Here is a 57200-nt window from a genome sequence, read left to right as displayed (position 1 = left end):
GCGAAGAACCTCGTCGATGCGCTCGAAGCCTCGAAGAAGACCACGCTGCCGCGCTTCCTGTTCGGCCTTGGCATTCGCCACGTGGGCGAGACCACCGCGAAAGACCTGGCCAAGCACTTCGGCAAGCTCGACGCGATCATGGACGCGACCGAAGAGCAATTGCTCGAAGTGAACGACGTTGGCCCGGTGGTGGCGCAAAGCCTGCGCACCTTCTTCGACCAGCCGCACAACCGAGATGTTGTCAACGAACTCCGAGGCGCTGGGCCTGAAGGTTGCGGACTGACATGGGAAGAGGGCGAGCCCGCCGCCCGCGCTTCGAAGCCTTTGGCGGGCCTGACCTTCGTCATCACCGGTACCCTTCCTACGCTGAGCCGCGACGAAGCGAAGGATAAATTGGAGGCGGCCGGTGCTAAGGTTTCCGGCTCCGTCAGCAAGAAAACCCATTACCTCGTGGCCGGGGAAGAGGCCGGGAGCAAGCTTGACAAGGCACGTGAGAACGGCGTCGAGATCATCGACGAGGCGCGTATGCTGGAGATACTCGCCAACGGTGTCCCGGCAGAAGACGCGGGCGAGTGAGCGGGGAAACGTGACGGCAGATCCTCTTTACCGGCCGTTACGCGACTTCATCGCAGCGCAGTCAACAGGGTCTACAACCTGGCGTTGAAAGCTAATTGAAGGCCACAAGGAGAGTCCCTCATGCAAAAAATTCGAGTTCTCGGTGCCTGTGTTGCACTCGGCGGCGTTGCGCTGCTGAGCGGCTGCGTGGGCGTGCCTGCCGATCCCTACTACGGCGGGGGCTATTCGTCGGGGCCTTACTACAGCGAGCCTGCGCCCGTGGTCGTGGCGCCTGCGCCGGTCTACATCAACGGTGGCGGCTACTACGAGCGCCGTCCGTATTACGACGGTGGTCGTCCTTATTACGGCCGCCCGGCTTATCCGGCCGTGCGTCCGGGCTATCCGGCGGCGCGTCCGCCGAACTGGGGTGGTGGCCGGCCTCCGGCCGTGGTGCGTCCGCCGATTGCAGGTGGCGGTCCCGGCTCCATCCCGACTCAGCCGCGCGGCAATGCGCGCTTCTGGACCTCGCCGGACTCCAAGACGCAAAGCCCTCCCTGATCCCGCCAGGGACGAACGAAGGCGCGAGGCTGTCGCGATAATCCCGCCATGGCCATCCGCGAAATCCTCAAGATGGGCGACCCCCGGCTGCTGCGTATCGCGCAGCCGGTCGCCGCCTTCGACACCGACGAACTGCACCTGCTGGTGCGCGACATGTTCGAAACCATGCATGCGGTCAATGGCGCCGGCCTAGCCGCGCCGCAGATCGGCGTGGACCAGCAGCTCGTGATCTTCGGCACTGATGTCGTGAACCCCCGTTATCCCGATGCGCCGCCGGTGCCACGCACCGTGCTGCTCAATCCCGTCATCACGCCGCTGAACGACGAGGAAGAAGAGGGCTGGGAAGGGTGCCTGTCGGTGCCGGGCCTGCGCGGCGTGGTGCCGCGCTTTGCCAACATCCGCTATACCGGGTTCGACCCGTACGGCGACCCGATTGACCGGGTCGCCACCGGCTTTCATGCGCGCGTGGTGCAGCATGAAGTCGATCACTTGCTGGGCAAGCTCTACCCGATGCGGGTGCGCGATTTCTCGCGCTTCGGCTACACCGAGGTTCTGTTTCCGGGCCTCGATGCAGCCGACGACGACTGATCGAACCTGATCAGTTGTATTTGCTGCTGAGTGCGAAGCGGCCACCGCCCATGAAGGCGAGAGCCAGCGCCGCGAACAGGAACATGCCTTGCAGTTCCAGCGCCCAGCCGCCTTGCTTGCCGAGTGAGGTCAGGTCCTTCATATGGACCAGCGCGAATGCCACCAGCATGTTGATGGCCACGATCCACGCGGCGGGACGCGTGTAGAGGCCGATGATCAGCAGCACGGGCGCCACCACCTCGCCGATGTAGACCAGATAGGCCAGCGCGCCCGGCAGCCCGTGCTGGGCCAGCATGCCGGAGATGAAGCCGACGCCGCCTTGCAGCTTGGCGATGCCGTGCAGCAGGATCAGGACGCCAAGCGAAACGCGCAGGATGAACTTGCCGGTGTCGTCGGATTTGACCATTTGTGTGGATTCCATTGGAGTGGTTGATTGGAGGGCCGTATGGTAGTGAACCTGCGACGCTTCGAGCCAGCTTTTGCGGCGCATATGCATCCAACCCGGAGTTCTTTGGCAGAGTCTGGTGTCGGCCCGTACACTGCCTTTTGCCTACTGTTGAGGAGAACACACCAATGAACAATCGATTCCGCCCGGCCCTGCTCGCAGCCGCCTCTGTCATCGCCTTGGCCGCGGCCGCACCGGCCTTCGCCGGCAAGACGCTCGACGCGGTCAAGCAGCGCGGCACCGTCAAGTGCGGCGTGACCAACGGCGTGGCGGGCTTTTCCGCGCCAGACACGCAGGGCAACTGGTCGGGCCTCGACGTCGACACCTGCCGCGCCATCGCAGCCGCCGTGCTCGGCGACGGCAAGAAGGTCGACTTCGTGCCGCTCAACTCGCAGCAGCGCTTCTCGGCCCTGCAGGCAGGCGAAATCGACATCCTCGCGCGCAACACCACCTGGACGCTCACGCGCGACGCCTCGCTGGGCTTCAACTTCACCACCATCACCTACTACGACGGCCAGGGCTTCCTGGTGCCCAAGAAGCTCAAGGTGACGAGCGCCAAGCAGCTCAAGAACGCGACCATCTGCACGCAGTCGGGCACCACCAACGAGAAGAACGTTTCCGACTACTTCCGTGCCCAGAATATCCCGGTGAAGACGGTCGTCTTCGAGAGCTTCGAGGCTTCGTTCAAGGCCTTTTTCTCGGGTCGCTGCCAGGCCTTCACGACCGACGCCTCGGCGCTGGCCGGCCTGCGCAACAAGGAAGCGCCGAACCCCGACGACTACATCATCCTGCCCGAGCTGATCTCCAAGGAGCCCCTGGCGCCGCTGGTGCGCCGCGGCGACGACGAGTGGTTCGCCATTGCCAAGTGGGTGCCCAACGCGCTCATCGAGGCCGAGGAATTCGGCGTCACCCAGGCCAATGCCGACGAGCTCAAGGCCAGCAGCAAGGATCCGGCGCAGCAGCGCCTGGTCGGCACCGGTGAAGACCTCGGCAAGCTGCTGGGCCTGGACAAGGACTGGTCGTTCCGCGCGATCAAGGCCGTGGGTAACTACGGCGAGATGTTCGAGCGCAACGTCGGTCCCAAGTCGGTGCTGAAGCTGCCGCGCGGCTCCAACAACCTCTGGAGCAAGGGCGGTCTGATCTACGCACCCCCGGTTCGATGAACGGCGGGGCCTCGCGCCGCGGGGTCTGGCTGGCGTGGGCCGTCCAGGCACTGCTGGTGCTGGCCGTGGTGGCCGGCGCGGTCTGGGTGGTGCACCATGCGCTCGAGGTGCTTCGCGCGCGCGGGGTTCGCTCGGGCTTTGACTTTCTTACCGAGCCCGCGGGTTTTTCGATCAGCGAAGGCTGGCTCGACTTCGATGCGAGCCAGCCGTTCTGGCGCGCCTTTCTCGCGGGCCTGATCAACACGGTGCGCGCGGCCGTGCCGGCGGCGATCTTCTCGGTCGTGCTCGGCACGCTGATCGGCATCGGACGGCTCGCGCCGCACGTGCTGCTGCGCGGCATCTGCACCGCGTACGTCGAACTGCTGCGCAACGTGCCGCTGCTGGTGCAACTGCTGATGCTGGCCTTTGCCATGGCCAACCTGCTGCCCGACCCGACCGAGCCGGTTCGGCTGCTGCCGGGTGTGTGGCTCAGCAAGGGCGGGCTCAGCGTGCCGTGGCCCATGGTGGGCGAGGGCGGTCTGCATTTCGAGTTTCCCGAGCGCGGTGACTTCGGCGTGAGCGGCGGCGCGGCGCTGAGCCCCGAGTACGTGACCATCGTCGCGGGCCTGAGCTTCTATTCGGCCGCCTTCGTGGCTGAGATCGTGCGGGCGGGCATCCTGTCAGTGTCGCAGGGGCAGGTGCTCGCGGGGCAGGCGCTGGGGCTGTCGCCGGTGCAGCAACTGCGCATCGTCGTGCTGCCGCAGGCGCTGCGGGTGATCGTGCCTTCGCTCACCAACCAGCTGTTGAGCCTCACCAAGAATTCGTCGCTGGCGGTGGCCGTGGGCTATCCGGAACTGGTGTCGGTGGCCAACACCACCATCGGCTCGAACGGCCGCGCCTTCGAGTGCATCGCGATCATCATGGCGGTCTACCTGCTGCTGTCGCTGCTGATCTCCTTCGGCATGAATCGCTACAACGCGCGCGTCGCGCTGCGGGGCTGGCGATGAGGAACGTGGCACAAGGCCCCATCGCATGGCGCAGCGAACTCTGGGGTTCGCCGCTGCGCTCGCTTGCCACGGTGCTGCTGCTGGCGCTGCTGGCGTGGGGCGGCTTCCACGTCATTGAATGGGGCATCGTGCATGCGGTGTTCCGGGCCGACGCCGAGGCCTGCCGTACTGTTCAACATGGCGCCTGCTGGGGCGTAGTGGCCGAGAAATGGCGGCCGATGTTGTTCGGGCGCTTTCCGTATGAGGAGCAGTGGCGGCCTGCTATCGCGGTGGTCGTGCTGTCCGCTGTCACGATGCTCAGTGCGTGGCCGCGCAGCTGGCGCTGGTGGCTGGTGCCGCTCTGGGCCGTCGCATTGCTGCTGTTCGTACTGTTGATGCGCGGCGGCGTGCTCGGCCTGTCCCAGGTGCCGACGAGCCGCTGGGGCGGCCTGCCGCTGACGATCGGGCTGGCGGTGGTGGGGCTGGCGCTGGCCTTTCCGCTGGCCTTGCTGCTGGCGCTGGGGCGCCGCTCGGGCTGGCCCGTGGTGCGCACGCTGAGCGCGAGCTACATCGAGCTGGTGCGCGGCGTGCCGCTGATCTCGGTGCTGTTCATGGCCTCGTTTCTGCTGCCGCTGCTGTGGCCGGCCGGATGGCAGCCCGACGTGCTGGTGCGGGTGCTCGCGGGCCTCGTGCTGTTCGTGGCTGCCTATCTGGCGGAAATCATCCGCGGCGGCCTGCAGGCCGTGCCGCGCGGGCAGACCGAAGTGGCGATGGCGCTGGGCTTCGGCCGCTGGCCGGTGCAGCGCGACATCGTGCTGCCTCAGGCGCTGCGCCTCGTCGTGCCCGCGCTCACCAACAGCGTGGTCGGCACGCTGAAAGACACCTCGCTCGTCACCGTGGTCGGCCTTTTCGAGCTGACCGGCGCGCTGGGGCTGGCGCTCGGCGGCGATCCGACGTGGCGGCCGTTCTACCTCGAGGGCTATCTCTTCATCGCGGCCGTGTACTGGGTGCTGTGCTTCGGGCTCTCGCGCTACAGCGTGTGGCTCGAAAAACGGCTCTCGGCCGCGCCCTGAGCCGGACGCCGCCGGGCTCCTGTACACTCCGGGCCTTCATGTCGAGCCACAACTCCCACCCCGCATCCAACGCAGCCCTGATGGCTCGCATGATGCCGCCTGCCTCCGCGCAGGCGATGGTTGTTGCTCGAATGATTACCACCATTACCACCGCGGTCACCTGATACGCGCAGGTGGCCGTTCCGGCAGCCACCTGGTGTATCGCTCTCTCCCCGAACGAATGAACCCAGCTCTGGCAGCTGGGTTTTGTTTTTTCGTCTGGAGATGTCCATGTACCGCGATCCCGTTGAATCCCTCGAGCCCCTGCACAGCCGCCCTGCGGCCATTCGTACCCTGCGCGTGGGGATGATCGGCATCGGCACCGTGGGCTCCGGCACCTTCCGCGTGCTGGCGCGTAACCGGGCCGACATCGCAGCGCGGGCCGGCCGTTCGATCGAGCTTGTGATCGTCGCCGCGCGCAACCTGCAGCGGGCCGCCGGCATCGTGGGAGAGGGCGTTCCGCTCACGGCCGACGCGATGCATGTGGCCACGCACCCCGATGTCGACGTGGTGGTGGAAGTGGCAGGCGGTACCGGCCCGGCGCGAGATTGGGTGCTGGCTGCCATCGCACACGGCAAGCACGTGGTGACGGCCAACAAGGCTCTGCTGGCAGTGCACGGCACTGAGATCTTTGCGGCCGCGCGGGAGAAAGGCGTGGTCGTGGCCTACGAAGGGGCGGTGGCCGTGAGCATCCCCATCATCAAGGCGCTGCGCGAAGGCCTTGCGGCCAACCGCATCGAATGGGTGGCGGGCATCATCAACGGCACCACCAACTTCATCCTGAGCAAGATGCGCGACGAGGGTCTCGACTTCGTCGCCGCGCTCGCGCAAGCACAGGCGCTGGGCTACGCGGAAGCCGACCCGACTTTCGACATCGAAGGCATCGACGCCGCCCACAAGCTGACCCTGCTCGCCGCCAACGCTTTCGGCATGCCGCTGCGCTTTGCCGACGCGCAGGTGGAAGGCATCACCGCCCTGCAAGGGCTGGACGTGGCGTGTGCCGAACAGCTCGGCTACCGCATCAAGCTGCTGGGCGTGGCGCGGCGGCAAGCATCTGGCGTCGAACTGCGCGTGCAGCCCGCGCTAGTACCCGCAGACCACCTGATGGCGCACGTGAAGGGCTCGATGAACGCCGTCATGGTCAAGAGCGACGCGGCTGGCCTCACGATGTACTACGGTGCGGGCGCTGGCTCGGAGCAGACAGCTTCGGCCGTGATCGCCGACCTCGTGGACGTGGCGCGGCTCGATGGCGTCGACGCCTCGCAGCACGTGCCGCACCTGGGCGTTCACGCGCATGCGACGAATGCCTTGTCGGTGCTGCCGCGCGCGGCCGTCGATACCTCGCACTACCTGCGCGTGCCGGTGCACGCGGTCGGCCAGATCCAGGCGGTCACCGCCTGTCTCTCCGCGCAGAAGGTGCCCGTGCGGCAGGTAGCACTGGCGGCCGAATGCTCCGGCACCGGGCCGCAGGTGCTGGTGCTGACCGGGCCTGTAGTGCAGGGCACGCTCGATCTCGCCGTGCATGCGCTCCAGGCGCGAAACGAAGTGGTCGGCCCGGTGGTCACGCTGCGCGTGGAAGCGTTGGAAGGCTGATCAAGCCGCCCGGATCTGCAGCCCCAGCGCGACCGCATCGCGCTGCGGCGCCCGGGTGGCCAGGCTCACCACCACGACCACGGCCGCATTGATCGCCATCGCGATCAGCCCAGCTTCCCACTGCGGCACCGCGGTCGCCCAGAACTTCGCCGCGAACGGCGCCAGCAGCGCGACGAAGCCCGCGACCAGGCCGGCCAGCACGCCGATGGCGCTCGTGCGCTTCCACAGGAACCCGAGGAACACACCCGGCGCGAGCATGCCGATGGCCGAATAGGCGTCGAGCAAAATCTTCACCAGCGAGCCCTTCTGGCTGATCGACAGCCACACCGCAATCGCCGCGAACACCACCAGCGAGCCGCGCGAGAGGGCCAGCGACCCGCGCTCGCCCAGCCCCGGGCGAAACGGCCGCACCACGTTGCGCGTGAAGATCGAGCCCGCCGTCAGCAGTAGCAACGAGCCCGGCGCCAGCGCCAGCAGAAAGCCCGTGCCAGCCAGCAGCCCGACCGTCCAGGCCGGGTAGCGGTCCGACACGAACTGCAGCAGCGCCGCGTTCAGGTTGCCGCCCGGCGGTTGCGTGTTCGCCAGCAGGGCCGCGAAGCCGAGCAGGATGATGAAGAAGTAGGCCAGCGAATACAGCGGCTGCCAGATCGCGTTGCGCCGGATGGCGGTGGCGCTGTGCGCCGTGTACGACATCTGGAACAGGTGCGGAAAGACCCAGTTGCCCAGCGCGATGTTGATGGCCGAAGTCATGAGCCAGATCGCCGTGGTGGGGGAGGTGGCGTCCAGCCCCGGAAACTTGCCGATGCCCGGGTGCTTGGCTTCCGCCATCGAGAACAGGTCCATCAGCGAGGCCGCGCCGACCTTGCTGGCCACCGTCACGCTCAGCAGCACCACGACGACGACCATGAGGATGTCTTTCACGCCGGCTGCGAAGGCGGCGGAACGCACGCCGGCCGCGAACACGAAGGCGATCATCAGCGCGCCCGCGCCGATGGTTGCGGCTTCGCTCGAGATGCTGTTGCCCAGCGTGAGCTGCACGATCAGCCCGAGGCTCACGAGCTGGATCTGCACATACACGACCAGAGACGCGATGCCCACAACGCCGGTCAGCACGCCGAGCCAGGGCGCGTCGTAGCGCGCGGCGAAGAAGTCCGATTGCGTGAGCAGCCCGCGCAGTCGTCCCGCGCGCCAGATCTTCGGCATCAGCCAGTAGCCGACCGCGTAGCTCATCGAGACGGAACAGAACGCGAGGTACGCGGGAGCTCCCAGCGCCCAGGCGTAGCCCGAAATGCCGAGCACCGCGAAGGTGGTGTAGACCTCGCCCGCATTCATGAACCAGAACACGAGCGTGCCGAGGCTGCGGCCGCCGACGGCCCAGTCCGCAAAGCTCTTGCCGTGGCGCGTACGGCGGCCGTAGGCCATGGCGCCTGCCACGGTGGCGAGCAGAATGGCGAGGACGATTGCGAGTTTCATGCCGCGCCGTCCTTGTCGTTCTTGCCAGCGTCTTCGGCCTTCAGGCTCCTGTCGAGGAAGTCGGCCTCTTCGGCCTCGACGCCGGCCAGGGCGTCGAGCCTGAAGACGATCGCGATCACCACGCTCGTGAGCACGATGCCCGCCATCTGCCAGAACATGGGAAAGGGCATGCCGAAGGGCCTGGCCGCAATGTCGTTCACCGCCGGCGCGAGGCAGGCCTGCCAGACGAAGGGGAAGACCAGCAACCATCGATGGCCGAGGCGGGGTGAATCGCTGCTGCGCGCGGGAGGGGTGTCGACCATCTCTCTGCTCCTGTAAAGTGATACTGCACAAAAACTGGCTGGAGTGTGCAATCGGATTGCCAAAAAGCGCAAGCTGGATTTCAGCCATTGCCCGAAGAAATGCCAATGCACGAATATGACGTGAGTGCACCATTGACGTGCAGTCACACAGCACATACCATCGCCACCCAATGAAGCCACACTGCACAGACAACGGAGCGACCGGATGATCGGCGAGCGATTGAAAGAGCTGCGGACCGTGCGCGGCCTGTCCTTGCGCGAGCTCGCGGCCCAGGCCGGTGTGTCGGCCACGCTGCTCAGCCAGATCGAGCGCTCGGTCACCGACCCGAGCCTCGAAACCATGCGCCGCCTGGCCGGCGTGTTCGGCGAATCGGTCTCGTCGTTGTTCTCCGAGCCCGCGCCGCCCTCGGTGTGGATCAGCCGTCCGGGCGAACGCTCGCTGCTCACCGCGCCCAAGGGGCAGGTCGGGTACGAGCGCCTGACAGCCGGCAATGGCCAGCTCGAAGTGCTGCGTGCCGTGCTGCAGCCGGGCCAGGTGTCGGCGGACGAACCGCGTGGCCATGCATCGACTGAGTGCGTGTACGTGGTCGCGGGCGCGCTGGTGGCGCAGATCGCGGGCGTCGACTATCCGGTGCTGGCGGGCGAGAGCATCTCGTTCGACTCGCGCCTGCCGCATCGCTACCTGAACCAGTCGCAGGCCCCGACCGAAATCATCCTGTCGGTGACGCCGCCCAACCCCTGAGCACCCGAGGCACATGATGAACCCCGACCCCAGTTTCACGCTCCACGACCTGCGCGTCGAAGTCGTAGCGCCGGAAGGCGCCCGCATCTACTGCGGCGCCAAGGTGGGCGACTATTTCGAGCTGCGCGGCGAGATGCTCCATCTGCCCGAGGGGCAGGGCTTCTCGATCTATTCGCTGGGCGCCTTGTTGCCGCTGCTGGCCGCCAAGCAGCGGCCGACCGACGCGAACGACTGGATGAGCACCGACGCCGAGGTGGCCTGCCCTGATCCGAACTGCCCCTCGCGCTTTCGCATCACCCGCATGGGGCTGCGCACTTTTCGCCACGCCGACACCACGGCGGTTGTCCATCCATCGAACGAGTCTTCATGAACCCCTCGCAGTATTCGCACCATCGCATCGAGCTCGCGCCCGGCTATGAAATTTCCCGCCTGCTGAAGGGCGGTTGGCAACTGGCCGGCGGCCACGGCAACGTGGATCACGCGGGTGCCATCGCCGACATGGCGGCCTACTACGACGCCGGCATCACCACCTTCGATTGCGCCGACATCTACACCGGCGTGGAAGAAATGATCGGCGAGTTCCGCGCCGACTACCTGCAGCGCCATGGCCGCGACAGCCTTTCGCGGTTGCGCGTGCACACGAAGTTCGTGCCCGACCTCGCCATCCTGCCGACCATCGACAAGCACCAGGTCGAGCAGATCATCGATCGCTCGCTGAAGCGCCTGCGCATGGAGCGGCTCGACCTCGTGCAGTTCCACTGGTGGGACTATGGCGTGCCGCGCTATCTCGAGGTTGCGCACTGGCTCCTGGAGTTGCAGCGCGCCGGCAAGATCGACCGTGTGGGCGGCACCAATTTCGACACGGCGCGCGTGCGCGAACTGGCCGACGCCGGCGTGCCGCTGTTCAGCATGCAGGTGCAGTATTCGCTGCTCGACCAGCGGCCCTTGCCGCTGATGACGCCGTACTGCGAGCAATCAGGCATGAAGCTGCTGTGCTACGGCAGCGTGGCCGGCGGCTTCCTCTCGGAGCGCTGGCTCGGCGTGAGCGATCCGGGTCAGTCGTTCGAGAACCGCTCGCTGGTCAAGTACAAGCTCATCATCGACGACTTCGGCGGCTGGGACTTGTTCCAGCAGTTGCTGGCGCAGCTGAAGCAGATCGCGCTGCGGCATGGCGTGTCGATTTCGTCCGTGGCAATGCGCTGGGTGCTGCAGCAGCCGGCCGTCGCGGCCGTGATCGTCGGCGTGCGGCGCGGTGACCACCTGGCGGATCACCTGAAGGTGCTTGATCTGCAACTCGATGCGGCCGACCTCGCGTCGCTGGATGCGGTGCTCTCGCAGCGCAGCGCGCCGAGCGGCGACGTCTACGCCGTAGAGCGCGACCTCGAAGGCCGCCATGGCCGGATCATGAAGTACGACCTGAACGACAAACCGCATTGAGTTCGGCGTAGCCGGTGAGCGGGTCGTGCGTGCGCGCGAACTGCCAGTCGGGCAGCACGGCGACGAGGATTTCCGCCGTGGTGCGCACTGTGCATCCGGGCGCTGCATGGCCGCCGAAAACTCGGCCCTCGGCATCCGACACGCTGATGTGCAGATGCGAGCCGTCCGGCGACAGGCTGCCCGCGAGCGTGAGGATTTCCAGGTCGCCTTCGATGCGCGCCGCGTTCTCTGCGCCTGCAAGCCGGATGCTCGCGCCGCTCAGGCTGCCGATGCCCGAGACCACGAACGCTGCGTCGGCACCGCCTTGCTTCAACGCCGAATCGAGCGAGGAGCGCAGGTCATCGCCGGGGTTCAGCCGCAGCACCAGCGTCTGCATGCGTTCAGGCTCCCGAGAGCGCCCCGTCCACCACCTGCTGCGCCTCTTCGAGGATGCGCGCGAGGTGTTCCTTGCCCTTGAAGCTCTCGCCGTAGATCTTGTAGATGTTTTCCGTGCCCGAGGGCCGCGCGGCGAACCAGCCGTTGTCGGTCACGACCTTCACTCCGCCGATGGCCGCGCCGTTGCCCGGCGCATGGCTCAGCACATTGACGATCTTGTCGCCCGCCAGCTCGGTCGAGCGGATCTGTTCCGGCGAGAGACTCGACAGCCGCTTCTTCTGCTCGACGGTGGCGGCCGCATCCACGCGGTCTGACACCGGCTGGCCCAGCGCCTGCGTCAGCTCGGTGTAGCGCTCGCCCGGGTCACGCCCGGTGCGCGCGGCGATCTCGGCCGAGAGCAGGGCGGGCACCAGGCCGTCCTTGTCGGTGGTCCACACCGAGCCGTCCTTGCGCAGAAAGGTCGCGCCCGCGCTTTCTTCTCCGCCGAAGGCCAGCGAGGCATCGACCAGCCCGTCTACGAACCACTTGAAGCCCACCGGCACCTCGTACAGCCTGCGGCCGAGCTGTGCGGTGACGCGGTCGATCATCTGGCTGCTCACCACCGTCTTGCCGACAGCCGCCTGCGCCGGCCATTGCGGGCGGTGCGTGTAGAGGTAGTCGATCATCACTGCGAGGTAGCTGTTGGGTTGCATCAACCCGGTGCTGCCCGAGACGATGCCGTGGCGGTCGTGGTCGGTGTCGCAGGCGAAGGCGATGCCGAAGCGGTCCTTCAATTCGATCAGCTTGTGCATGGCGTCGGGCGACGACGGGTCCATGCGGATGCGGCCGTCCCAGTCCAGAGACATGAAGCGGAAGGTCGGGTCGACTTCCTGGCTCAGCACGTTCAGGCGCGTGAGCTTGTAGCGCTCGGCAATCGCGGGCCAGTAGCGCACGCCCGCGCCGCCCAGCGGGTCGACACCCAGGTCGAGGTTCACGTCGCGGATCGCGTCCATGTCGAGCACCTGCGCCAGGTCTTCGACGTAGGTGTTCAGGTAGTCGTGCCGGTGCGTGGTCGATGCGCGCAGCGCCTGCGCGAGCGGCATGCGCTTCACGCCTTCGAGCTTGTTCGCCAGCATCTTGTTGGCGGCCGCCTCGACGGCCGAGGTGATGTCGGTGCCGGCCGGTCCGCCGTTCGGCGGGTTGTACTTGAAGCCGCCGCTCTCGGGCGGGTTGTGCGAGGGCGTGATGACGATGCCATCGGCCAGCCCGCTTGTGCGTCCACGGTTGTAGACCAGGATGGCGTGCGACACGGCCGGCGTCGGCGTGTATTCGTCGTCCTTCGAGATCATCAGCTCGACGCCGTTGGCCGCGAGTACTTCGACAGCGCTGCTGAAGGCCGGCGTGGACAGCGCATGCGTGTCGATGCCGAGGAAGAGCGGACCGTCGATTCCTTTCTGCTTGCGGTAGTCGCAGATGGCCTGGCTGATTGCCAGCACGTGCCATTCGTTGAATGCATCGTCGAAGGAGGAGCCGCGATGCCCCGAGGTGCCGAAGGCCACGCGTTGGCTCGGCACCGACGGGTCTGGCCGGCCGGTGTAGTAAGCCGAGATCAGGCGCGGCACGTTGACCAGCAGTTCGAGAGGGGCGGGCTTTCCCGCGAGAGGGTTGGTTGCTTGGCTCATGTCGATGGAAAGTCAAAGTTGATCAGGTCGCCGATGCGTTCGACGGTGATGTCGGCAGGGGCGTAGGCGGCAATGGCCTGCTCATCAAGTGCATAGTGCCCTTGCCGCACGAAGACCGTCGTCAGACGAGGCCCCCAGATGGCCTTCATGGCCGAAAGAATGCGCAGCTTGTCGTCCACCATCACGTAGTGCTGGGCGGGGTGGCACTGCTCGATGGTGTCGAGCATCTGTTCCTTGTGCACGTAGATCAGCACGCGGCCCTCGGTGGCCTCCCACAGGCCCGAGCGCTGCACCTTGCGCGGCTGGAACACCACGTCGCCGTCGGACAGGATCACCGTGGGCCCGTGCCGGCGCAGATGCTTCAGTGCTTCCAGCGCGCCGGGGTAGAGCCGTTCGGCAAAGGGGTAGTCGATGAGAAAGCTCGACATCAGCAGCAGCCGCGAATCGCTCATGCCGCGGCGGCCCTCTTCGGCGCGGTAGCGCTGCAGGGCGCCGAGGTAGTCGACGTAGCCGAGCTCGCTGCGCAATTGCTCGAAGGCCACCCAGTAGCGGCCGGCGCTTTCAGCGCCGAAGGCCTGTTCGAGATGGGCGCGAAGATCGGCCACGACGCGGTCGTTGTCGAGCAGGGTGTTGTCGACGTCGATCAGGAAAACGGTGGCGGGAGGAGGTGTCATGGGTGTGCGGCCAAAGTGCCTGAACTTGGGGCCCGAACTGCGCGTGTCGCGGCCAGCATACGCCTTGAATGGCCCTGAATGCGACGCCACACAGCCGCCGCGTGAATTGGTCGCCACTTTGCGGACCATCGACTTAATCCCTGCCGCGGGACTGTCCCCGGAGTCGAATAAGCTTCCGCCCAGATTGAAGAAGAAGGAGCAAGACAGATGCGCATCACGAACGGTCGACTCCGGGCCGGCTTGCCGGCTGTGGCCCTGGGCCTCTTGCTGGTTGGCTGCCAGACACCTCCGGCCGACCGGCCCCTGACATCGGAAGTGCCTGAACCCCCGAGCTTCGTCACGCCGCCGGAAACCTGCCAGGCCACGGCCGTGCGCTTCGGCTTGGGGTTGCGCATCAGCCAGCAACTGCTGGAAGAAATGCGCCAGCGCTCCGGCGCCCGCGTGGCACGCACCGTGCTGGCCACCGAAGCCGCCGACCCGGCGCAAGACATGACGCGGCTCAACGTGCAGGTCGAGCCCACCGGGCGCGTGGTAGGTGCCTATTGCGGCTAGCCACACTGTATGCACGAGTGTTGTTCGTACACCTCGTCTGTAACAAAATCTCACTGCAAGGTGTGGAACGGCCCGGATTGGGAGAACAATAGCCCGCGACTTTCGGAGCCCCAGTCTTTTGTCGAACCAGCAACCCACAGTCTCCTTGCCGTCGTACTACGACGGGTCGGCACGTCTTCCGCCGGATGAAGTGCTGCGCCCGTTGATGGCCGACTGGGCCCGCGCCGGCAAACGCCTGGCTGCCGTCTGCTACATCGACGTCGACCGCTTTGCCGAGCTGAACGATCACCTCGGCATGGTCGCGGGCAACGCCGCCCTCGAAGAGGTGGCCCGCCGCATCAAGGCCCAGCTGCCGCGCGAGAGCGTGATGGCCCGCGTGGGCGGCGACGAGTTCGCAGCCCTGTTCGCCGGCATCGGAACCTCGCAGTGCACCCAGGTGCTCGAGCGCATCCAGGCCTCGCTCGGCGAGCCCTGGAGCTGGCGCGACCAGACAGCCAGCATCGACGCGAGCATCGGCGCCATGCTGCTCGACAGCAACGGCCCGCCACCAGAGACAGCCCTGCGCCAGGCGCAGCACGCGGCCTTCTTTGCCAAGCGCGCGGCCGACGGCAAGGTGCATTACTTCGACGCGCCCCAGGCGCGCGCCGACGAGCAGGTGGTGCGCGAGCGCCAGCGCATCCAGGAAGGTCTGCTGCAGGGCGAGTTCTTCCTGGTCTACCAGCCCAAGGTCGACATGCGGCGCGGCGTGGTGGCCGGTGTCGAGGCGCTGATCCGCTGGCAGCACCCCGAGCGCGGCCTGCTGCCGCCGGCGCAGTTCGTGCCGCTGATCGAAGACGACCAACTGGTCGAGCAGGTGGGCGACTGGGCCATTGCCACGGCCCTGTGGCAGGCGCACCAGTGGCGCCTGGCGGGCCTTCAGATTTCGGTGAGCGTGAACGTGGCGCCACGCCACATGATGCGCTGGGACTTCGTCGAACGGCTCGCGCGGCACCTGGCGCAGTTTCCGAAGATGGGCGTGGGCATGCTCGAGCTCGAAATCCTCGAGACCACGGCGATCAGCCAGTTTGCGAACGTCGCGTTGTTCGTCGAGGCCTGCAAGATGCTGGGCGTGGGCGTCACCATCGACGACTTCGGCACCGGGTATTCATCGCTCACCTACCTGCGGCAATTGCCGGTGTCGACCGTGAAGATCGACCAGTCCTTCGTGCGCGGCATGCTCGACAACGACCAGGACCGCGCCATCGTGCAGGGCATCGTCGCGCTGCTCCACGCGCTCGGCCTCACGGCCGTGGCCGAGGGGGTTGAAACGGTGAAGCAGGGCGAAGCGCTGCTTGCGCTGGGCTGCACGCTGGGCCAGGGCTACGGCATCGCGATGCCGATGGCGGCCAAGGATGTTGTGCAATGGGTGGCGCAGTACGAGAGCGCCCCGCTGTGGGGCAAGGACGACCGGCCAGGCGTGGCGGCGTTGCCCGACGTCGCCTAAGCCCATGGGCCCTGCCGGCATCAGAGCAAAGGCGTATAGGGCGAGGTCATGGGTTTCAGCGTGGTGCCGCTTCCGCCGTCATACCCGGGCGCCCCGATGCTGCTCGAGCCGCCGAACACGTAGCGCAGATAGATGCTGCTCGTGAACTGCCGGTAGTTCTGTGCGTTGTTGAAGCCCAGCGCGCCGCCCAGGAACATCTTCGGCGCCAGCTGGTACTCAAGCACCGCAGCCAGGTTGTAGGCAAGGCCGGTCTTGGAGCTGCTGGCATACATGTTGTTGTATGCCGCGCTGCTCAGGCCCAGCGCCAGCGCCTGTGCGGCCGCGCTAGACGCCGCGCTGTTGCGCGACGGATCCGTAGGGAAGTAGGGCGATGTCTTCTGGGTGAACGACTGCACCCCGAGCGACGCGTTCACGCGCCACGAGAGCCGGTCGCTGCGGCCGGTCCAGTCGACGGGGAAGGCCACGCTCACGAAGCTCTGCGGGCTGAAGTAGCCGCCCTGGCCGAATGTGTAGTAGCTGAGGTTCTTCTCGTAGCCCATCAGCCCGATGTTCATGCCCAGCGTGAGCTTGGAGCCGGGGCTGTTGATCAGGTGCAGGTACGCGCCGCCGCCGGTTTCCACGCGCGAGTTGCTGGCCACGTTCTTGCCGGTGATGCCGTGCGCCGCGAGGTAGCTGTACACGCCGTAGGTGCCGTCGTCGTAGCCGATGTCGCCGCGCACGCCGGTGGCGACCACGCCGCCCCAGCGCTCGTTGGTGCGCTCGTCCTTCGCGCCCGCGAACGACAGCACGCTGTCGGTCACAGCGCGGCGGGAGATGTCGGCCCTGTAGTTCCACGAGTCGCCGAAGCTTCCCTTGAACGTGACGTTGCCGACCACGTTGGTGGTGGGAAAGCCCAGCGGCGTGGTGCCGATGCCGGCATCGAGGTTCTTGCCTTCGTAGCCCACGTTCAGGCCGACGCCGGACGCGTTCTGCTGGCCAGGCGATGCGCCGGTGGTCAGTGCTTTGAGGGCCGCCGCGGGGCCGCCGCCGAAGCGGCTGCCCGTTGCGTAGTCGCTGGCGGGCGTGCCGGCGTCGAGCACCGTGGGCGTCACGCCCACGACGATCTTGCCTTCGCCGACCGGGAAGCGCGCCTGCACCGGCAACTGGAAATCGGAGAGCCGGCTCAGGCCGGCCTCGCCCGCGCGGTTGCGGTAGACCGTGCCTGCCGTGAGGCTCACCGCGCGTTGCGCCTCCAGCTCCTGCAGTTCCGAGGTCAGCGTGTTGGCCGGCGCGGTGCGCAACGGCGCATTCCAGCTCGGCTCGGTGCGCGGTGTGTTGGCCTGCGCATAGGCGGCGTTGGCCTGCGGATAGACCGGATAGCCGCCAGGTTGACCGGGTTGAGGCTGCGCCTGCGGAATGTAGACCGGCGCAACCTGCTGCATGCCTGGCACCGGATACTGCGGTAAGGGCTGCATCGATGGTGCAGCGTAGGCCGAGGCTTGCGGCACATTGTTCGGGTTGTTGCGCGCGTTGCGCGTCGACGCCTTGGCCGTCGACTGGCGGCCCTTGGCGTCCGATGCGGCGGGCGCAGTCGAATTCCAGGGCAGGGCACCTGGCGGGTAGGCCTGCGCGCCTGCCGCGGGGTAAGCGGGATACCCTGCCGCCGGATAAGCCCCGGCGACCGGTGCCGCCGGATAACCCACCGGCTGCATGCGCGCCTGCGCGAACGGGTTGCCGTTGGCGGGTGGATAGCCCGCGGGCACGGCCGCGCCCGGCGCGCCGCCGGTCATGCCGGCGAACGGATTGGCAGCGGGCATCTGCTGCACGGGCACGCCGCCCGGCGCGAAGCCGCCAGAGGCGACCTGCCGTTCGGCGTCCACCGCGGCACGAAGGTACTGCTCGGCCTTGCGGCTGTCGCCCGCGTTGCGGTAGACGCGGCCGGCCGCCGCGAGCACGCGCGACTGGTCGGGCGCCTGCTTCAGCGCGGCCATCACGTAGTTCTCGGCCTCGCTGTGTTCGCGCCGCGCGCTGGCGCTGGCGGCGGCGGCGAGCAGGGTGTCGAGGTCGGTCGGGTTGCGTTGCAGGATGCGCTGGTACAGCGCCAGCGCCTGGCCTTCGTCTCGCGCCGCCGAATACAGGCGTGCCAGTGCGGCCATCGCCTGTGGGTCGTTCGGCCGCTCGGCGAGCACCGGCGCCATGGCGTTGTAGGCAGCCTCGAGGTTGCCGGCTTCGCGCAGGGCGTCGGTCTGGCGCAGCGCGAAGGCCACGCGCAGGTTGTCGAAGTCGTTGCGCTGGGCGGCCGTCATGTTGGCGCTCGCCAGTTGACGCAGCGTGGCCGACAGCTCGATGTCCTGCCTGGTCTTGAGCAGCACCGATGCATACAGCAGCCGGTCGCCGATGCTCGGGCTCGGCGTGCGTGCCAGCAGCTGGCGGCTCATGGAAAGGGCGCGCGGCGCATCGCCGATCTCGGCGTAGGCGCCCGCGAGCTGGCCCCAGAGTTCGGCCGGCATGTCGGCGCTGAGCGCCGCCTCGGTCTGCGCGAGCACGCCGCGCGCAGCGTCGACCTGGCCCTGGCGGGCCAGTGCCAGCGCGCGCGCAGCCTGCGATTGCGCCCACAGGCGGCGTTGCAGCGCGGCCATGTCGCGTGTGCGCGAGCCGGCAGGAATGCGTTCGAGGTACTGGATGCCCGCCGCCGCATCGCCGGTCTCGGAGGCGAGCAGGGCGCTGGCGTACAGCGCGTCGGGCATGTCGGGTTGCGACATCAGCAGCCCTTCCATCACGCCGCGCGCCTCGGACACCAGGCCTTGCCTGCGATAGATGTTGGCCAGGTCCAGCCGCACCCACGGGCTGTCGGGCGCGGCGAGCATCGCATCTTCGAGCGTGCGCTGCGCGCCGGTGGCATCGCCGGCCTCGGCCTGCTGGCGGGCGCGGTTGCGCGCCTGCTCGACCTGGATGTCGCGCAGGCCGCCGAGTTGGGTGGCCTGTTCGGGCGTGAGGCGGCGGGACAGGGCCAGCGCCTCGTCGGGGCGGCTCGTCTGGCCGTACAGCGAGATCAGGCCGCGCAGTGCCTGCGTGTTCTGCGGCTTGCTCTCGAGCACGCGCTTGTAGCCCTGCTCGGCCTGGGCGTAGTCGCCGGCGGCGGCGCGCAGGTCGGCCAGCGCGTTCTGGCCCACGGGCTCGCGCGGGTCGATGCGCACAGCGCGCTCGTAGAGAGCCTGCGCACCGCGCGTGTCGTTCCTGGCTTGCGCGGCTCGGGCCTGTCCGACCAGCGCCCAGTAGGTGGCGCTTTGCAGTGCCGAATTCCATTTGCCGCCGCCGCCGCGCGCTGCTCGCTCCAGCAGCTCCTGTGCCTCGGCAAAGCGCTCCTGGCGCAGCCGCACGAGGCCCAGGCCGCCCAGCGCCTCGGTGTCGTCCGCCTTGGCGCGCAGCGCCTGCTGGAAGCGCTGCTCGGCGGTGTTCGCGTCACCGCGGTCCAGTGCCTTGAAGCCTTCGCCCACGGGCACGTCGGGTGAATTGGCCGCCGCCGTCTTGGCGGTGGTGAGCGTTTCAAGCCGTGCGGCCACGGCAGCGTCGGTCTGGTTGTTGCCCAGATAGTCCTGGTAGAGAGGAACGTCGGGCTGGCGCGCGTCCAGCCAGATCAGTGCCTGGCGCCAGGCCGCGCGCGCGGCGCCGGCCACGGCGGGCTGCTTCGTCAGCTCGGCCAGTTCGCGGATGCCTGCGCGGCGCGTGGCTTCGCTGTAGGTTTTCTGCTGGGCCAGCGCAAGGCGGTAGCCGGCGTTCTCCGGGTGGTCCTTAACCAGCTGCTCCAGGCCCTTGCGACCCTCGTCGGCGCCTTGCGGCGTGCTGGCCAGCACCTGGTAGTACTCAAGCGCCAGCGCTTCGGGCGGCGGGCGGTTGTCGAACTGGCTGCGGTACAGCTCCACCGCCTCGGCGGAGCGGCCGGCACGCGCTGCGGCGCGGGCGCGCTGCAGCGTGCTTTGCTGGCCGGCCGGTTGCTGCGACTGCTGTTGCAGGCGGGCAATGCGGGCGTCGTTCGGGTTTGCGGTGCGCAGCCGCGCGATCCAGCTGCGCGCCGCTTCGGAATTGCCGCGCGAGAGCTCGACCTGCGCCATGCCGTACATCGCATCGGTCGATTGCGGCTGAACGCTCAGCAGCTTCTTCCAGCTTTCCTCGGCAAGGTCGGCGCGGCCCTGGGCCTGCCAGTAGTTGCCCTGTTCGGTCAGCGCCGCGCTGGCGTCGGCCTGTGCATGCGCGGGGTTGGCGGTGCACAGCACGGCGAGCATGCCCAGGCAGGCCATCGGTGCGAGACGCTTCGGCTTCAAGCCGGTCGATTGGAACGGCATAGCGTCCTCCATGAGGTTTGCAGCTGGCCATTGCGACCGAATTCGTACCGGCCGTCGAGCCAGGCCTGGCCGAAAAGCAACAGGCACTGTTCGTAATAAGGCAAGGGCGCCACGGGCGGTGCGCCGCGGCCACCCGGCACGCGGGCGACCTGGGCGGCCAGCGCGTCGGTGGCGCCCAGCGCCTTGAGGTAAGGCAGCATCGCACCCGAAAAACCGAGCGGCGCCATGCCGCGCACAGCGCCGCTCGTGGTGTCGACGTACTCGGGCACCGGCTGGTGGTCGGCCAGCAATTGGCCCGGGCCACGCAGGCTCAGCAGCAGCATCTTGCGCGCCGGGTCCTTGTCGGACAGCATGCCCGCCCAGAGGTAGACGCGGATCGCGTCATAGCTGCCGGCAGCGCCCTTCTGCGGATCGGCCACGAAGCCGCGCGAATCCTGCGACCAGGCACACCAGTCGGGCGCGAAGCCCTTCGGCGTGACGGCGCCGATCATGCGCAGCGTGTTCTCGGTGACCTCGCTCCACGGACCGGTCGGGTCGGCCTGCTGGAAGTAACGCAGCAGCTGCAGCGGCATGTAGCTCGGGTTGAGCCGCCATAGCGGCCCGCCGGCCACCGACTTGGGCCACGGCAGCAGCATGCGGCCGAGCCCGGGCACGGCGATGACTTCGTCGCGTGCCGCCAGCGCCAGCAGGCTGCGGCCGAGTGCGCGGTAGTTGGCGTCGTTCCACAGCCGGCCGGCTTCCATCAGCGCATAGGCGATCCAGAGGTCGGCGTCCGACGCGGCATTGGGGTCGAGCACGCCCCAGCCGCCCTCGGGCTTGCGGCCCCATTGCCAGGCCGGCAGTTGTTTGGCCAGGCTGCCACCCGCGAGGTTGACTTCGGTCCATGCCAGCACGCGCGCGAAAGTGGCGCGGTCGTTGTGCACCAGCGCGAAGAACATGCCGTAGGACTGGCCTTCGGAAGTCGATTGCTGCTGCGGCGTGTTGAAGTCGATCACCCGGCCGTCGGGCTGGATGTGGCGCGCGGCGAAGGCGGCCCAGTCTGTGGCGGGGTGGCACGTGTCGGCAGGGGCAGCGGCGGCGGACGCGGGAGCCGCGGGCACTTGGCCCGGTGCGGTCGCCGGTGCCGCTGTCACGAGCTTCGGCAGCGCCAGCGCGAGGCCGGCCGCACGCAGAAGGGCGCGCCTGCCCGAAAGGCGGTCGTGGGAAGGCGTGATGGGCGAACGTCGCATGGGCTCGCTACTTGGCCTTCTTCACTTCGCCGACCGACAGCCGGCGGCGTGCCCGCAACTGCAGGCCGGCGTACGACACGGCCGCGCCCAGCAGCGCAAGCACGAGCACCAGCCCGGCCAGCATCAGCGGGCTGCGCGACAGGTGCCACTGCACCCAGGCGATCGGAGGCAGGCGGCCAACGTAGTAGGTGTCGCCGCCGAGCACGCTGTTGACCTGCGTGTCGCGCACGATCGTCATGCTGCCCTGCACGCTCTTGAGCAGGTCGGGCGTCATCAGCGCGTTGAGCAGCGCCTCCTTCGAGTCGGGGCCGGTGATGGCGGCAATCACGCTGCGGCCGCTGCGCAGCGGCGATTCGAAGCCGGCCAGCACGGCGTCACGGCCGTCGCTGCTCACCGCGATCTGCATCGAGCCGGGCAGGTCCTGGCGCGTGCGGGCGCCGATCACGAAGTTGACGGCGTTGTCGATCCAGCTGTCGAGCTTGAGCTCGGGCGCGGCGCCGTTGCGCTTGAGCGGCATCTTGCCGGCCCATTGCGTGAACAGCGGCTGGCTCTGCAGGTTGCCGATGACGAGCAGGTCCTTGTCGGCCCACTGAGCGGCCTCCGCCGAGCGGCCCACCTTCACGCGCAGCGCGGGGTAGCCGGTGGAGCGGCCGATCTGGCCGAGCAGGCCGAGGTAGGTCTCGGTGTCGGTGTCGTTGGGTTGGTCCGGAAGAATGACGGCCGTCTCGGACAGGTCGGCCATGCGCGAGAACGGGAAGCCGCCGTTGGCGTAGGCCGCCAGTTCTGGCATGGCAATGAAGTGCGGGAAGCCCGACACGTCGATGCTGGAGGTCGGGTCGATCGAGCCGCGCACGTTGTCCAGCTGCGGTACGCAGCGCCCGCCCACGGGCTCGAAGTAGTAGTGCAGGCGCAACTGGCTGCGCGGGCCCATGGCCAGCGGCGGCAGGATCACTTCCCGGCGCTCGGCCAGCGTGCCGTCGGGCATCAGCTTCACGGCCAGCGGGTTCCACCAGCTGTCGCCGGCCGGGTTGGCCGAGCGCAGCGGCAACCCGCCCACGAAGTTGTCGTTGACGTTGACGTTCAGCGTCGACTGGTCGGGCCGCACGCGCGGCGTGTAGCGGTATTGCAGGTCGAGCGGAATGCCGCGGCTGCGCCAGGTGAAGAGGTCGGGCGGCAGCTGCAGGTTGATGCGGACCACGTCGGGGTTGTAGCCAGTCACCGACAGGTTGGCGGCCGTCGCCAGTTCGCCCAGCTGCAGCGCGCGGTCGCTCGGAATCCAGCGCGGCGCGTCGTAGGGCTTGCGCGCCGGCGGTTCCTGGAAGGCGGTGACCGCCGCTGTCGCGCCCGCGAAGGCCTTGCTGTTCAGCGCCAGCGCCGCGGCGGCGGTGCGCAGTTCGTCCGGGGTGCGACCCATCACCAGCAGCAGCTTGCCGGTGGCGTCGCGCGGGTTGTCGACCACCGCCAGCCCCGGGCCCTGGATGGCGGGCAGCGCGAGGCCTGCAATGGCCGACTCCGGCGTGACGAACACCACCACGTGGCCGGTGGGCAGTTCGCCGCTGGACACGGGGAAGGTCGCGCCGCGGTAGTCGGTCAGCGCGCCGAACCACGACGACACGACACCGGCCGCTTCGAGCACAGGGCCCGTGGCGGCGGCGCCGAAGACGAAGGGAATGCGTGCGCGCCGCACGTCGCGGCGGTCGAAAAATGGCTGAGGCAGCGCGGCCAGGTCATTCGCGAGCTTCAGCGGCGCCACCGTCAGCTTCAGCGAACTGGAGGCGTCGATGCGCGCCCACAGGCTGGTGTGGGCCGGGTCTTCGCACTCGCGCGTGTAATGGCCGACGAGCTCGACGTTGATGCGGTTGAACTCGGTGATCAGGCGGCGGTCGATCGGAATGTCGGCCGTCTGCGGCCGGCCTGCTTCGGCGCGGGTTACCGCCAGCGTGGCCACCAGCACGTCGTTGACCGTGACCTTGAGGTGCGACAGCTCGGGAATCAGCGAGGGTGAATACGCGTAGTTCAGCTTGAACGAGGCGGCCGTGACCAGCTCGTCGGCGCGCACGTTGAACGGAATGCCGACGGTGCCGCTGACACCGCGCAGCTGCACGGCGTAGTCGATGCCCAATTGCGTGAGGTTCAGTTCGCGCACGGTTGCACTGGCTGCCGCCGATGCGGTTGCCGGGGCACTGGTCGCCGGCTGCGCCACGGCGCCGCCGGCGGCAGTGAAGGCGATCGCAAGCAGGACGGCGCTGGCGGCGAACGAGGGCGAGGCTGCGCGGGCAAGGGACGCGTCGCGGCGATGCGCGCGCAGGGTGAACGTCACGTGGATTCCTTCGCTTTGGCAGGACGCAGCCGCGAGGTGGCTGCACGGTAGTAGTGGCTGAACATGTCGCGAAAGCCGGTGCCGCTGATGCTGATGAGGTGGCCGAGCACGCGGTGGATCGGCACGCGCGGATGGTTGCCCCAGCGGGCGGCCCAGATGTCGGCGCGCGCGGTCGTGCACTGCACGAGTGCGCGCTCCTGCGCGAAGCTCATCGGCGCGAAGCGCAGGCCCAGGCGCTTGCCGCTGCTGAAGCGCACCGTGGAGGCAAAGCGCGACTCCTGGTCGTCGCGGTACAGCGCAACCACGACCGGGGTTTCCGCATCGAGCTTCATGTCCTGCGGCAGGTCTACGCCCAGGCCGCCGCTGGAGAAGTCGAAGGTATTGCAGCGCAGCGAGCGGCCGTCGGCGAAGTACAGCGTGGCCGGCAGCACGAGCTCCACGCGGTGCGCGCCGCGCAGCTGGCGCGACTCGTTGGCCGCCGCCACGCAGGCGCCCAGGATCATCATGTTGTAGATGGTCCAGGCCAGGTTGAGCCAGACGGTGGCGATGTTCTGCGGGTCGACCCAGCTCAGGCGCCACGCGCCCAGGCACACGCCCACGAAGTTCAGCGCCAGCAGCACCAGGCTGGCCTTGGCGATGGTGCTGTCGAAATACTCTTCCTGGATCAGGCCACCCTTGGCCGTCACGTTGAAGCTGCCGAGCTTGGGGTTGATGAGCGCCACCAGCGTCGGGCGGAAGATGTACCAGGCCAGCACCGCCTCGTACACCTCGTTCCACAGCAGGTAGCGAAAGCGCCCCTGGATGCGGCTGTTGGTCAGGTTGGCGTGCAGGATGTGAGGCAGCGCGAAGGCGAAGATCATCGACGCCGAGGCGTGGATCACGCTCGCGCCGAAGTACAGGTACGCCAGCGGCGCCGTCAGGTAGATGAGTCGCGGCAGGCCGTACAGGAAGTGCAGCATCGCATTCACGTAGCAAAGGCGCTGCGCCCAGTGCAGGCCGCGCCCGAACAGCGGGTTGTCGATGCGGAAGATCTGCGCCATGCCGCGCGCCCAGCGAATGCGCTGGCCCACGTGGCCCGAGAGGCTTTCGGTGGCCAGGCCGGCCGCCTGCGGCAGCGCCAGGTAGGCCGTGCTGTAGCCCAGGCGGTGCATCTTCAGTGCCGTGTGGGCGTCTTCCGTCACGGTCTCCACCGCGATGCCGCCGACTTCCTCGACGATGTTCCGGCGCAGCACCGCGCAGGAGCCGCAGAAGAATGTGGCGTTCCAGAGGTCGTTGCCGTCCTGGATCAGGCCGTAGAACAGCTCGCCTTCGTTGGGCACCGTGCCGAAGGTGTCGAGGTTGCGCTCGAACGGGTCGGCCGAGAAGAAATAGTGGGGCAACTGGACCATGCCCAGCTTCGGGTCGCGCCCGAACCAGCCCATGGCGATCTGCAGGAACGAGCGCGTGGGGATGTGGTCGCAGTCGAAGATCGCGACGAACTCGCCGGTGGTGTTCTTCAATGCGGCATTGATGTTGCCGGCCTTGGCGTGGCGGTTGTTGTCGCGCGTGACGTGGGTCACGCCGACCTGCTCGCAGAACACGCGGAACTCCTCGCGCCGGCCGTCGTCGAGCACGAAGATCTTGATCTTGTCGCGCGGCCAGTCGATCAGCTGCGCGGCCAGCACCGTGGAACGCACCACCGACAGCGCCTCGTTGTAGGTCGGGATGAGCAGGTCGATGGTCGGCCACTCGGCCGGGTCTTCCGGCAGCGGCACCGGCTTGCGCTCCAGCGGCCAGGCGGTCTGCACGTAGCCCAGCAGCAGAACCACGAAGGCGTACAGCTCGGCCACCAGCAGGCCCACGCCCAGCACCAGGTCGACCGGGTTGTCCATGAACATGGTCTCGGTCACGCGCCAGTAGGTGTAGCGCGAGGACACGACGACCGACAGGAAGATCAGCACCAGGCTGGCAAAGCGGCCGCGAAACCGGTTGGTAACGAGCGCCGCCAGGAAGATGCCCACCGACAGCACGATCTGCTGTTCCAGGGTCATGGGCGCGATGATCAGCGCGGGCAGCATCGTCAGGGCGACGATCCAGCCGAGGATGCGCACGGGCAGCAGGCGCAGGATGGCGGGTGCCGGCCGTGGCGCGGGCTGCTGCAGAGGGACAGACCGGGCGCTTTTCATCGGTTCGGCTCCAGGGTCCGCAGGGATGGGAAAGACGCGGCCTGCCGGCCGGTGTCGATGCGCTCGAGCAGCCGCTCGGCGCAGGAGGCGATGTCCTGGGTGGCCTGGCTCATCGGCGCATAGCGGTGCACCGGCGAGGCCGAGGCCAGTGCCTCGGGCACCGCCTGGTCCAGGTGAAGCACGCCCAGCAGTTCAGGGCGCAACCGCTGGCGCAGCATCTCGAAGACGTCGCTGTTGAGCCGCTTGCCCGGGTCGACCTGGTTCACCACGTAGCCGGTGCCGAGGTAGTCGGCGCGCGGCCGGCCGTACTTGTCGAGCATGCGCTCGATGATCGGCAGGGTGGCGAAGGAGCCGGCGTCCGCCAGCATCGTGACGATGCCGAAGTGGGCCGCGCGCAGCGCCTGCTGCAGGTACACCGAGGGGCCGGGCGGGGTGTCGAGCAGCACCAGCGTGTCGCCCGGCAGGCCGAAGCGCGCGAGCGTCTCGGCCAGCCAGCCGGGATTGCGGGCCAGCTGCTGCTCGAAGGCGATCTGGCGCTCGTCGTCGACGTCCCCGAAAGGCAGCAGCATGACGCCGGCATGGGCCTGTCGAATGGCGCGCGCCCACGGCATCAGGCCTGTGGCGGCCTCGACCAGTCCGCTGTCGCCGGCCTGCGGCTCGTTGGCGATGTGGAAGCGCAGGGCATTCTGCGGATCGAGGTCGATCGCCAGCACTTGCCGGCCGCGCTGGGCGAGTGCGCTGCAGAGGTTGGCGGCGATCGTGGTTTTGCCTACACCGCCCTTGGAGGAAATGACGGGGATGACAACCATCGTCACGTCGGCCTTCGCCAGCGCGACATGGGCCCTGACGCAGCAGCGGGCGGTTGTGGCCCGGCCAGACGCGCAAACAGCTGCTCGAGCGGCGTGAGCGCAGCGCTAGTGTCGTCGACGGCCGGCGTCACCAGTGGAGCGACGGGGGGCGCGACGGGCGCCAATGCGGGAGGTGGGGTGTACAGCACAGGTTCGCTGCGGGGAGCCGGCGCAGCGGCTGCCGGCGGGTGCACGATCCTCTGGCCCGACAGCAGCGGCCACACGCGGGGCGCTTCGGTCTCGTCCTCGGGCGGTGCGAATTCCTTGTAGCCGTTCGCATCGCCGCCGAACTTCCGGAACAGGCCTGCGATGTCTTCGGGTGTGGAGTCGTCGGCGCTCATGCAACCGCCTTCGACAACCGCAGATCGACACGGGGCCCTGCGGCCTGTGCGGTGGCTGGCTGCAGCGCCCGGACGCGCAGCGACGGGGGCATGCGCTGCGAATCGAACCAGGCCTGGTACGCGCCCTCGAAGAAGCCGACGCTCCAGTCCGAGGTTTCGGGGCCGAAGGCCATGGCGATCGGGCTGCAGGCGTGCGTGATGGCGACGCCGTCAGCGTCTTCGCTCAGGACCGTGAAGCCCCAGTCGATGCCGTCCCAGCGCGCATTGAACTGGTCCTGCAGGTCGCTGAGCGTCTGGCATGGCGGAACCGGCAGGGCTTGCGCGAGACGCTGGCCGATGCGGTAGAAGAGCTGCCGCAAATCCTCAGGCGGCAATCCGGCACTCAACTCGGCGGCCATGCCCCGGTTGAATTCCAGCCATTGCGCACTGCATGATTTCCTCTCGTAGTACGTCGCGCCTATGTCCATGTCGACGCATTCTCTGGCATCGATTAACTATTGACAACAAATGTGAACTTGTTGGCTTCTCCCGGGATGCGAGCTGTCTGAATTCGGGGACGGATTACCGTGAGATGCTCGATTTTGTTAACGGAAGCTGCATTTCCGGCGCCACTCAGGCGGATGGCACTTCGGTGTCGTTGACTGCGACGCCCTGGCTGAGGGCGGCGCGGCGGCTGTGCTTGACGGCGTACATGGCGGCATCTGCCTGCCGCAGGGCTTCCTCGGCAGAGGTGGTGCGCGGGTCGACCGCCACCACGCCGACGCTGGCGCCTGCGTAGTCGATCGTCATGCGCTTCAGCCGCAGCTCGCCGATGGTGTTTTCTGCCAGGCGGTCGGCCAGCGCCCGCGCCCCGGTGCGTGGCGATTCGCCCAGCGCGGGCCCCAGGCCGATCACCACGAACTCGTCGGAGCCGAAGCGCGCCAGCATGTCGCTTGCGCGCACCGAGTTCGCGAGCTGCTTTGCCATGGCCGCGAGGAATTCGTCGCCGATAGCGTGGCCGTGCGCGTCGTTGATCTTCTTGAAGTCGTCCAGGTCGACGAAACCGACCAGCACGCTCTGGCCGCTGCGCGCACCCTGCGCCAGCATGCGCTGCAGCGCGTCCACGAGCACGCGGCGGTTGGGCAGGCCGGTGAGGGCGTCGATGGCGGCGTGCGTGGCGAGTTCGGCATTGGCCTTCCTGAGCTTCTCGACCAGCAGTTCGCGCTCTACCTGCTGCCCGATCAGCCGCGCAAACAGCCGCAGCACTGGCTCCGCTTGTGGCGGCAAGGGCATTTGCTGTGCGCTGGCGGCGCACAGGGCGCCGAAGAGCTCGCCGCTGTCGGTTTTTACCGGGGCACTCACGCAGGTCTGAATGCCGAGCTCGTGGGCGGCATCGGCGTCGCCCCAGCAGCCGCCGGCGTCGTCGGTGTAGGTGCGGTCTTCTTCGAGGGCGTGCCGGCAGAGCGTGTTGGCCCAGGGCACGAAGGCTCCCTCGGGAATGGTCAGCAGCTCGCCGGTGTTGTGGGCGAAGAGGATGTGCTGGCGGCCCTTGTCCGGGTCGACGCTCACGAGGTAGGCCGACTCCAGCCCCGTGGCCGCCTCGAGCATTTCAAGCATCGGGCGGGCGAGGTCTTCCAGCGTCTTGGCGGAGGAGACGCAGTCGGATAGCTGTTCGATCAGGGATTCCATGGCCGACATTCTGAGGGGATAGGTTGTTTTCAGGAGGCCAGGGCTTCCATGAGTTCGGTCTCGATGGCCAGCTGGGTCTTCTGGCCCTGCAATTCGGGGCCGCTGATCAGGAAGGTGTCTTCCACCCGTTCGCCCAGCGTCGTCACCTTGGCGAGCTGCAGATTCAGGTGATGGCGCGCCAGCACCCGGGCCACCGAATACAGCAGGCCGGCGCGGTCGCTGGCCGAGATGTTGAGCAGCCAGCGCTGCGCCTTGTCGTCGGGCAGCAGGCTGATGCGCGGCTTGATCGGAAAACTGCGCACCCGGCGGGACACCCGGCCCATGCTGGGCGGGGGCAGGGCGCCGGCTTCGGTGAGCGTTTGCGCCAGGCCCGACTCGACCATGCTGATCAGGTCGCGGTAGTGGTCCGGCAGGAAGGTGGTCACCACCTGGAAGGTGTCGAGCGCGTAGCCGTTGCTCGTGGTGTGCACCTTGGCGTCGAGGATGCTGAAGGACGACTGGTCGAAGTAGCCGCAGATGCGCGCGAAAAGGTCGGGCTGGTCGGGCGTGTAGACGACCACCTGCAGGCCTTCGCCCACCGGCGACAGGTGCGCGCGCACGATGGGCGGTGCCTTCGGGTCGATCGGCACGTTGGGCGGCGGTACGAAGCGCGAGAGCTGCTTGGCGTGCCAGGCGATCTCGGTGGCGTCGTGGCGCATGAAGTAGCCGACGTCGAGCGTGTCCCACAGGGCCTTGTGCGCTTCGAAGCGCTGGGCGTGCAGGGCCAGCTGCACCAGCGCCTCGCGCTTGCGCGACTCGACTTCGGCGTCCGGGTCGGGCATGCGGCCGCCCAGCGCGCGCAGGGTGTAGCGGTACAGATCTTCGAGCAGCTTGCCCTTCCAGGCATTCCACACGCGCGGCGAGGTGCCGCGGATGTCGGCGATGGTCAGCAGGTAGAGCGCGGTCAGGTAGCGCTCGTTGCCCACGCGCTTGGCGAATGCGCCGATGACTTCGGGGTCGCTCAGGTCCTGCTTCTGGGCGACCTGGCTCATCACCAGGTGCTCGGCCACCAGGAATTCGATGAGCTTCGCGTCTTCGCGGGCAACGCCGTGCTGCTTGCAGAAGCGCTGCACGTCGCGTGCGCCCAGCATGGAATGGTCGCCGCCGCGGCCCTTGGCAATGTCATGGAAGAGGGCGGCCACGTACAGGATCCAGGGCTTGTCCCAGCCGGCTGCCAGCTGCGAGCAGAACGGGTACTCGTGCGCATGCTCGGCAATGAAGAAGCGCCGCACGTTGCGCAGCACCATCAGGATGTGCTGGTCCACCGTGTACACGTGGAACAGGTCGTGCTGCATCTGCCCCACGATGCTGCGGAACACCCGCAGGTAGCGCCCCAGCACCGAGGTCTGGTTCATCAGCCTGAAGGCATGCGTGATGCCGTAGGGCTGCAGCAGGATCCGCATGAAGGTCTCGTGGTTGACCGGGTCGTTGCGGAACTTGCTGTCCATGACGTGGCGCGCGTTGTAGAGCGCGCGCAGCGTGCGCGCCGACAGACCCTTCACGCCAATGGTCTTCTGGTACAGCAGGAAGGTTTCGAGCACCGCGTGCGGCTCGCGCTCGTAGAGGTCGTCGCTCGCAATCTCGATCAGGCCGGCGCGCTCGTAGAAGCGCTCGTTGACGGGCGTGTGCTGCTCGTCGCTCGGCTGCAGACGCTCGGAAATGTTGAGCAGCAGGATCTGGTTGAGCTGCGAGACCGCCTTGGCGGCCCAGTAGTAGCGCCGCATCAGCGCCTCGCTCGACTTGCGCTGCGATTCGCTTTCGTAGCCGAAGCTGGCTGCCACGGCGGTCTGTAGGTCGAACACCAGGCGGTCTTCGCGGCGGTTGGCAATCACGTGAAGCCGCGCGCGGATGAGCGAGAGCAGCGCTTCGTTGCGCTTGATCTGCTGCGCCTCGAAGGAGGTGGCCAGGCCGTTCTTGGCGAGGTCGTCCCAGCGGCTGCCGTAGCCGGCCGCCTTGGTCATCCAGAGGATGGTCTGCAGATCGCGCAGGCCGCCCGGTGACTCTTTGCAGTTGGGCTCCAGCGCGTAGGGCGTGTTGTCGTACTTCTGGTGTCGGTGCCGCATTTCCTGCGACTTGGCCACGAAGAAGGCTTGCGGGTCGATCGCGCGGGTGAAGCGGCGGCGAAAGGCCGTGAAGAGCTTCTTGTCGCCTGCGATCAGCCGCGCTTCGAGCAGCGAGGTCTGGACGGTGACGTCTTTCTCGGCCTCGGCCAGGCACTCATCGACCGTGCGCACGCTGGAGCCGATTTCCAGGCCCGCGTCCCAGCAATGGCCGATGAAAGCCTCGATGCGGGCGGGGTCGATGGCGTTTTCGTGGTCTTCGGGCGGCAGCAGCAGCAGCACGTCGACGTCGGAATACGGAAACAGCTCGCCGCGTCCGAAGCCGCCCACGGCGGCCAGGGAGAACGAGTCACCGAAGCCGGCGTCGCGCCACAGCGTGCAGAGCGTTTCGTCGGCCAGTGCCGAGAGCTGGCGCAGCACCGTGTGCACGCTGCGGGTAGGGGCGCGCGCGAAGCGCAGGGTGTCGAACAGGGCGAGCTTTTTCGCGCGATAGGCTTCGCGCAGCGTCGCCACGTCGATGTTGGCTGCTTCGATCACGGCGGGGAGACGCGTTGCCGCGTCAGGTCTTGGTCGAGGTGACGAAGGAGGGCAGCGGCGGGCTGCCTGCGGAGAGCGTCAGCACTTCGTAGCCGGTCTCGGTGACGAGCACCGTGTGCTCCCACTGGGCCGACAGCGAATGGTCGCGCGTGACGATGGTCCAGCCGTCGTACTGGCCGCCCTTGAAGTCTTCCTTCACGTCGCGCTTGCCGGCGTTGATCATCGGCTCGATGGTGAAGATCATGCCGGGCTTGAGTTCTTCCATGGTGCCCGGGCGGCCGTAGTGCAGCACCTGGGGTTCTTCGTGAAAGCGCTGGCCCACGCCGTGGCCGCAGAACTCGCGCACCACCGAGAAGCCCTGGCCTTCGGCGAACTTCTGGATCGCGTGGCCCACGTCGCCCAGGTGCGCGCCGGGGCGCACCTGCAGTATGCCGTGCCACATGGCTTCGAAGGTGATGCTGCACAGGCGCTTGGCTGCGATGGAGGCGTCGCCGATCACGTACATGCGGCTGTTGTCGCCGAACCAGCCGTCCTTGATGACGGTCACGTCGACGTTCATGATGTCGCCCTTCTTCAGGGGCTTGTCATTGGGAATGCCGTGGCACACCACGTGGTTCACCGAGGTGCACAGCGACTTCGGGTACGGGACGCTGCTCGCGCCCATGTATCCCACCGTGGCCGAAGTGGTGCCCTGCTTGACCATGTACTCGGCGGCGAGCCGGTCGACATCGTTGGTCGTGATGCCGGGCTTGATGAGGGGCGTGAGGTAATCCAGCACCTCGGAAGCCAGGCGGCAGGCGACCCGCATGGCTTCGATGCCCGCAGCGTCTTTGTAGTTAATGCTCATCCCCGAATTATCCCATTCGGCAAGCTAAAATTCCCGGCTAACGCGGATGGCCCCAGTCAGCGGCCATCTGCCTCGATTCCTTGATTTCCAACGCGGCCCCCGAGGCCCCATCGACCGTGACGCAGCCCGCACCTCAAGCCCTTCCCGTCGTAACCATGTTCGAGGGCGGCAGCGCGCTCAGCGACTTCCGCGCACGCCAGTTGCTGCCGAAGCTCCAGGCCATCGAGCCGCGCATCGAGGGCATTTCAGCCCGTTTCGTGCACCTCGTGGTCACCGATGCGCCGCTGGATTCAGCCGGCCGCGAGCGCTTTGCGGCGTTGCTGACCTACGGCGAACCCTTCGAGGCACCGGCCAAGGCGGGCACCTCGGTGGTGGTCACGCCCCGCCTGGGCACGGTGTCGCCCTGGGCCTCCAAGGCCACCGACATTGCCCATAACTGCGGCTTGGCCTTGCGCCGGGTCGAGCGCGTTACCCAGTACCACCTGAAGCTCAAGGCCCCGCTGATCGGCAAGGCCCCCGTGATCGAAGGCGACACGCTGGCCGCCGTGGCCGGCCCGCTGCACGACCGCATGACCGAATCGGTGCTGGCCACCGTCGATCAGGCCGCAAGCCTGTTCAGCGAGCTGCCTGCCCAACCGATGGCACAGGTCGACGTGCTGGCCGGCGGCCGTACGGCGCTGGTGGCAGCCAACACCGGTTTCGGCCTGGCGCTGGCCGAGGACGAGATCGACTACCTGGTCGATGCCTTCACCCGCCTGGGCCGCAACCCCAGCGACGTCGAACTGATGATGTTCGCGCAGGCCAACAGCGAGCACTGCCGCCACAAGATCTTCAACGCCGACTTCACCATCGACGGCAAGGCGCAGCCGCAAAGCCTGTTCTCGATGATCCGCCACACCGAGAAGCAGAACCCGCAGCACACGGTGATCGCCTATGCGGACAACGCCTCGGTCATGGAAGGCGCGACCATCGAGCGCTTCATTCCCGCCACCGGTTCGCAGAGCTATCAAAAAGATAGCGCCCTGAGCCATGTGCTGATGAAGGTCGAGACCCACAACCACCCGACCGCCATTTCGCCGTTCCCGGGCGCTTCGACCGGCGCAGGCGGCGAGATTCGCGACGAAGGCGCCACCGGCCGTGGCTCCAAGCCCAAGGCCGGCCTGACCGGCTTCACCGTGTCCAAGCTCTGGCCTGAAGAGGGCCACTACGGCAAGCCCGAGCACATCGCCAGCCCGCTGCAGATCATGACCGAGGGCCCGCTGGGCGGCGCCGCGTTCAACAACGAGTTCGGCCGTCCCAACCTGCTGGGCTACTTCCGCGAATACGAGCAGACCGTGGCGAGCGACCTCGACACCGTGCAGCGCGGCTATCACAAGCCCATCATGATCGCGGGCGGCTTGGGGCAAATCGACGCCACGCAGACCAAGAAGATCCGCTTCCCGGCCGGCTCGCTGCTGATCCAGCTCGGCGGCCCCGGCATGCGCATCGGCATGGGCGGCAGTGCCGCCAGCTCGATGGCAACCGGCGCCAATGCGGCCGAGCTCGACTTCGACTCGGTGCAGCGTGGCAATCCCGAAATCGAGCGCCGTGCGCAAGAGGTCATCAATCACTGCTGGCAGCAGGGCGCGGCCAACCCGATCCTGGCGATCCACGACGTGGGCGCCGGCGGCCTGAGCAACGCCTTCCCCGAGCTGACCAACGACGCCGGCCGTGGCGCGCGCTTCGACCTGCGCGCCGTGCCGCTTGAAGAGTCGGGCATGGCGCCGAAGGAAATCTGGTGCAACGAAAGCCAGGAGCGCTACGTGCTGGCCATCGCGCCGGAATCGCTCGACCAGTTCAAGGCCTTCTGCGAGCGCGAGCGCTGCCCGTTCTCGGTGGTCGGCGTGGCAACCGAAGAACGCCAGCTGCTGGTGGCCGACGAGGGCGCACAGGTGCAGCCGGTCGACATGCCCATGGACGTGCTGCTCGGCAAGCCGCCGAAGATGCACCGCGACGTCAAGACAGTGGCCCGCAGCTTCAAGCCGCTCGACCTCACGGGCGTCGACCTGCAGAAGGCCGCCATCGACGTGCTCGCGAATCCGACCGTGGCTTCGAAGCGCTTTCTCATCACCATCGGCGACCGCACCGTTGGCGGCCTGAGCCACCGCGACCAGATGGTCGGCCCGTGGCAGGTGCCCGTGGCCGACTGCGCCGTGACGCTGGCCGACTACAAGGGCTTTGCCGGGGAAGCCATGAGCATGGGCGAGCGCACGCCGCTGGCCGCGCTCGACGCGCCGGCCTCGGGCCGCATGGCGGTGGCCGAGGCCATCACCAACCTGCTGGCCGCGCCTATCGAACTCTCGCGCGTCAAGCTGTCGGCCAACTGGATGGCCGCCTGTGGCGAGCCCGGCGAAGACGCCGCGCTGTACGAGACCGTCAAGGCCGTTGGCCTGGAGCTGTGCCCGGCGCTCGGCGTGTCGATTCCGGTCGGCAAGGATTCGCTATCGATGCGCACGCAATGGAAGGACGGCGCGGAGGCCAAGAAGGTCACCTCGCCCGTGAGCCTGATCGTCACCGCCTTCGCTTCGCTGGCCGACGTGCGCGGCACGCTCACGCCGCAGCTCGACGCCGAAGAAGCCGACACCACGCTGGTGCTGATCGACCTGGGCCAGGGCAAGCACCGCATGGCCGGCAGCATCCTCGCGCAGACGCTGGGCCAGAGCGGTGACACCGTGCCTGACCTCGACGACCCGGCGCAGCTCGTGGCGCTGGTCAATGCCGTGAACGCGCTGCGCGCCGACGGCAAGATCCTCGCGATGCACGACCGCAGCGACGGCGGCCTGTTCGCCACAGCCTGCGAAATGGCCTTTGCGGGCCACGTTGGCGTGGCGCTGAACGTCGACATGCTGGTCACCGAAGGCGACGGCATTTCCGACAGCCGGATGGAAACCGGCGACGCCAAGAACTGGGCACAGCAGGTCAGCGCGCGGCGCGAAGAACTCACGCTCAAGGCGCTGTTCAACGAAGAGCTGGGCATGGTGCTGCAGGTGCGCACCGCCGAGCGCAACGACGTCATGCAAGTGCTGCGCGCTCACGGCCTCAGCACGCACAGCCACTTCATCGGCAAGACGCGCCCCGCCAGCTCCGCCATGGATGCGGGCAAGGGCAAGGTCGAAGTCTGGCGCGATGCCAAGTCGGTGTTCAGCGCGAGCCTGCACGACCTGCAGCAGGTGTGGGACTCGGTCAGCTGGAAGATCGCCCGCGAGCGCGACAACCCAGCCTGTGCCGATGCCGAGCACGCCGCAGCCGGCGTGCCGAGCGATCCGGGTATGCATGTGTTCCTGCCGAATGCGCAGCCTGCCGCGCCGGCCATCCTGCAGTCGCGCCCCAAGGTCGCCATCCTGCGCGAGCAGGGCGTCAACTCGCACGTCGAGATGGCCTACGCCTTCACCGAAGCCGGCTTCGAAGCCTTCGACGTCCACATGACCGACCTGCAGACGGGCAGGGCGGACCTCGCCAACTTCAAGGGCGTGGTCGCCTGCGGCGGCTTCAGCTACGGCGACACACTGGGCGCTGGCATCGGCTGGGCGCGCAGCATCACCTTCAACCCGAAGCTGGCCGAGCAGTTCAAGACCTTCTTCGGCCGCACCGACACCTTCGGCCTGGGCGTGTGCAACGGCTGCCAGATGTTCGCCGAGCTGGCCGACATCATTCCCGGCGCCGAGGCCTGGCCGCGCTTCACCACCAACCAAAGCGAGCGTTTCGAGGCGCGCCTGTCGATGGTCGAAGTGCTCGAATCGCCGAGCATCTTCTTCGCGGGCATGGCCGGCAGCCGCCTGCCGATCGCGGTGGCACACGGCGAGGGCTATGCCAACTTCAAGCACCGTGGCGACGCCGCCAAGGCCATCGGCGCGATGCGCTTCGTGGACAACCACGGCCAGCCCACCGAGCAGTACCCGTTCAACCCCAACGGCAGCGCCAACGGCCTGACTTCGGTGACGACGCCTGATGGCCGCTTCACCGCGGTGATGCCGCACCCGGAACGCGTGTTCCGCAACATCCAGATGAGCTGGACCTCGGGCGACAGGAGCGAGCTGAGCCCGTGGATGCAGATCTGGCGCAACGCGCGCCGCTGGGTAGGCTGATCGACACAAACCCGCCACGCGGCGGGCAACAAAAAAGCGGCCCGCGGGCCGCTTTTTTCATGGGGCTGCAAGGCTCCGGTCTTACTCGACCTTGGCCTTGGCGCGCAGATCCTCTTGGTACTTCTGCAGGCGCTGCTGCTGCAGTTGCTGCGTGATCTGCGGCTTCACTTCTTCCAGCTTCGGCAGTTGGGCCTGGCGGATGTCGTCGACGCGGATGATGTGATAACCGAACTGGGTTTTGACCGGGGTGGGGGTGGTTTCGCCCTTCTTGAGCTTGATCATCGCTTCCGAGAACTCGGGCACGAAGCTCGCGGGGTTGGCCCAGTCGAGGTCGCCGCCGTTGGCGCCCGAACCCGGGTCCTTGCTCTGCTTCTTGGCGATGTCTTCGAACTTGGCGCCCTTCTTCAGGTCGGCCATGATCTTCTTGGCCTGGTCTTCGGTCTCGACCAGGATGTGGCGGGCCTTGTATTCCTTGCCGCCATTGGCCGCCACGAACTTGTCGTACTCGGCCTTTACGTCGGCGTCCGAGACCGGGTTGGTCTTGCGGTAGTTCTCGAACAGTGCGCGGATCAGGATGGCCTGGCGGGCGAGTTCGAGCTGGTTCTTGTAGTCGTCGCTGGCGTCCAGGCCCTGCTTTTGCGCTTCCTGCATGAACACTTCGCGCGCCACGATTTCCTCGCGCAGCTGGCTCTGCATTTCAGGCGTCACCGGGCGGCCTGCGGCTGCCAGTTGCTGGGCCAGAACGTCCATGCGGGCCTTGGGCACCGGCTTGCCGTTCACGATGGCTGCGTTCTGCGCCAGAGCCGCCATGGACGTGGCACCGAGCAGCACTGCGGCCGCGACGGCCTGCAAGATTTGTTTTTTCATGGAATGAATATCGAGCTGGAAAGGAAATGCGCGTGTAGGAAAAGGCGCGGGAAAGAAAGCAGGGATAGGGAGGAAAAGAAGGGGGCAACGGCCGGTGCAAACGCGGCGTGCGATCCGGTGGACGACTCAGAGCACCTCGATGGCGATGGCGTGCAGACCCTGTGCGATAAAAACCTGGAGGGCATCATACACAAGCCGATGTCGCGCCACGCGGGGCTTCCCTTCGAACAGAGGGGAGGCGATGCGCACGCGGAAATGGGTCCCGCGGCCCTCCGCGTTGGCGCCCGAATGGCCTGCGTGGGCGGCGCTCTCGTCGATCACTTCGAGCTGTGTGGGGCTAAGCGCCTCGCGCAGCGCGGCTTCGATGTCGGCGGCTGTGGGCAGCAGTGTGGTGCTCGTCGTCATGCCGTCGGCTTGTCTTCGTTCTTCAGGTGCGGCGCGATGTACAGACCCTGCGCCACCAGGAAGACGATGGGGAACACATAGCCCCAGAGCTTGAAGTTGACCCAGGCCTCGGTCGTGAAGTACGCCGCCACGTAGCCGTTGATGATGGCCATGAACAGGCAGTAACCGATCCACGCCACATTGAGCCGGCCCCAGATGCGGTCGGGCAGCTCGAGTTGCGAGCCCAGCAGCATCTTCAAAAAGTTTTTCTTCAGCGCCCAGAGCGCCACGGCCAGTGCAATGGCCATTGCGCCGTACAGCACCGTCGGCTTCCACTTGATGAAGCGGTCGTCGTGCAGAGCCAGCGTGAGCGTGCCGAACAGCAGGATCAGCACCAGCGTGGCTTTCTGCATGGCCTGCAGCTTGCGCTCGGTGGCGTAGATGATCGCCATCTGCACGACAGTGGCGGCCATCAGCACGCCGGTGGCGGTGTAGATGTCGCCGAGCTTGTAGGCGCCGAAGAACAGCAGGATCGGGAAGAAGTCGAGGAGCAGTTTCATTTTTTCTGGAAGTCGAGCGACGCCGAGTTCATGCAGTAGCGCAGGCCGGTTTCGGTGGGTCCGTCGGGGAACACGTGGCCCAGGTGGGCGCCGCAATTGGCGCAGACGTTCTCGGTGCGCACCATGCCGTGCGAGCGGTCGACGATGTTGCGGATGGCACCGGGTACGGCTTCTTCCGAGAAGCTGGGCCAGCCGCAGCCCGCGTCGAACTTGGTCGTCGACTCGAACAGCTTGGCGCCGCAGCACACGCAGTGATACGTGCCGTCGTCCCAGTGCGCTTCGTACTTGCCGGTGAAGGGGCGTTCGGTGGCCGCGTGGCGCGTTACCTCGAAGGCAGCGGGCTCGGCGCCTTTTTCAGCGAGCAGGGCTTTCCATTCGGCGTCGGTTTTCTGTACGGGAGTGGTCATGATGAGCAGCTGATTTCGATCGTGGAGGCCCAGTCGGGCGGGAAGCCGGCCAGTGCGTCGGCGTCGGGATGTTCTTCAAATGGGGACTGGAGCACAGCCAGCAAGGTTGCCACAGCCGAGTGGTCCTTTTGCTGACTTGCTTCGATGGCTTGCTGTCCCAGGTGGTTCCGCAGCACGAATCCGGGATTCGATTTGAGCATCAGATCGGCGGCTTGCACGCGCCCAGTGGGCGTATGGCGCTCCGAAAACGCTAGCGCCCATGCATCGAAACCCTCGCGGTCCAGGAACAGGTCGCGCACCGGCTCGACGTTGCCGTCGGCCATGTAGTTCGAGAGCCGTCGCCAGAAGATCGTGTAGTCGACCTTGCCCGCGGCCAGCAGCTTGAGCACACCCTCGATGAGCGCGCGGTCGCCTTCGGCCGCCTCGGCAAGGCCCAGCTTGGCGCGCATGCGGCCTTCGAACTCGTTCGGGAACACCGTCTTGTAAGACTCAAGCGCGGCCACCGCCACTTCCTGGTCGCCGATCAGCGGCAGCAGCGCCTGCGCCAGGCAGAACAGGTTCCAGTAGGCGACGTTGGGCTGCTGGTTGAAGGCGTAGCGCCCGTTGGTGTCGCTGTGGTTGCAGATGTGGCGCGGATCGAAGCCGTCGAGGAACTGGAACGGCCCGTAGTCGATGGTGAGCCCGAGGATGCTCATGTTGTCGGTGTTCATCACCCCGTGGCAGAAGCCCACGGCCTGCCATCGGGCGAGCAGGGCGGCGGTGCGCTCGCTCACGGCTTCGAGCAAGGCTGCGTACGCGTTGCCGTTGAAGCGGTCGGTGGTGCGGCACGCCGGGTAGTAGCGGTCGATGACGTAGTCGGCCAGCGCGCGCAACTCGTCTTCACGCTGGTTGGCCGCGAAGTGCTCGAAGTGGCCGAATCGGATGAAGCTGGGCGCCACGCGGGTCACGACGGCCGAGCTTTCGGGCTCCTCGCGGTACACGCGGGCGTCGGAGCCGGTCACGCAGAGTGCGCGGGTGGTCGGGATGCCGAGGCCGTGCATGGCCTCGCTGCAGAGAAACTCGCGGATGCTGGAGCGCAGCACCGCGCGGCCGTCGCCGCCGCGCGAGTAAGGCGTGCGGCCCGCGCCCTTCAATTGCACTTCGAGCCCGCTTTCGGTCTCGCCGATCATGATGGCGCGCCCGTCGCCCAGCTGGCCGGCCCACACGCCGAACTGATGGCCGCTGTACACCGTGGCGAAGGGGCGTGTGCCGGCGATGGGCAGGCTGCCGGTCAGGGCAGACAGCGTGGCGTCCGACGAATGCCAATCAGGCGGCAGGCCCAGCTCGCGGGCGACGGCTTCGCTGCGGCCCACCCAGTACGGATCGGGCAGCGGCGTCGGCCGCAATTCGGTGAGAAACGCAGGGCCAAGGGTGGCGAAACCGGGTTTCCAGCGCAGCCCAAGGTCCGCGACCTCGGTATCTTCAGCAAGCAAGCTCATGGGCGGATTGTCCGGCAGAGCGCGTAACCCCTTGCCAAGCGGGCCATCGGGGCCCCTGCACGTGACCTTGGGGGCTCAGGCGGCCAGCGGCGCGGGGCTGTCCCAGATGCGAGCCCGGTACTGCGCCGGCGGTACGCCGAACCAGCGCTTGCAGGCGCGAAAGAAGTTGCTGGTGTCTACGAAGCCCAGCATGTCAGCCACGTCGGTCAGCGTGTGGCGGTCTTCCGCCAAGTACTGCTGCGCGAGCTCTCGGCGGGTGCGGTCTAGCAAACCCTGGAACGACACAGACTCTTCCTGCAGCCGCCGCTGCAGGGTGCGCTCGGCCAGTCCCAGGCCCGAGGCCACGTCCTGGCGGCGCGGCTCGCCGTGCTGGAGCCGGCGTGCGATTTCGGCGCACACCAGGCTGCTGGTGGTGGTCTGGCCCAGCAGGTTCAGTTGATCGTCGAGCAGGTGCTCCTGCATCTCGCCGAGCACCGGGTGGAAGGTGGGCAGCGGCATCGTCATATCGGCCGTCGACAGCAGCAGCCGGTTGGCGACGGCGTTGAAGCGCACTTCGCAGCCGAAGGCCTCGCGGTGCAGCCGGTCGTTGGCCGGCGCGGGGTACACGAACTCCATGGCCAGCGGCTGCAGCTCGCGCCGCGTGAGCCACTGGCACTGCATGAACACGGTCAGCAGGGCGTATTCGACGCGCTGGCGCGGAATCGGCAGGCTGCCGCCGGTGTGCTCCATCACCATCCAGCAGCCGCGCGGCTCGGGGTGCATCGAGAAGGCGGTCGCGTCCGAGATCACCGCCATGTAGCGCGTCAGCCGTGTGAGCGCAGCGCCCAGGTCTGGGCTGCAGGCCATGGCGTGACCGACCGTGCCCAGCTTGCTGTGCGTGGCGGCCAGGTCGCGGTGCAGGCCCAGCGTGGGCTTGCCGGCGCGCGCCACCGCGAGCTGCCAAAGCACCGAGATCTCGTCGACCGGGATGCGCGTGTTCTGGCGGTGCAGCGAATCGGGGTCGAAGCCGGCATCGCGCAACAGCGAAGGCACGTCCAGCCCCTCGGCCTCGAACATCGACAGCACGCCCTCTAGCCACGCGGCCGAGCTGGTGCGCAGCTCCGGCTGCGGCATGCCGCCGGCCCGTCGCTGCGGCCCGCGTTGGCGGTGCGACAGGGAGGCTCCTGAAGTCATTCGTTTGGCTTCCTTGCGATAGCGGTGAAAACGACGCCGGTTTCTAGAATTTTTTGCGTGCTCGGCGGCCCGGAGTATGGGTGCCGCGCACCAGGCCAGGAATTCCGATTAACCCGGTGTGGAGACAAAAACATGAAGACAGAGACAACGGCACAAAACCAGGGTGCAGCAAGAAAAACGGCGGTGGGCAAGGCCATCGCCACCATGGCGGCAGCGGCGGCCCTTGCGGCTCTCTCGGCCTGCGGAGGCGGTTCATCCGGTTCGTCCGGCTTCACCTTCCTGCCGAGTGCGCCCCCACCGGCGCCAGCGCCCCCGGCTCCGCCTCCAGCCGACGGCCCGATGGTGCGCCAGACCACGGCCGGCAAGATCGAAGGCGTGGACGACGGCGCCAGCTCGGGCACCTACTACTGGAAGGGCGTCCCGTTCGCCCAGCCGCCCGTGGGCGCGCTGCGCTGGCGCGCACCGGTCGCACTCGAAGCCTGGAGCGGCATTCGTCCGGCCACCAAGTTCGGCAACGCCTGCTTGCAGATCGGCCGCATCTTCAGCCCCGGCCTCAACAACACATACGACGCCACCATCGGCGCCAACCTCGGCAAGCCGGTCGGCAGCGAAGACTGCCTGTTCGTCAACATCTGGCGCCCGGCGACGGACGAGAAGAACCTGCCGGTGCTGCTGTTCGTGCATGGCGGCAGCAATATCTCGGGCTACACAGCCGACCCGCTGTACGACGGCGCCAAGCTGGCGAAGACCGCCAACGCGGTGGTCATCACCGCCAGCTATCGGCTCGGCATCCTGGGCTTTCTCAACATGCCGCAGCTGAAGCCGGGCGGCACCGCGGGAGACGACTCCGGCAACTTCGCGCTGCTCGACAACATGGCGGCGCTACGGTTCATCCAGAACAACGTTGCCAACTTCGGCGGCGATCCGGGCAACGTCACGCTGTCGGGCGAGTCGGCCGGCGCCACCAACCTGCTGTCGGTCATGACCTCGCCGATGGCCAAGGGCCTGTTCCACAAGGCCTTCGAGATGAGCGGCGGCATTTCGCTCGCGAGCAACCTGCCGTCCGGTACGCTGCCTTCGCTGTCGCCGGCCTCGACCTCGCTCGCGCAGGGCGCGGCCATCCTGGAGAAGCTGCTCGTTGCAGACGGCACTGCCGCCGATGCGACCGCAGCCAAGGCCTACATCGCCACCCGCACGCCGGCCCAGATCGCCGAGTACCTGCGCGCGCAGGACGGCGGCAGGATGCTGGGCACCGTGGTCGCCGCAGGGCTGGGCTCGGTTGGGCCCATTCCAGATGGCACCGTGATCCCGACCGACCCCATCGGCGCCATCGCGGCCGACCAGTACGTGAAGGTGCCCATGCTTGCCGGCAACACGCGCGACGAGGGCAAGCTCTTTGCCTCGCTGCTGGGGACCATCGGCTTTCCGACCTCGGGCTGGATCGTCAACGACGCCCAGCGCTTCTCGCTGATGTTCAACTTCGACCCCGATGCCGCACCCACGCTCACCGTGAACGACATCATCGACCCGTTCTACCTTCCGGTAGACAAGCCCGGCACCGGCTACAACGCAGCCACCGCGCTCGTCACGAAGGGGCTGTTCGAGGCCAACCGCAGCAACCTGCTCGACACGATGAAGACGCGCCAGTCGAACATCTGGCACTACCGTCTCGACTGGTCGCAGGAAGCGGCGCCGTGGAATGACGTGTATGGCGCCTCGCATGCCTTCGACCTGCCGTTTGTGTTCGGCAATTTCGGTCCCTCGGTGCTGTCGAACGTCATGGGCGGCAAGGCCAACGAGAAGGGACGGCTGGCGCTGTCGAACGCCGTCATGGCCAGCATCGGCGCCTTCATGCGCAAGGGAGATCCGAACACGCCCGAACTTGGTGCGACCTGGGCGCCGTGGCCCGCGCAATTGCTGCTCGACGCCACGCCGCTGGCGGCCAAGATCACGCCGGTGCAATGAGCCGCTTCGTTCAATCGTGCAGTGCGGGTTTGTGTCATTGTGGAAGTGGCCGAAGCTTGCGTGAATCCGTTGTCCGCAGGTTTTCATGAAGTCATTTCACATAGGAGTTCGTAGATGCTGGGTTTGATGCAAGACCAACCGCTTTTGATCTCGTCGCTGATCGAGTTCGTCGAGCGCCACAACGGCGACGGCGAGATCGTCTCGCGCCGTGTCGAAGGCGACATCCACCGCTGCACATGGAGCGACATCGCATCGCGCGCCAGGCAGGTGGCCAACGCACTGGACGGCGAGCAGTTGCTGTTCAGCGACCGCATCGCCACCCTGGCCTGGAACGGCTATCGCCACCTGGAGCTGTACTACGGTGCGAGCGGCAGCGGCCGCGTGCTGCACACCATCAACCCGCGCCTGCACCCCGACCAGATCGCGTGGATCGCCAACCATGCCGAAGACCAGATCCTGTGCTTCGACCTCACGTTCCTGCCGCTGGTGCAGGCCGTGCATGCGCGGTGTCCCACGATCCGGAAATGGGTTGCACTGTGTGATGCGGACAAGCTCCCCGCCGACAGCGGCGTGCCCAACCTCGTGAGCTACGAAAGCTGGATGGGCGCGCAGTCCACCGACTACGAGTGGCCCAGCTTCGACGAGAACTCCGCCTCGAGCATGTGCTACACGAGCGGCACCACGGGCAACCCGAAGGCCGCGCTCTACAGCCACCGCTCGACCATGCTGCATGCCTACGCCGCGGCCTTGCCCGACGTCATGCGCCTGTCGGCGCGCGACTCGGTGCTGCCGGTGGTGCCGATGTTCCACGTCAACGCCTGGGGCATTCCGTACTCGGCGGCGCTGGTGGGCTGCAAGCTCGTGTTCCCCGGCCCGGCGCTGGACGGCAAGTCGGTGTTCGAGCTGATCGAAGGCGAGGGCGTGACCTTCGCGGCGGGCGTGCCCACCGTGTGGCAGATGATGCTCGGCCACATGCAGGCGAACGGGCTGAAGTTCAGCAAGCTCAACCGCACCGTCATCGGCGGTTCGGCCTGCCCGCCGGCCATGATCAAGGCGTTCCAGGAGAACTACAACGTCGAAGTGCTGCACGCCTGGGGCATGACCGAGATGAGCCCGCTGGGCACGCTGTGCACGCTGAAGAACAAGCACCTGTCGCTGCCGGCCGATGCGCAGCTGCAGATCCGCATGAAGCAGGGCCGCGCCATCTTCGGCGTCGACATGAAGATCATCGACGGCGACGGCAAGGAACTGCCGTGGGACGGCAAGGCCTATGGCGACCTGCTGGTCAAGGGCCCGTGGATCGTCAAGGAATACTTCAAGGGCGAGGGCGGCAATCCGCTGATTCCCGACGAGCAGAACCGCGGCTGGTTCCCCACCGGCGACGTGGCCACCATCGACGCCGAGGGCTATCTGCAGATCACCGACCGCAGCAAGGACGTGATCAAGTCAGGCGGCGAGTGGATCAGCTCCATCGAGATCGAGAACATCGCCGTCGCGCACCCGGCCGTGGCCATGGCTGCCTGCATTGGCGTGTTCCATCCGAAGTGGGACGAGCGGCCGATCATCGCGGTCGTGAAGAAGCCCGGCGCCGAAGTCACGCGCGAAGAGCTGCTGAAGTTCTACGAAGGCAAGACCGCCAAGTGGCAGATCCCGGACGACGTGGTGTTCGTCGAGGCGATTCCGATCGGCGCCACCGGAAAGATCCTCAAGACCAAGCTGCGCGAGCTGCTGAAGGACTACAAGCTGCCGACCCTCTGAAGACAAGGACACGAGCCAAGCCCACCCGCACTGTCACCTACGCGATAGGAAAGCCGCCCCGGCGGCCTTCCTTCCGGGCATTCCCTGTGCGGCGAAGAAAAGGGCGCTTGTACGCTGGCATTCCGCCTTTCACACTGGAGACTCTTCATGCAATTTGCTATCAAGTCAGTAGCTGCCTGTGCAATGTTGGTGAGCGCTGCCGCCGCATTCGCTCAGAAGGGTGAGACCGTCAAGATCGCCTGGCTCGACCCACTGTCGGGCCTCATGGCCGCGGTTGGCACCAACCAGCTCAAGACCACGCAATTCCTTGCTGAAGAGTTCAACAAGAAGAACCAGTCGGGCGTGAAGTTCGAGATCATCGCGCTCGACAACAAGCTCAGCCCGCAAGAGACCACCGCCGCGCTGCGTTCTGCGCAAGACCAGGGCGCGCGCTACATCATGCAGGGCAACGGCTCCGGCCCCGCGCTAGCCATCATCGACGCTGTCGAGAAGAACAACGCGCGCAATCCGGGCAAGGAGCTGCTGTACATGAACTACGCGGCGGTCGACCCCGACCTGACCAACAGCAAGTGCAGCTACTGGCACTTCCGGCTGGACGCCGACACCTCCATGAAGATGGAGGCGCTGACCACCTGGATGAAGGACCAGCCCGACATCAAGAAGGTCTACATCCTCGGCCAGAACTACGCCCACGGCGTGCAGGTGTCGAAGTTCGCCAAGGAAGACCTGAAGGTGAAGCGCCCCGACATCCAGATCGTGGGCGACGACCTGCATCCGCTCGCGCAGGTGCGCGACTTCTCTCCGTACATCGCAAAGATCAAGGCTTCGGGCGCCGACACCGTCATCACCGGCAACTGGGGCTCCGACCTGTCGCTGCTCATCAAGGCGGCCAACGACTCGGGCCTGAACGTCAAGTTCCTGACCTACTACGCGCCGGGTGCGGGCACGCCCACGGCCATGGGCGCCACTTCCGACGGCAAGGTCTACACCGTCGCCTACGCCCACTACAACATGGGTGGAGAAATCCAGCAGCTGCTCGCCGGCTACAAGAAGCGCATGAACGACGACCTCACGCAGTCGTCGATCTATCACGTGTTCGCACTGCTCGACGCCGCCTTCGCCAAGACCAAGTCGACCGACCCGGTCAAGGTGGCCGCGGCGCTGGAGGGCATGAAGATCAAGAGCTTCAACGGCGAGGTCGAGATGCGCAAGGCCGACCACCAGCTGCAGCAGGGCCTGTACATCTCGCGCTGGGAAAAGGCCAGCGCCAAGTACCCCTACGACGCGGAGAACACCGGCTACACGAACGTTCCCGTGAAGTACTACGAATCGTACGTGGCGAGCACGCCCACGTCGTGCCAGATGAAGCGCCCCTAGGCGTCTTTGTGAACGCGTTTCCTACCCATTGGTAGCAGCTGTCTACCAACGGGTAGCAAATTGGAGAAACGCGGTGTCGCATGCGCGATAGAAACGGGCCTTTGCAGCACCCCTCTTACGGGCATTCCCTGAGGGGAGGGGCTGCAAACGCTTGTACTCTCGTGCGGCGTTTTGAATCGGTTTGACCAGGAGATATAGATTGAAGTTCGCTCTGAAAATCGCTACCGCGGCCGTCATCGCGGCAACCGCCACCGGCGCCCTTGCCCAGAAGGGTGAAACCGTCAAGATCGCATGGCTCGACCCGTTGTCGGGCCTCATGGCCGCGGTCGGGACGAACCAGCTCAAGACCTTCCAGTTCTTTGCCGAAGAGTTCAACAAGAAGAATGCGGCAGGCGTGAAGTTCGAGATCATCGGCATCGACAACAAGCTCAGCCCGCAAGAGACCACCAGCGCACTGCGTTCGGCCCTCGACCAGGGCGCGCGCTACATCGTGCAGGGCAACGGCTCCGGCCCTGCGCTGGCCATCATCGACGCGCTCGAGAAGAACAACGCGCGCAATCCCGGCAAGGAAGCGCTGTACCTGAACTACGCCGCCGTCGACCCCGACCTGACCAACAGCAAGTGCAGCTACTGGCAGTACCGCTTCGACGCCGACACGTCGATGAAGATGGAAGCGCTGACCACCTACATGAAGGACCAGCCGGAAATCAAGAAGGTCTACCTGCTCAACCAGAACTACGCGCACGGCCAGCAGGTCTCCAAGTTCGCCAAGGAAAACCTCAAGAACAAGCGCCCCGACGTGCAGATCGTCGGCGACGACCTGCATCCGCTGGCCCAGGTGCGCGACTTCGCGCCGTACATCGCCAAGATCAAGGCCTCGGGCGCCGACACCGTCATCACCGGCAACTGGGGCTCCGACCTCGCGCTGCTGATCAAGTCGGCCAACGACTCGGGCCTGAACGTCAAGTTCTACACCTACTACGCCGTGACCAGCGGCACGCCGACCGCCATGGGCGCAGCGTCCGACGGCAAGGTGTACCAGGTCGGCTATGCCCACTACAACATGGGCGGCGACATGCAGAAGTACGCCGAAGAGTTCAAGAAGAAGTTCAACGACGACCTCTACACCACCGACGTCTACACCGTGTTCCAGGCGCTGACCGAAGCCTTCGTGAAGACCAAGTCGACCGACCCCGTCAAGGTGGCCGCCGCCATGGAAGGCATGAAGTTCAAGAGCTTCAACGGCGAGATCGAACTGCGCAAGACCGACCACCAGGCACAGCAGGGCCTGTACATCGCCAAGTGGGAGAAGGCCAGCGCCAAGTACCCGTACAGCCCGGAGAACACCGGCTACACGCTGGCCCCGGTGAAGTACTACGACGCCTACGTGGCCAGCACGCCCACCTCCTGCCAGATGAAGCGGCCCGGCGGCGCCTCCTGATCGCTGTCTGATCGCCACCTGACAGGTCGAGGCCCGACTTCAACACTCGGGCCTTTTTCTTTTTTACCTGACACGAAAGACCGATGAACGTCGAATTCTTCGTCATCTCGCTGCTCAACGGCGTGAGCTACGGCTTGCTGTTGTTCATGCTGAGCTCTGGCCTCACGCTGATCTTCAGCATGATGGGCGTGCTCAATTTCGCGCACGCCAGCTTCTACATGCTGGGCGCCTATTTCGCCTACACGCTGTCGGGCGTCGTCGGTTTCTGGCCGGCGCTCTTCATCGCGCCGCTCTTGGTGTTCGCGCTGGGCGCGGCCTTCGAGCGCTACTGCCTGCGCCGGGTCCACAAGTTCGGCCACGTGCCCGAGCTGCTGGTGACCTTCGGTCTTTCGTACCTGATCCTCGAACTCGTGCAACTGGTGTGGGGCCGCTCCACGGTGCCGTACGGCCTGCCGTCGGCGCTGCAGGGCCCGCTCTTCTCGCTCTACGGCACGCAGTTTCCCAAGTCGCGCTCGTTCATCATGCTGGTGGCGGTGCTGATGCTGGTGTCGGTGTGGCTGCTGCTCACGCGCACGCGCATCGGCCTGGTCATCCAGGCGGCGCTGAAGCACCCCGACATGGTCGAGGCGCTGGGCCACAACGTGCCGCGCGTGTTCATGCTGGTGTTCGGCGGCGGCGCCGCGCTGGCGGGCCTCGCGGGCGTGGTCGGCGGCAACACCTACGTCACCGAGCCGGCCATGGCGGGTTCGGTCGGCTCCATCATCTTCGTGGTGGTGGTGGTCGGCGGCATGGGCTCGCTGGCAGGCGCCTTCCTGGCCTCGCTGATCATCGGCGTGGTGCAGACCTTCGCCGTGGCCATGGACCAATCGCTTGCCACCGGCCTGCAGGCGCTCGGCGTGGCGGTGAGCGACCAGACCTTCGGCTATGAGCTGCTGAAGCTCACGATCTCGCAGGTGGCACCGATCCTGCCGTACCTGTTCCTGGTGCTGATCCTCATCTTCAGGCCCAAGGGTCTTCTCGGAACGCGGGAGGACTGACGCCATGAACACTGCAACCACCACAACCACGCCAGCCGCTTCGGCCACCAAGGCGCCGACGCAGTACTACCGCTTCAAGCCGCTGAACATCGGCCGCATCCTGATCTGGTCTTTCTTCGCGCTGCTGCTGATCGTGGCGCCGATGATCTTCACCAGCAGCCTGGCTCTCACCATGCTGTCGCAGATCGGCTACCTCATCATCATCTGCCTGAGCTACAACATGCTGCTGGGGCAGGGCGGCATGCTCAGCTTCGGGCATGCGGTGTACGTGGGCCTGGGCTCGTTCATCGCCATCCACGCGATGAACCTGGCCAGCGCCGGCAAGCTGCCGATTCCGCTGGTGCTCATCCCGCTCGTGGGTGGCCTGGGCGGCATGTTCTTCGCCGTGGTGTTCGGCTACGTGTCGACCAAGAAGTCGGGCACCACCTTCGCGATGATCACGCTCGGCCTCGGCGAGCTTGTTGCCGCCATGGCGCTGATGTTCCCGAGCTTCTTCGGCGGCGAGGGCGGCATCACCACCAACCGCGTGTACGGCGCCTCGGTCTTCGGCATCAACTTCGGGCCGCAGAACCAGGTGTATTACCTGATCGCCGTGTACTGCTTCATCTGCACCGGGCTGATGTTCGCCTTCACCGGCACGCCCCTCGGGCGCATGCTGAACGCGGTGCGCGACAACCCGGAGCGCGTGGAGTTCATCGGCTACAACACGCAGCGCGTGCGCTACTACGCCTTCATCATCGCGGGCTTCTTCGCGGGCATCGGCGGCGGGCTGGCGGCCATCAACTTCGAGATCGTGAACGCGGCCGACAGCCTGAACGGGCTGCGCTCGGGCAGCTACCTGCTGTTCACCTTCCTGGGCGGCGCGACCTTCTTCTTCGGGCCGATCATCGGCGCGGCGTTGCTGGTGTTCGCGCTGGTGCTGCTGTCCGAGCTCAGCAAGGCCTGGCTGCTGTACGTGGGCCTGGTGTTCCTGTTGATGGTGATGTTCGCGCCCGGCGGCGTGGCCAGCCTGATCATGATGAACGTGCGCGTGGCGCTGTTCGGCAAGATCAAGCGCTTCTACGCACTCTACGTAGGCCTCTTCATCGGTGCGGCCATCATGCTCGCGGGCGCTGCCGCCATCGTCGAGATGATCTATCACATGCAGCTGAATGCAGCGCTCGGGCCCGTGGTGCCGCTCGCGGGCCTGCAGCTCGATACCTCATCGGCCACTAGCTGGATCGTTGCGGTGGCGCTGCTGGCGGTGGGCCTGGGCGTGTTCGAGGTGGTGCGCCGTCGCTTCGCGAAGGTCTGGGGCCATGCACAGGAAGAAATCGAAGCCGAGATCAAGCGGCGGGAGACGGCATGACCTATTCACTTGAACTCAAGAACCTGCGCAAGAGCTTCGGCAAGACCGACATCATCCGCGGCGTCGATCTGGCCGTGACGGCTGGCGAGCGCATCGCCATCATCGGGCCGAACGGCGCGGGCAAGTCCACGCTGTTCAACCTGATCAGCGGGCGGCTCACGCCCACCAGCGGCGAGGTGCTGCTCAACGGCCAGCGCATCGACGGCATGAAGCCGTACGAGATCAACCGCATGGGCCTGTCGCGCAGCTTCCAGATCACCAACATCTTCCCGAAGCTCACCGTCTTCGAGAACCTGCGCTGCGGCGTGCTGTGGAGCCTGGGCTACAAGTACACCTTCCTGCGCTTTCTCTCGAACCTCGACGACGCCAACGAGCGCACCGAAGAGCTCATCAAGCAGATCGGCCTGGAGAAGAAGCGCGACGTGCATGCGGTGAACCTCACCTACGCCGAGCAGCGCGCGCTGGAAATCGGCGTGACCATCGCGGGCGGCGCCAGCGTCATCCTGCTGGACGAGCCCACGGCGGGCATGAGCAAGACCGAAACCTCGCACTTCATCTCGCTCATCAAGCACGTCACGATCGGCAAGACACTGCTGACGGTGGAGCACGACATGGGCGTGGTCTTCGGGCTGGCCGACAAGATCGCGGTGGTGGTGTATGGCGAAGTCATTGCCTTCGACACGCCTGCTGCCGTTCGCGCGAATGCGCGCGTGCAGGAGGCCTACCTCGGCTCGTCGGTCGCGGATGCACAAGGGGCGGGACACTGACATGCTGAAGCTCAAAGACATCCACGCCTACTACGGCAAGAGCCATGTGCTGCACGGCGTTTCGTTCGACGTGAACCCCGGCGAAATCGTCGCGCTGCTGGGCCGCAACGGCTCCGGCCGCTCGACCACGGCCAAGGCCATCATGGGCCTGGTGCATGCCGAGGGCGGCCTGCACTGGAAGGGGCAGGACATCCTGCGCCGCAAGGCCTACGAGATCGCGCATTTCGGCATTGGCTACGTGCCAGAGAACCGCGACATCTTCCCCAAGCTCACGGTGCACCAGAACCTGCTGCTGGGGCAGAAGGGCTCGGGCAAGGGCAGCCGCTGGTCGTTCGACGACATGTACGGCATGTTCCCGCGCCTGAAGGAGCGGCAGCACACCGAAGCGGGCGTGCTCTCGGGCGGCGAGCAGCAGATGCTCACGCTGTGCCGCACGCTGATGGGCGACCCCGACCTCATCATCATCGACGAGCCCACCGAAGGCCTCGCGCCCAAGATCGTCGAGCTGGTGGGGCAGTACCTGCGCACGCTGAAGGACAAGGGCATCTCGGTGCTGCTGATCGAGCAGAAGCTCACCATCGCGATGCAGATTTCAGACCGCGCGCTCGTCATGGGCCACGGCAGCATCGTGTTCGACGGCACGCCGGACAGCCTCCGCGCCGACGCCACCACTCGCAAAGAGTGGTTGGAGGTTTGATACCCCCAGGGGATTCGGGCCACGCCCCGGATCCCCTTGTCTCTCCAGCGACTGCGTGCCATTGTTGGGCCACGCGAAACGCCTAGAATCCCCCGAAAAAGAACACTCGTGCTTTTTCTTCTTTTTCTTCACACACCAAGGAACGCAGCATGACGGCTGAATACAAAGTGCTCGGCGATATCGCCGTGATCACACTGACCAACCCTCCGGTCAACGGTCTCGGCTTCTCGACACGCATCGGCATCACCGATGGCCTGTCGAAGGCCAATGCCGACGACGCCGTCAAGGCCATCGTCATCACCGGCGCCGGCAAGGCTTTCTCGGGCGGCGCGGACATCAAGGAGTTCGGCACGCCCAAGGCGCTGCAAGAGCCCAACCTGCTGAGCGTGATCCTCGCGCTCGAAGCCTCTCCCAAGCCCATCGTCGCTGCCATTCACTCGGTATGCATGGGCGGCGGCCTCGAACTGGCCCTGGGCTGCCACTACCGCGTGGCTGCCCCCGGCACCAGCGTGGCACTGCCTGAAGTCAAGCTGGGCCTGCTGCCCGGCGCCGGCGGCACGCAGCGCCTGCCGCGCGTGCTCGGCGTGGAAACCGCCCTGAACATGATCGTCAGCGGCGAGCCCGTGAAGAGCGAACTGCTCGCGAGCCTGCCCGGCCAGAAGCTGTTCGACAAGCTCGCCGCCTCGGCCGAATCGGTGTTCGAAGAAGCCGTGGCCTTCGCCAAGAGCGTGGCCGGCAAGACCGGTGAAGCGCTGCCGCTGGTGCGCAACCTGCCGTGCAAGCACCCACAGGGCGACGCCTACTTCCAGTTCGCCAAGAACATGGTCGGCGGCATGTCGAAGAACTACCCGGCGCCGCTGAAGTGCGTCGACGCCGTGCAGGCCGCGACGAAACTGAAGTTCGACGAAGGCATGGCCGAAGAACGCCGCCTCTTCACGGCGCTGATGTTCACGCCCGAATCGCTGGCCCTGCGCCACCTGTTCATGGCCGAGCGCGCCGCGAGCAAGATTCCCGACGTGCCCGAAGACACGCCCAAGCGCGAGATCAAGGCCGTTGGCGTGATCGGCGCCGGCACCATGGGCGGCGGCATCTCGATGAACTTCCTGAACGCGGGCATCCCCGTCAAGATCCTCGAGATGAAGCAGGAAGCGCTCGACCGCGGCGTTGCCACCATCAAGAAGAACTACGAAGCCCAGGTCAAGAAGGGCAAGCTCAAGCAGGACAAGTACGAGCAGCGCATGGCGCTCCTGAGCACCACGCTGAGCTACGACGACCTGAAGGACGCCGACCTCATCATCGAAGCCGTGTTCGAAGAAATCGGCGTCAAGGAAAAGGTCTTCAAGGAACTCGACCGCGTCGCCAAGAAGGGCGCGATCCTGGCCTCGAACACCTCGACGCTCGACGTCGACAAGATCGCATCGTTCACCGACCGTCCGCAGGACGTGGTCGGCATGCACTTCTTCAGCCCCGCCAACGTGATGAAGCTGCTCGAAGTGGTGCGCGGCAAGGCCACCGCCAAGGACGTGCTCGCCACGGTCATGGACATCGGCAAGAAGATCAAGAAGACCTCGGTGGTCTCGGGCGTGTGCGACGGCTTCATCGGCAACCGCATGATCGAGCAGTACTCGCGCCAGGCCGGCTTCCTGCTGGACGAAGGCGCCACGCCGCAGCAGGTCGACAAGGCCGTCGAGAAGTTCGGCTTTGCCATGGGCCCGTTCCGCATGGGCGACCTGGCCGGCAACGACATCGGCTGGGCCATTCGCAAGCGCCGCGCCACCGAGCGCGCCGACATGAAGTACAGCCGCACGGCCGACAAGCTCTGCGAACTGGGCCGCTTCGGCCAGAAGACCGGGGCAGGGTGGTACGACTACCAGGCAGGCAAGCGCGATGCCATTCCGTCGGAGCTCGTCAACAAGATGATCGAGGACCACCGCAAAGAGCTTGGCATCACGCCGCGCAAGATCTCCGATGAAGAGATCGTGCAGCGCCTTGTGTACGCACTGGTCAATGAAGGTGCGCACATCCTGGAAGACGGTATTGCCTCGAAGTCTGGCGACATCGACATGGTGTACCTCACCGGCTACGGCTTTCCGATCTGGCGCGGCGGCCCGATGCACTACGCGTCGCAGGTCGGCCTGTACAACGTGGCCGAGACGATGAAGCGCTTTGCCAAGAACCCGCGTGATGACGGCGCGTTCTGGCAGCCCGCACCGCTGATCCAGAAGCTCGTGGCCGAAGGCAAGCAGTTCAGCTGATCCACTAAGGCAAAGGGACCGACCGCCAATGTTGAAACGCATCTTCCTCGGGCTGCTGCTGGCAATCGTCTTGCTGGTGGCCGCCGTGGCGGTCAAGACCTGGACCACACCGTCGCAGCAACTGGCGGTGGCGCCCGCGCCGAAGCTGGACATCGATCTGCAGGCAGCAGCCAAGCGGCTCTCTACAGCGATCACGTTCCGCACGGTGTCGGGCATGGACGATCCGGCTGCGAATGCGGCCGAGTTCGACAAGCTGCACGCGTTCCTCGCGCAGCAGTTCCCGAAGGTGCATGCCACTCTCAAGAAGGAAGTGGTCGGCAACAAGGCGCTGCTCTACACATGGACCGGCACCGATCCCTCTGCCAAGCCCATCGCATTGATGGCGCACCAGGACATGGTGCCCATTGCCCCGGGCACCGAGAAGGCGTGGACGGTCGACCCCTTCGCGGGCGAGATCAAGGACGGCTTCATCTGGGGCCGCGGCACGCTCGACAACAAGAGCAATCTTTTCGCGCAGATGGAAGCCATCGAGCTGCTCATCGGCGCCGGCTTCAAGCCCAGGCAGACCGTCTATCTCGTGATGGGCGACGACGAAGAGGTGAGCGGCCTGCGCGGTGCGCTACCGATTGCCGAACTGCTCAAGTCGCGCAACGTGCGCCTCGACTGGGTGCTCGACGAAGGCCTGCTGGTGCTCGACGGCGTGCTGCCGGGCCTGAGCAAGCCCGCGGCGCTCATCGGCCTGGCTGAAAAAGGCTATGGCACCTTCTTCCTCTCGCTCGACACTGCCCCCGGCCACTCGTCGATGCCGCCGCAGCACAGCGCCATCGGCAGCATGAGCGCGGCGCTGGCACGGCTCGAAGCCAACCCGATGCCCGGTGGCATCAAGGGCGTGGCCGGCCAGATGTTCGGCGCGCTCGCGCCCGAGATGAGTGGCGTCAATCGCGTGATGCTGTCCAACCTGTGGCTCACCGAGCCGCTGGTGCGCGGCCAGCTCGAGAAGAGCCCGAGCAGCAATGCCATGCTGCGCACGACCACCGCGCTGACCATCGTTCGCGCCGGCAACAAGGACAACGTGCTGCCCGGCCGCGCCGAGGCCGCTGTCAACTTCCGCATCCTGCCGGGTGACACGCTCGCCAGCGTCGAGGCCCACTTGCGCAAGACGTTGGCCAACGACGACATCAAGATCAAGCAGTACCCCGGCAACGCCGAGCCGTCGCCCGTGTCGGCGACCGACAGCACCGGCTACCGCGCGATCCAGCAGGCCGTGCGCCAGACCTTCCCCGATGCGGTGGTGGCCCCAGGCCTCATGACCGCCGCTACCGACTCGCGCCACTTCAGCCTCGTGAGCGACGCCGTCTTCCGCTTCTCGCCGTTCCGCGTGAAAGGCGAAGACCTGGCGCGCTTTCACGGCAACAACGAACGCCTGGCCATCTCGAACTACGGCGAGATGATCGGCTTCTATCACCAGCTCCTGAGCAACACCAACGCTGCTCCGGCGCAATGACGACAACCTCTTTTCCCTTCCATCTGCTTCAAAGGACCTCACCATGACCAGCGCCGTCATTGTTTCCACCGCCCGCACGCCGCTCGCGAAGAGCTGGAAGGGTGCCTTCAACATGACGCACGGCGCCACGCTCGGCGGCCACGCCGTGCAGCACGCGGTGCAGCGCGCCGGCATCGACCCTGCTTCGGTGGACGACGTCATCATGGGCTGCGCCACGCCCGAAGGCGCGACCGGCTCCAACATCGCGCGCCAGATCGCGCTGCGCGCCGGCCTGCCGATCACCACTTCGGGCATGACCATCAACCGTTTCTGCTCGTCGGGCCTGCAGACCATCGCCACCGCCGCCCAGCGCATCATCGCGGGCGAGGGCGAGGTGTATGTGGCCGGCGGCGTCGAGAGCATCTCGTGCGTGCAGAACGAAGCCAACAAGCACATGCTGGCCGACCCGTGGCTCGTGAAGCACAAGCCCGAGATCTACTGGAACATGCTGCAGACGGCCGAGCAGGTCGCCAAGCGCTACAACATCGGCCGCGACGCCATGGACGAATACGGCGCCGCCAGCCAGCAGAAGGCCACCGCCGCGCTCGAAGCCGGCCGCTTCAAGGACGAGATCGCCCCCATCACCGTGCTGGCCGGCGTGGCCGACCCTGTGCTGGGCCTGCGCACCAAGGAAGTCACCATCGAGAACGATGAAGGCATCCGCGCCGGCACCACCAAGGAAGGCATCAGCGGCATCCGCTCGGCCATTCCCGGCGGCCTGATCTCGGCCGGCAATGCCAGCCAGTTCTCCGACGGCGGCGGCGCCTGCGTGGTGGTCGACGAGAAGTACGCCGAGCAGAAGGGCCTGAAGCCCCTGGGCCGCTTCCTCGGCTTCGCCGTGGCCGGCTGTGAGCCCGACGAAATGGGCATCGGCCCGGTCTTCGCGATTCCGAAGGTGCTCAAGCGCCTGGGTCTCACGGTCAACGACATCGACCTGTGGGAGCTGAACGAAGCTTTCGCCGTGCAGGTGATCTACTGCCGCGACAAGCTCGGCATTCCGGCCGACCGCCTGAACGTAGACGGCGGCGCCATTGCCGTGGGCCACCCTTACGGCGTGAGCGGCCAGCGCCTTACCGGCCATGCGCTCATCGAAGGCAAGCGCCGCGGCGCCAAGAAGGTCGTGGTCACGATGTGCATCGGCGGCGGCATGGGCGCCGCGGGCGTGTTCGAGGTCTTGTAATCATGTCCGGCTTGGGCCACGACCAGGAGGTCTCGCCCGAAGCCGTTCTGGCCTACGGGCGACGCATGCTTGCATCGCAGCCGTTCAGCGTGCTGATCGGCGCGGAGTTGCACGCGCTGGCGCCGGGCCTTGCCGAGCTTCAGCTGCCGCTCACGGCGCAGCTGAAGCAGCAGAACGGCTTTGCCCACGGCGGCATCGTGAGCTACATGGCCGACAACGCGCTCACCTTTGCCGGTGGCAGCGCGTTGCGTGTGCCGGTGGTGACTTCCGAATTCAAGATCAACTATGTGCGGCCGGCTCTTGGCGATCGTTTGATCGCACGCGCCACCACCGCCCATTGCGGCAGCTCGCAGGCCGTCTGCACCTGCGAAGTGTTCGTGGTGAACGACGGTGCAGAGAAGCTCTGCGCGCTGGCGCAGGGCACCATCGCGAAACTGCCCGACCCCTCGAAAAAGTAGCAAGAAGAGACACCCTCATGAGCCTGCGTTCCACCCTCGACTTCCTGCTCTACGACTGGCTCGACGCCGAGTCGCTCAACCAGCGCGAACGCTTTGCCGACCACTCGCGCGAGACCTTCGACGCGGTGCTCGATACCTGCGAGCGCATCGCGCGCGAAAAGTACGCGCCGTTCAACCGCACGGTCGACACGCAGGAGCCGCATTTCGATGGCGAAAAAGTCATCCTGCCGCAGGCCACGCACGACGCGCACAAGGCTTTCGTCGAGTCGGGAATGATGAGCGCGGCGCAAGACTACGACATCGGCGGTATGCAGCTGCCGTACACGC

At 66.6% G+C, this 57200-nt stretch carries 48 protein-coding genes (2 of these 48 cut by a window edge); 26 read left to right on the top strand and 22 right to left on the bottom strand.

Annotation, left to right across the window (positions count from 1 at the left end):
* The 3 genes from ligA to def all read left to right on the top strand — a co-directional run.
* Positions 1-576, top strand: the final stretch of a protein-coding gene (gene ligA / locus BLV60_RS19540) for an NAD-dependent DNA ligase LigA (protein WP_093056933.1). The gene continues 1539 nt to the left of window position 1, outside the view; only the last 576 of its 2115 coding nucleotides appear in the window; the start codon falls outside the window, past its left edge; its stop codon occupies positions 574-576.
* A gap of 120 nt (positions 577-696) precedes the next feature.
* Entirely contained in the window at positions 697-1113 is a 417-nt protein-coding gene (locus BLV60_RS19535) for a hypothetical protein (RefSeq protein ID WP_093056932.1), read from the top strand.
* A 48-nt stretch (positions 1114-1161) separates the two neighbouring features.
* Entirely contained in the window at positions 1162-1701 is a 540-nt protein-coding gene (def, locus tag BLV60_RS19530; RefSeq protein ID WP_093056931.1) for a peptide deformylase, read from the top strand.
* Positions 1702-1711: 10 nt separating this feature from the next.
* Here the strand turns inward: def and BLV60_RS19525 are convergent, their stop codons facing one another.
* Positions 1712-2107, bottom strand: a complete 396-nt coding sequence (locus BLV60_RS19525) for a DoxX family protein (RefSeq protein ID WP_093056930.1) — start codon at positions 2105-2107, stop codon at positions 1712-1714.
* A 167-nt stretch (positions 2108-2274) separates the two neighbouring features.
* Here BLV60_RS19525 and BLV60_RS19520 point away from each other — a divergent pair, with 167 nt between their 5' ends.
* The 4 genes from BLV60_RS19520 to BLV60_RS19505 all read left to right on the top strand — a co-directional run bounded on the left by BLV60_RS19520 (position 2275) and on the right by BLV60_RS19505 (position 6979).
* Entirely contained in the window at positions 2275-3309 is a 1035-nt protein-coding gene (locus tag BLV60_RS19520; protein ID WP_093056929.1) for an amino acid ABC transporter substrate-binding protein, read from the top strand.
* A complete protein-coding gene (locus tag BLV60_RS19515) occupies positions 3306-4295 on the top strand; it encodes an amino acid ABC transporter permease (protein ID WP_093056928.1) in 990 nt (329 codons plus the stop codon). Before BLV60_RS19520 ends, BLV60_RS19515 begins: the two co-directional genes overlap by 4 nt.
* Positions 4292-5347, top strand: a complete 1056-nt coding sequence (locus BLV60_RS19510) for an amino acid ABC transporter permease (protein WP_093056927.1) — start codon at positions 4292-4294, stop codon at positions 5345-5347. The genes BLV60_RS19515 and BLV60_RS19510 overlap by 4 nt, the downstream gene beginning before the upstream one ends.
* Before the next feature lie 270 nt (positions 5348-5617).
* Complete coding sequence (locus BLV60_RS19505; RefSeq protein WP_093056926.1) at positions 5618-6979, top strand: homoserine dehydrogenase; 1362 nt, start codon at positions 5618-5620, stop codon at positions 6977-6979.
* Here BLV60_RS19505 and BLV60_RS19500 read toward each other — a convergent pair whose 3' ends face one another.
* Both BLV60_RS19500 and BLV60_RS19495 read right to left on the bottom strand, forming a co-directional pair.
* Entirely contained in the window at positions 6980-8452 is a 1473-nt protein-coding gene (locus tag BLV60_RS19500; protein ID WP_093056925.1) for a sodium:solute symporter family protein, read from the bottom strand.
* A complete protein-coding gene (locus BLV60_RS19495; protein WP_093056924.1) occupies positions 8449-8754 on the bottom strand; it encodes a DUF3311 domain-containing protein in 306 nt (101 codons plus the stop codon). The genes BLV60_RS19500 and BLV60_RS19495 overlap by 4 nt, the downstream gene beginning before the upstream one ends.
* Before the next feature lie 205 nt (positions 8755-8959).
* Between BLV60_RS19495 and BLV60_RS19490 the strand changes: the two genes are divergently transcribed.
* Genes BLV60_RS19490 through BLV60_RS19480 form a run of 3 tightly spaced genes read left to right on the top strand, consistent with a single transcriptional unit; the run spans position 8960 to position 10933 of the window.
* Entirely contained in the window at positions 8960-9496 is a 537-nt protein-coding gene (locus BLV60_RS19490) for a cupin domain-containing protein (protein ID WP_093056923.1), read from the top strand.
* A 16-nt stretch (positions 9497-9512) separates the two neighbouring features.
* The gene (locus BLV60_RS19485; protein WP_256216629.1) at positions 9513-9866 is read left to right on the top strand and encodes a TIGR04076 family protein; all 354 of its coding nucleotides are present in this window, start codon (positions 9513-9515) and stop codon (positions 9864-9866) included.
* Complete coding sequence (locus tag BLV60_RS19480) at positions 9863-10933, top strand: aldo/keto reductase (protein WP_093056921.1); 1071 nt, start codon at positions 9863-9865, stop codon at positions 10931-10933. The genes BLV60_RS19485 and BLV60_RS19480 overlap by 4 nt, the downstream gene beginning before the upstream one ends.
* Here BLV60_RS19480 and BLV60_RS19475 read toward each other — a convergent pair.
* From BLV60_RS19475 to BLV60_RS19465, 3 genes are read right to left on the bottom strand one after another with little or no spacing between them, the layout of a single operon-like run.
* Entirely contained in the window at positions 10899-11309 is a 411-nt protein-coding gene (locus BLV60_RS19475) for a PPC domain-containing DNA-binding protein (RefSeq protein ID WP_093056920.1), read from the bottom strand. The genes BLV60_RS19480 and BLV60_RS19475 overlap by 35 nt on opposite strands.
* Positions 11310-11313: 4 nt before the next feature.
* A complete protein-coding gene (gene pgm / locus BLV60_RS19470) occupies positions 11314-12969 on the bottom strand; it encodes a phosphoglucomutase (alpha-D-glucose-1,6-bisphosphate-dependent) (RefSeq protein ID WP_093056919.1) in 1656 nt (551 codons plus the stop codon).
* A complete protein-coding gene (locus BLV60_RS19465) occupies positions 12966-13643 on the bottom strand; it encodes an HAD family hydrolase (RefSeq protein WP_093056918.1) in 678 nt (225 codons plus the stop codon). The genes pgm and BLV60_RS19465 overlap by 4 nt, the downstream gene beginning before the upstream one ends.
* A 207-nt stretch (positions 13644-13850) precedes the next feature.
* On the opposite strand from BLV60_RS19465, the gene BLV60_RS19460 reads away from it, so the two are divergent.
* On the top strand, positions 13851-14195 hold the full coding sequence (locus tag BLV60_RS19460) for a hypothetical protein (RefSeq protein WP_093056917.1): 345 nt from the start codon (positions 13851-13853) through the stop codon (positions 14193-14195).
* 118 nt (positions 14196-14313) lie between these two features.
* Positions 14314-15678: a putative bifunctional diguanylate cyclase/phosphodiesterase gene (locus BLV60_RS19455; protein ID WP_093056916.1), complete on the top strand. Its 1365-nt coding sequence runs from the start codon at positions 14314-14316 to the stop codon at positions 15676-15678.
* A 20-nt stretch (positions 15679-15698) separates the two neighbouring features.
* Here BLV60_RS19455 and BLV60_RS19450 read toward each other — a convergent pair whose 3' ends face one another.
* The 10 genes from BLV60_RS19450 to map form a co-directional block, all read right to left on the bottom strand.
* Positions 15699-20000, bottom strand: a complete 4302-nt coding sequence (locus BLV60_RS19450) for a cellulose synthase subunit BcsC-related outer membrane protein (RefSeq protein ID WP_256329338.1) — start codon at positions 19998-20000, stop codon at positions 15699-15701.
* Positions 19976-21229, bottom strand: a complete 1254-nt coding sequence (bcsZ, locus tag BLV60_RS19445; RefSeq protein ID WP_093056914.1) for a cellulose synthase complex periplasmic endoglucanase BcsZ — start codon at positions 21227-21229, stop codon at positions 19976-19978. The genes BLV60_RS19450 and bcsZ overlap by 25 nt, the downstream gene beginning before the upstream one ends.
* Positions 21230-21236: 7 nt before the next feature.
* The gene (bcsB, locus tag BLV60_RS19440; RefSeq protein WP_093056913.1) at positions 21237-23549 is read right to left on the bottom strand and encodes a cellulose biosynthesis cyclic di-GMP-binding regulatory protein BcsB; all 2313 of its coding nucleotides are present in this window, start codon (positions 23547-23549) and stop codon (positions 21237-21239) included.
* Positions 23546-25714 (bottom strand): UDP-forming cellulose synthase catalytic subunit, encoded by a 2169-nt coding sequence (gene bcsA, locus BLV60_RS19435; RefSeq protein WP_093056912.1) that lies wholly within the window; start codon positions 25712-25714, stop codon positions 23546-23548. Before bcsA ends, bcsB begins: the two co-directional genes overlap by 4 nt.
* Positions 25711-26523 (bottom strand): cellulose biosynthesis protein BcsQ, encoded by an 813-nt coding sequence (gene bcsQ, locus BLV60_RS19430; RefSeq protein ID WP_176928837.1) that lies wholly within the window; start codon positions 26521-26523, stop codon positions 25711-25713. The genes bcsA and bcsQ overlap by 4 nt, the downstream gene beginning before the upstream one ends.
* Before the next feature lie 2 nt (positions 26524-26525).
* Positions 26526-26903, bottom strand: coding sequence for a BcsR/BcsP family cellulose biosynthesis protein (gene bcsR, locus BLV60_RS19425; protein ID WP_093056910.1), 378 nt, complete (start codon positions 26901-26903; stop codon positions 26526-26528).
* Positions 26900-27370, bottom strand: coding sequence for a cellulose biosynthesis protein BcsD (bcsD, locus tag BLV60_RS19420; RefSeq protein ID WP_093056909.1), 471 nt, complete (start codon positions 27368-27370; stop codon positions 26900-26902). Before bcsD ends, bcsR begins: the two co-directional genes overlap by 4 nt.
* 145 nt (positions 27371-27515) lie before the next feature.
* Complete coding sequence (locus tag BLV60_RS19415; RefSeq protein ID WP_093056908.1) at positions 27516-28571, bottom strand: sensor domain-containing diguanylate cyclase; 1056 nt, start codon at positions 28569-28571, stop codon at positions 27516-27518.
* 29 nt (positions 28572-28600) lie between these two features.
* Positions 28601-31207, bottom strand: a complete 2607-nt coding sequence (locus BLV60_RS19410; RefSeq protein ID WP_093056907.1) for a [protein-PII] uridylyltransferase — start codon at positions 31205-31207, stop codon at positions 28601-28603.
* A gap of 22 nt (positions 31208-31229) precedes the next feature.
* A complete protein-coding gene (gene map / locus BLV60_RS19405; protein ID WP_093056906.1) occupies positions 31230-32054 on the bottom strand; it encodes a type I methionyl aminopeptidase in 825 nt (274 codons plus the stop codon).
* 155 nt (positions 32055-32209) lie between these two features.
* Here map and purL point away from each other — a divergent pair, with 155 nt between their 5' ends.
* Entirely contained in the window at positions 32210-36178 is a 3969-nt protein-coding gene (gene purL / locus BLV60_RS19400) for a phosphoribosylformylglycinamidine synthase (protein WP_093056905.1), read from the top strand.
* 81 nt (positions 36179-36259) lie between these two features.
* Here purL and BLV60_RS19395 read toward each other — a convergent pair whose 3' ends face one another.
* The 6 genes from BLV60_RS19395 to BLV60_RS19370 form a co-directional block, all read right to left on the bottom strand.
* Positions 36260-37045 (bottom strand): peptidylprolyl isomerase, encoded by a 786-nt coding sequence (locus BLV60_RS19395; protein WP_093056904.1) that lies wholly within the window; start codon positions 37043-37045, stop codon positions 36260-36262.
* 126 nt (positions 37046-37171) lie between these two features.
* Positions 37172-37450 (bottom strand): BolA family protein, encoded by a 279-nt coding sequence (locus BLV60_RS19390; protein WP_093056903.1) that lies wholly within the window; start codon positions 37448-37450, stop codon positions 37172-37174.
* Complete coding sequence (locus BLV60_RS19385; protein ID WP_093056902.1) at positions 37447-37989, bottom strand: septation protein A; 543 nt, start codon at positions 37987-37989, stop codon at positions 37447-37449. Before BLV60_RS19385 ends, BLV60_RS19390 begins: the two co-directional genes overlap by 4 nt.
* On the bottom strand, positions 37986-38396 hold the full coding sequence (msrB, locus tag BLV60_RS19380) for a peptide-methionine (R)-S-oxide reductase MsrB (protein ID WP_093056901.1): 411 nt from the start codon (positions 38394-38396) through the stop codon (positions 37986-37988). The genes BLV60_RS19385 and msrB overlap by 4 nt, the downstream gene beginning before the upstream one ends.
* Positions 38393-39874 (bottom strand): protein adenylyltransferase SelO, encoded by a 1482-nt coding sequence (locus BLV60_RS19375; protein ID WP_093056900.1) that lies wholly within the window; start codon positions 39872-39874, stop codon positions 38393-38395. Before BLV60_RS19375 ends, msrB begins: the two co-directional genes overlap by 4 nt.
* Positions 39875-39949: 75 nt before the next feature.
* Positions 39950-41029, bottom strand: coding sequence for an AraC family transcriptional regulator (locus BLV60_RS19370; protein ID WP_093056983.1), 1080 nt, complete (start codon positions 41027-41029; stop codon positions 39950-39952).
* A gap of 222 nt (positions 41030-41251) precedes the next feature.
* Here BLV60_RS19370 and BLV60_RS19365 point away from each other — a divergent pair, with 222 nt between their 5' ends.
* The 13 genes from BLV60_RS19365 to BLV60_RS19305 form a co-directional block, all read left to right on the top strand.
* On the top strand, positions 41252-43012 hold the full coding sequence (locus BLV60_RS19365; protein ID WP_093056982.1) for a carboxylesterase/lipase family protein: 1761 nt from the start codon (positions 41252-41254) through the stop codon (positions 43010-43012).
* A 114-nt stretch (positions 43013-43126) separates the two neighbouring features.
* Positions 43127-44770, top strand: coding sequence for a 3-(methylthio)propionyl-CoA ligase (locus BLV60_RS19360; protein ID WP_093056899.1), 1644 nt, complete (start codon positions 43127-43129; stop codon positions 44768-44770).
* Positions 44771-44917: 147 nt separating this feature from the next.
* Positions 44918-46147 carry a branched-chain amino acid ABC transporter substrate-binding protein gene (locus tag BLV60_RS19355; protein ID WP_093056898.1) on the top strand — a complete coding sequence of 410 codons (1230 nt, stop codon included), beginning with the start codon at positions 44918-44920 and terminating at the stop codon, positions 46145-46147.
* Between the two features lie 199 nt (positions 46148-46346).
* A complete protein-coding gene (locus tag BLV60_RS19350; protein WP_093056897.1) occupies positions 46347-47588 on the top strand; it encodes a branched-chain amino acid ABC transporter substrate-binding protein in 1242 nt (413 codons plus the stop codon).
* A gap of 83 nt (positions 47589-47671) precedes the next feature.
* Entirely contained in the window at positions 47672-48625 is a 954-nt protein-coding gene (locus tag BLV60_RS19345) for a branched-chain amino acid ABC transporter permease (RefSeq protein ID WP_093056896.1), read from the top strand.
* Positions 48626-48629: 4 nt separating this feature from the next.
* Positions 48630-49973: a branched-chain amino acid ABC transporter permease gene (locus BLV60_RS19340; protein ID WP_093056895.1), complete on the top strand. Its 1344-nt coding sequence runs from the start codon at positions 48630-48632 to the stop codon at positions 49971-49973.
* On the top strand, positions 49970-50740 hold the full coding sequence (locus tag BLV60_RS19335; protein WP_093056894.1) for an ABC transporter ATP-binding protein: 771 nt from the start codon (positions 49970-49972) through the stop codon (positions 50738-50740). The genes BLV60_RS19340 and BLV60_RS19335 overlap by 4 nt, the downstream gene beginning before the upstream one ends.
* A 1-nt stretch (position 50741) precedes the next feature.
* Entirely contained in the window at positions 50742-51437 is a 696-nt protein-coding gene (locus BLV60_RS19330; protein ID WP_093056893.1) for an ABC transporter ATP-binding protein, read from the top strand.
* Positions 51438-51586: 149 nt separating this feature from the next.
* Positions 51587-53692: a 3-hydroxyacyl-CoA dehydrogenase NAD-binding domain-containing protein gene (locus BLV60_RS19325; protein WP_093056892.1), complete on the top strand. Its 2106-nt coding sequence runs from the start codon at positions 51587-51589 to the stop codon at positions 53690-53692.
* 28 nt (positions 53693-53720) lie between these two features.
* Positions 53721-55196: a M20 family peptidase gene (locus BLV60_RS19320; RefSeq protein ID WP_093056891.1), complete on the top strand. Its 1476-nt coding sequence runs from the start codon at positions 53721-53723 to the stop codon at positions 55194-55196.
* A 43-nt stretch (positions 55197-55239) separates the two neighbouring features.
* Positions 55240-56415, top strand: coding sequence for an acetyl-CoA C-acyltransferase (locus tag BLV60_RS19315; protein WP_093056890.1), 1176 nt, complete (start codon positions 55240-55242; stop codon positions 56413-56415).
* A 2-nt stretch (positions 56416-56417) separates the two neighbouring features.
* Entirely contained in the window at positions 56418-56873 is a 456-nt protein-coding gene (locus tag BLV60_RS19310) for a PaaI family thioesterase (RefSeq protein ID WP_093056889.1), read from the top strand.
* Between the two features lie 17 nt (positions 56874-56890).
* On the top strand, positions 56891-57200 hold the 5' portion of the coding sequence (locus BLV60_RS19305) for an acyl-CoA dehydrogenase (protein ID WP_093056888.1). Its footprint extends 1544 nt past the window's final position; the window shows 310 of its 1854 coding nt (coding positions 1-310); it begins with the start codon at positions 56891-56893; its stop codon lies off the right edge, out of view.

This window comes from Variovorax sp. YR634 (assembly GCF_900106655.1).
Taxonomy (GTDB): Bacteria; Pseudomonadota; Gammaproteobacteria; order Burkholderiales; family Burkholderiaceae_C; genus Variovorax.
Note: the sequence above shows the minus strand (reverse complement) of the source record. Positions and strands in the feature narration are given on the sequence as shown.

Excerpts from the sequence above, each read along its gene's own strand:
- purL (WP_093056905.1), top strand. The coding sequence starts at position 32,210 with ATGTTCGAGGGCGGCAGCGCGCTCAGCGACTTCCGCGCACGCCAGTTG.
- BLV60_RS19525 (WP_093056930.1), bottom strand. The coding sequence starts at position 2,107 with ATGGTCAAATCCGACGACACCGGCAAGTTCATCCTGCGCGTTTCGCTT.
- BLV60_RS19320 (WP_093056891.1), top strand. The coding sequence starts at position 53,721 with ATGTTGAAACGCATCTTCCTCGGGCTGCTGCTGGCAATCGTCTTGCTG.
- BLV60_RS19465 (WP_093056918.1), bottom strand. The coding sequence starts at position 13,643 with ATGACACCTCCTCCCGCCACCGTTTTCCTGATCGACGTCGACAACACC.
- BLV60_RS19505 (WP_093056926.1), top strand. The coding sequence starts at position 5,618 with ATGTACCGCGATCCCGTTGAATCCCTCGAGCCCCTGCACAGCCGCCCT.
- BLV60_RS19480 (WP_093056921.1), top strand. The coding sequence starts at position 9,863 with ATGAACCCCTCGCAGTATTCGCACCATCGCATCGAGCTCGCGCCCGGC.
- pgm (WP_093056919.1), bottom strand. The coding sequence starts at position 12,969 with ATGAGCCAAGCAACCAACCCTCTCGCGGGAAAGCCCGCCCCTCTCGAA.
- BLV60_RS19315 (WP_093056890.1), top strand. The coding sequence starts at position 55,240 with ATGACCAGCGCCGTCATTGTTTCCACCGCCCGCACGCCGCTCGCGAAG.
- bcsQ (WP_176928837.1), bottom strand. The coding sequence starts at position 26,523 with ATGGTTGTCATCCCCGTCATTTCCTCCAAGGGCGGTGTAGGCAAAACC.
- msrB (WP_093056901.1), bottom strand. The coding sequence starts at position 38,396 with ATGACCACTCCCGTACAGAAAACCGACGCCGAATGGAAAGCCCTGCTC.
- BLV60_RS19330 (WP_093056893.1), top strand. The coding sequence starts at position 50,742 with ATGCTGAAGCTCAAAGACATCCACGCCTACTACGGCAAGAGCCATGTG.
- BLV60_RS19340 (WP_093056895.1), top strand. The coding sequence starts at position 48,630 with ATGAACACTGCAACCACCACAACCACGCCAGCCGCTTCGGCCACCAAG.
- BLV60_RS19495 (WP_093056924.1), bottom strand. The coding sequence starts at position 8,754 with ATGGTCGACACCCCTCCCGCGCGCAGCAGCGATTCACCCCGCCTCGGC.
- BLV60_RS19390 (WP_093056903.1), bottom strand. The coding sequence starts at position 37,450 with ATGACGACGAGCACCACACTGCTGCCCACAGCCGCCGACATCGAAGCC.
- BLV60_RS19500 (WP_093056925.1), bottom strand. The coding sequence starts at position 8,452 with ATGAAACTCGCAATCGTCCTCGCCATTCTGCTCGCCACCGTGGCAGGC.
- BLV60_RS19515 (WP_093056928.1), top strand. The coding sequence starts at position 3,306 with ATGAACGGCGGGGCCTCGCGCCGCGGGGTCTGGCTGGCGTGGGCCGTC.
- bcsD (WP_093056909.1), bottom strand. The coding sequence starts at position 27,370 with ATGGACATAGGCGCGACGTACTACGAGAGGAAATCATGCAGTGCGCAA.
- BLV60_RS19475 (WP_093056920.1), bottom strand. The coding sequence starts at position 11,309 with ATGCAGACGCTGGTGCTGCGGCTGAACCCCGGCGATGACCTGCGCTCC.
- map (WP_093056906.1), bottom strand. The coding sequence starts at position 32,054 with ATGAGCATTAACTACAAAGACGCTGCGGGCATCGAAGCCATGCGGGTC.
- BLV60_RS19510 (WP_093056927.1), top strand. The coding sequence starts at position 4,292 with ATGAGGAACGTGGCACAAGGCCCCATCGCATGGCGCAGCGAACTCTGG.
- BLV60_RS19345 (WP_093056896.1), top strand. The coding sequence starts at position 47,672 with ATGAACGTCGAATTCTTCGTCATCTCGCTGCTCAACGGCGTGAGCTAC.
- BLV60_RS19415 (WP_093056908.1), bottom strand. The coding sequence starts at position 28,571 with ATGGAATCCCTGATCGAACAGCTATCCGACTGCGTCTCCTCCGCCAAG.
- BLV60_RS19520 (WP_093056929.1), top strand. The coding sequence starts at position 2,275 with ATGAACAATCGATTCCGCCCGGCCCTGCTCGCAGCCGCCTCTGTCATC.
- BLV60_RS19310 (WP_093056889.1), top strand. The coding sequence starts at position 56,418 with ATGTCCGGCTTGGGCCACGACCAGGAGGTCTCGCCCGAAGCCGTTCTG.
- BLV60_RS19450 (WP_256329338.1), bottom strand. The coding sequence starts at position 20,000 with ATGCCGTTCCAATCGACCGGCTTGAAGCCGAAGCGTCTCGCACCGATG.
- BLV60_RS19360 (WP_093056899.1), top strand. The coding sequence starts at position 43,127 with ATGCTGGGTTTGATGCAAGACCAACCGCTTTTGATCTCGTCGCTGATC.
- BLV60_RS19395 (WP_093056904.1), bottom strand. The coding sequence starts at position 37,045 with ATGAAAAAACAAATCTTGCAGGCCGTCGCGGCCGCAGTGCTGCTCGGT.
- bcsR (WP_093056910.1), bottom strand. The coding sequence starts at position 26,903 with ATGAGCGCCGACGACTCCACACCCGAAGACATCGCAGGCCTGTTCCGG.
- BLV60_RS19335 (WP_093056894.1), top strand. The coding sequence starts at position 49,970 with ATGACCTATTCACTTGAACTCAAGAACCTGCGCAAGAGCTTCGGCAAG.
- bcsA (WP_093056912.1), bottom strand. The coding sequence starts at position 25,714 with ATGAAAAGCGCCCGGTCTGTCCCTCTGCAGCAGCCCGCGCCACGGCCG.
- bcsZ (WP_093056914.1), bottom strand. The coding sequence starts at position 21,229 with ATGCGACGTTCGCCCATCACGCCTTCCCACGACCGCCTTTCGGGCAGG.
- BLV60_RS19490 (WP_093056923.1), top strand. The coding sequence starts at position 8,960 with ATGATCGGCGAGCGATTGAAAGAGCTGCGGACCGTGCGCGGCCTGTCC.
- BLV60_RS19460 (WP_093056917.1), top strand. The coding sequence starts at position 13,851 with ATGCGCATCACGAACGGTCGACTCCGGGCCGGCTTGCCGGCTGTGGCC.
- BLV60_RS19325 (WP_093056892.1), top strand. The coding sequence starts at position 51,587 with ATGACGGCTGAATACAAAGTGCTCGGCGATATCGCCGTGATCACACTG.
- BLV60_RS19535 (WP_093056932.1), top strand. The coding sequence starts at position 697 with ATGCAAAAAATTCGAGTTCTCGGTGCCTGTGTTGCACTCGGCGGCGTT.
- BLV60_RS19365 (WP_093056982.1), top strand. The coding sequence starts at position 41,252 with ATGGCGGCAGCGGCGGCCCTTGCGGCTCTCTCGGCCTGCGGAGGCGGT.
- BLV60_RS19485 (WP_256216629.1), top strand. The coding sequence starts at position 9,513 with ATGAACCCCGACCCCAGTTTCACGCTCCACGACCTGCGCGTCGAAGTC.
- BLV60_RS19375 (WP_093056900.1), bottom strand. The coding sequence starts at position 39,874 with ATGAGCTTGCTTGCTGAAGATACCGAGGTCGCGGACCTTGGGCTGCGC.
- BLV60_RS19355 (WP_093056898.1), top strand. The coding sequence starts at position 44,918 with ATGCAATTTGCTATCAAGTCAGTAGCTGCCTGTGCAATGTTGGTGAGC.
- BLV60_RS19385 (WP_093056902.1), bottom strand. The coding sequence starts at position 37,989 with ATGAAACTGCTCCTCGACTTCTTCCCGATCCTGCTGTTCTTCGGCGCC.
- def (WP_093056931.1), top strand. The coding sequence starts at position 1,162 with ATGGCCATCCGCGAAATCCTCAAGATGGGCGACCCCCGGCTGCTGCGT.